A 55495-nucleotide genomic window follows, 5' to 3' on the forward strand; every position below is an offset into this window, starting at 1 on the left:
TCGAGTCCCGTCCACTCCGCCAGTTTGCATTGTCTCCTCTAAGCAAATTTAATTATTCAAAGTAAAAGTCTCTTCTTATTGAATCTATTCACAACCTAAATAAAAGCTCACCGTATACTAAAATCTATTTTTACGCCTTGTCTGTATGATGTCAAAAGGTGGTATATACCAATTTTTCTTAATACATTGCTCAATGTGAAGATATAAATCCAAGCCTAACAGTGCTAAAAATTTCTTATTTAGAACAAGTAAGTAGCAAACCTTTTGCTTCAACATAGTTCATGTTTCTAAACAAATTAACATAAGTTTTTGGCTGAACCCATATTCACTCCTATGCTTTTGAGCGAGGCCCTATCTCGATTTTTTATGATCTACTTGCGAACCTTACAGATTTAAATATACTGTATATATAAACAGTATTGGTGGGTTATGGCTAATTATCTAGAGCTTCTTGAGCGTAAAAATTTGCTTTGGCGCGGACGTGGTCGAGTATGTAAGCCTGAAGCGGTAAGTACCGGGTTTACCTTGCTTGATAGTGCTTTGCAAGGAGGTTGGCCTAAGCATGGTGTGATAGATATTCAAACAGCTGTTGGTATAGGGGAGCTGCGTCTAATACTGCCTCATTTTACACAAGAAAAGCGCTTAAAGGTGTTAATTAATCCACCGGGTCGAGTGCAGGCTGCTGCAATTAATTACTTATCACTAGACTTAAGTGAGTTTGTAATATTGCAGCCAAAAAGCGATAGCGAAGCATTATGGGCTGCTGAGCAATGTTTAAAAAGTGGAGCATCGAGTGCTGTAGTACTTTGGCAGGATGCGCTTTCTATCGCTGTGGTGAAGCGTTTGCAGTTAGCTGCGCAATCTGGCGATAGTCGGTTATTTGTTTTACATCAAGGGCAATACATGAGTACCTTGCCTTTTTCTCTTTCTTTGGTACTAGAGGCAAAGCCCTGTGCCTTACAGGTGTCGATAAAAAAGCAAAGAGGGTCTTTTTCCCAGCATGCCATTAAGCTGCGTAATACAAACTACTGGCCGGAGCTTGAAAAGCAAACCTTACCGAATATAGATGAGAGTATCACCATGCCTTGTGGATATGATCAGCGGTTAACGAGCTAATTATGTGGATATATCTTTATTTTCCAATGCTGCAGCTGGAGGGAATAAGTAAGCAAGCAACTACAACTGATTTTATCTCGCCTGTTGTTATCATTGATGGGCGCAAGAATCAGGTAGTGCAATTAAACTCTGTTGCAGAGCAAAAAGACATAAAAATTGGCATGGGATTAGGTACGGTCTGCGCATTATGTATGCAGCTTCATGTTTTAGCATATGATAGCCAGCTAGAGCGTCAACAGTTGCTTGAAATTGCAGATGCACTGTACCAAGTTAGCGCTGATTTGGTGATAGAGTCACCTAATGGTATTGCGCTTAAAGTGGATGGCATGTTGTCTTTACACAAAGATTTGAGCTGCTATTGGCTCGTGATTACCGAGCAACTACGTCAATTAGAGGTCAGCTATCACTATGGTGTTGGCGCATCAATAACCATGGCTAAGCTATTAGCGCGGAGCCACAACGATACTTTGCAATTAACCGCCTCACAAACTCGTTATGCGTTGAGTAAAGTGACGTTGCAGCACACGACTCTTGCAGAAAAAGTGATAGATAAGCTGATGCGCACAGGCGTGAAAACGGTAGCGCAGCTGGAACAGTTTACGCTGTCTGAATTAGCAAAACGGTTTGATACTGAGCTGGTGCATTATGTTGGTTGCTTATTTGGTAAGCTAAGAGAAGCTCCCACTTTTTATCATCCTCCTGAGGTATTCGAACTAACAGCCCCTTTACTATATGAAGTGGAAGTGGTTGCGTGGCTAGATAAGCCAATAGGGTATCTATTATCACGTTTATCGATGTTTTTACAAAAACGCAGTCTAGTGACCAGAGCTGTCAACTTTACATTTGTGCTGAGAGACAAAAACGCTTTGGAGGTCACGTTACACAGTGCTGAGCCCGAATATCGAATATCATATTGGCGACGACTGCTAGATCTAAAACTGGAGTCTATTACGCTCGAGGCCCCAGTGCAAAGCGTATCGTTAAAAGTCGATGAACTAGAAACACAACATGCTACGGTGCAGGATTTATTTTCAGCCCAACAAAGTGCGATATCCCAGCAGGGGTTATTATCTATCTTATGTACAAAACTTGGTGATCAAGCTGTGCAGCACCTAAAATTAACGGGAGATCCTCGCCCCGAGAAAGCCAGTACGTATAGTCGTACACCTGATATTAGCAATATTCAAACTCCACCAAGGCCGACTATTTTGTTGTCTGAGCCACGGCCTTTATGTGAAAAAGTCAGAGTCATCTCAGGCCCTGAGCGAATAGTATCCGGATGGTGGGATGGTGAGCCAGTTCAACGTGATTATTTTATTGTGCAAAACCAACAAGACCAGCATTTATGGGTATTTCGCGAGCAAAGTAATCAATGGTATATCCATGGGGTGTTTAGTTAATGTCGTATGCAGAGCTATTTTGCCAGAGTAATTTTTCGTTTTTAACCGGAGCTTCACGACCAGAAGAGCTGGTAAAACAAGCGGACTTTTTAGGTTACAGTGCTATTGCTATTACCGATGAGTGTTCATTAGCGGGTATTGTTCGTGCTCACGCCTATATACAAGAGCATAAGCTCAAGATAAAGCTTATTATAGGGAGCCTATTAAAATACCAGAACATTAAGTTTGTTGCGATTTGTCCAAATCAACTTGCTTATTCTGAACTATGTAGAGTGATTAGCAACGCTCGTAGACGCAGTGAAAAGGGCGCTTATCAACTGAGTGAATGGGATATTATGTCCCTTAAACATGTTTTACTATTGTGGCTACCACAAGGCAATGTCCAAGATACTCAATCAGTACAGTGGCTTTGTAAATATCATCACGACAGAGTATGGATTGCTTATCAGCGCAAATTAGCTGTAGAAGACGACCGTTATTTTGCGCATTGTATCAAACTTGCAAAAGCCTATCATATACCTCTATGTGCAGTTGGTGGGGTATTAATGCACTGTCCATCCAGACTGGCGCTACAGCATACGCTCACCGCTATCCGCTTGAATCGTGTGATCAGTGATATTCCTGAGTTTATGATCAGCAATGCTGAGTTTGCGCTTAGGCCTATTCCCAAGCTCAAAAAGCTATATGCACTTAGCTTACTTGAAGAGAGTGAGCATATTGCTAGGCAATGTGATTTTAATTTATCCAATTTAGCGTATCAATATCCTCAAGAGCTTGTGCCTCAAGGGTTAACACCTATGGCTTACTTACGTTCACTGGTTGAAAAAGGTAAAAAAACTCGTTTTCCAGATGGTGTGCCGCCAGAAATTGCCGCGACAATAGAAAAAGAGTTGGCACTAATTGAAGCGCTAAACTATCCATTTTTCTTTATTACTATTCACGATATTGTGATGTATGCCAAGCAACATGACATCCTGTATCAAGGACGCGGATCAGCGGCAAATTCTGTCGTTTGTTATTGTTTGGAAATTACCGCAGTCGATCCTAGACAAGTGGGCGTGCTATTTGAACGTTTCATCAGTAAAGAGCGCAATGAGCCGCCGGATATTGATGTGGACTTTGAACATCAACGCCGCGAAGAAGTTATTCAGTATATTTACAATAAGTATGGCCGCAAACGGGCTGCGCTTGCTGCAACGGTGATCACATATCGTTTAAAAAGTGCAATGCGTGATGTCGGTAAGGCTCTAGGCATTGAGATGGCGCAAATAGAGTACTTTATTAAGCACTTGAATAGGCGTGATAAAGGGCTTAATTGGCAAGCGCAGTTGGTTGAGCTTGGTTTTGAACCAAGTTCGCTAAAGGGACAGCATTTTATTCAACTTGTAAATGAAATTATTGGTTTTCCAAGGCACTTATCACAGCATGTTGGCGGCTTTGTGATCTCACAAAGCCGCTGCATGAGCTAGTTCCCACAGAAAATGCAGCCATGCCCGAGCGCACGATTATTCAATGGGATAAAGATGACTTAGAAACACTAAAGCTGCTTAAAGTGGATGTACTTGCGTTGGGAATGTTAAGCGCAATACGTAAGTGCTTTGGTTATATAGCTCAACATACAGATAAAAGCTTGGATTTAGCCCAATTAACGCGTATGCAAGACGACCCTTTGGTTTACAAGATGCTGCAAAAAGGCGATAGTATCGGGGTATTCCAAGTGGAGTCACGCGCTCAAATGAGTATGCTACCAAGGCTCAAGCCTGCTTGCTATTATGATTTGGTGATTCAAATTGCAATCGTACGGCCAGGACCTATTCAAGGTGATATGGTTCATCCATTTTTAAAGCGCCGAGAGGGAGAAGAGCAGGTAAGCTATCCATCTGAAGCGGTTAAATCGGTATTAGAGAGAACCATGGGGGTTCCCATCTTCCAAGAACAAGTGATAAAACTGGCTATGGTTGCAGCTGGATTCACGGGAGGAGAAGCAGATAGCCTACGCCGAGCCATGGCGTCATGGAAAAAAACCGGAGAGCTGATGCAGTTTAAAGAAAAGCTCATTCGAGGCATGTTGGAGCGGGGCTATGAAGCACAGTTTGCTGAGCGTATTTTTGAGCAGATCTGTGGCTTTGGTGAGTATGGTTTTCCTGAAAGCCACTCAGCCTCTTTTGCTGTGCTGGCTTATGCCTCTGCATGGTTGAAATACTATTACCCAGCCATGTTTTATACTGCGTTACTTAATAGCTTACCAATGGGGTTTTATTCGGCTTCACAGCTGTTGCAAGATGCCGCTAGACATAATGTGACTATTCTACCTATCTGTATAAACCACTCAGACTATCATCACCTAGTTGTGAAAGCAGATAACACAAACACTTTTGCTATTCGGTTAGGGCTCAGGCTAATAAAGGGCTTAAGTGAGGCTGAGGCGCAGCATATCACACAACAAAGACCTGACAGTGGGTTTCATCGGATCGCACAGTTACAACAAGTTGGTATTGCGAAAAGCACGATTGAAAAGTTGATTTCAGCAGATGCTTTACATCGCTTTGTTGATAGTCGTTATGCCGCGAGGTGGTCTTTGGCAGATCAAAGTAGGGCTTTGCCACTATTTGTTGAACTTGAAGAATCTGCACCCCAATATAATCACTTTCAAACCAGTGAGTTTGAGGAGCTTCGAGAAGATTACAATACCACTAAAGTTTCCCTACGAACCCATCCAGTTAAGCAACTTGAACAAGCTAAATTGATCAGTCGTACGGTGAAAGCAAATGAATTACTTTACCGCACACATAAGTCCTTAGTAACAGTGGTAGGTCTTGTCACTGGAAAGCAATCGCCAGGAACTGCAAAAGGAGTTACTTTTTTTACGTTGGAAGATGAAACGGGCAATATGAATGTAATTGTTTGGTCTGGCACAGCAAGAGCACAAAAACAGGCTTATATGGGAGCCCAACTACTAGAAGTAAAGGGCATACTGGAAAAAGAGGGGGAGGTTGTACATGTGATAGCAGGAAAGTTGATTGATAGAACTGAGTTACTAGAAGCGATGACTATTAAAGCACGCGCTTTTCGATAAGTATCTATTGTTTCAAAAATAAATGTTTTTTGGCTCCCCGCTGTTGGCGTTAGTTTTATTGAGATTACTGTTAATAATCAACTGCTGGTATTGCACCCATTTTTTGGAAGTGGCAATGAGCGTGGATGCAATTAATCTTATCGCTGAAAAGTTAAATGCCTCTTTTAAGGTATAATTATTGCTATCCTTTAATCAATTTGATGGTTGCAGCAATAAAACCTTCTTGTTTGATTATTTGGTACTTTTGGCACGTGTCTGGTTTTTTCAAATCGTGGCATAGGTATAGTGTATTACGCTCAAGCGCGGGCTGAGGGTGTAAATTTGAATCAAATAGCACAGGATCTATCCCTGGTAGCCCAGGCCAATAAACACTGCTTGCAACAAGACCTAATTTTTCATAAGTAATTAACTTTGGCTTTGGAAAAACAATAAATAAAGCGAGTAACACACCAAGTATTATCCACTTTGCTTTGCGTTTTGGTTTTTCCTCATTTAGGCTACTTTGTTGATTTTGAAGTGCTGCTGCTTGTTGCGCTTTCAGTGCAGCTACCTGCTGCGGTGAGGTGCGATGGTTTTGTACCTTGCGCTTTATTGGTTTTTTGGTGCTGGGCTGTACTTGGCCTAAAAGCGATTGTTTTTTTGATGTTTTTGCCATGCTTTAAGTAGCCTTTTAGTTGCAGGTCTCTATAATGCTTCTATGCTAAATATAATAGCCTATTTTTACATTACAGCCTACGGGAAAGGACTATGGATCAAAGTATCTCTATTTTAATTGTTGATGATGTAGGGACAGTTCGCAGTTTTTTACATCAAACCTTGATGCACTTAGGCATTGACCATGTGCGTGAAGCCTCAACAGCAACACAGTGCGTAAAGTCATGTGAAGAGCAGCACTTTGATATTGTCTTCTTGGATATTGAGTTACCAGACGGTGATGGTAAAGAGTTAATTGCGACGCTTAACGAGATTAACCCGAATGTCAATGTGGTTATGGTATCCGCCCACTCAACGGTAGACAATGTAAAAGATGCTATTGAACGTGGCGCAAAAGGGTTTGTTGTAAAGCCATTCTCACCTAAGAAAATCGCAGCTATGTTGAAGAAGTTTTACCCAGATCTAGAATTGGTGTAGTGGTTATACCAAATTCATTCATTGACATAAACACATGTGAATTACAGATATAAAAAAACCGACTAAGCGTCGGTTTTTTCAATCCAGCAACAAATTAAAGTGCTTTAATCTTAGCAACTAAACGACTCTTATGACGAGCAGCTTTGTTTTTGTGGATTAGACCTTTAGTTGCGTAACGGTCTAGGATAGGCGCAGCAACAGCAAATGCTTGAGTTGCAGCTTCTTTATCACCAGCTTCAATTGCAGCGATTACTTTTTTGAAGTATGTACGCATCATTGAACGACGACTTGCGTTGTGCTTACGACGCTTTTCGCTAGTGATAGCGCGTTTTTTTGCAGACTTGATGTTAGCCAAGGTTTGCTCCTAACAATCTTAAAATAAGCTTAATTTAAAGGCCGAGGAATATGCCTGTTTTAATCGCAAAAGTCAATATAAATTAACAAGCGCGGCCTAATGTTCAACACCCAAGACTTGACTTGGGCTATTCTCAATTCTTAACCTGCAAGCAAAAGGCATTGTAAGGTAATGCTTTTTGTCTAACACAGGCAAGTAAACCCGTAATATCCCAAGTTGCACAAAAAATGAAAAGCCGTAGCTTTGCATGGTGCCTTGAAAATCTCAGGTTCGAACCAGAGTAAACAGTTTATATTCCACTAACGTGCAATAGGCTTACTTAGGTTAATGGCGCGTATTGTAGCAAAGCTGACCGAGCGCGCCTAGTGCTAAATGCACAACGACTGTGGCATAATTTGCTGCTAATCGCTGAATTTAGGAGTTAAGGTGATAAAAGGGTTATTTAAATCAGGTATGATTGTCAGCGCGATGACAATGATTTCGCGTGTGCTCGGTCTGGTGCGCGATGCTGTGGTAGCAAATTTACTGGGCGCAGGGTTGGCCGCCGATGTCTTTTTATTCGCCAACCGTATTCCTAACTTTTTACGTAGATTATTTGCTGAAGGAGCCTTTGCTCAAGCATTTGTCCCTGTATTATCAGAAATCAAAGAAAAACATGGCGACGATAAAGTACGGTTATTCGTTGCACAAGCCGCTGGTACCTTGGGAACCGTCTTACTGTGTGTCACTATCTTAGGCGTAATAGGCTCTCCTGTCATTGCTGCATTATTTGGCACAAGCTGGTTTATAGATTGGATGCAAGAGGGAGCCGATGCTGAAAAATTTGTCCTTGCAAGTGCGTTATTAAAACTTACATTTCCTTATCTATTTTTTGTTTCTTTGGTTGCACTAAGTGGCGCAGTATTAAATGTGTATAACCGCTTTGCGGCCGCGGCGTTTACTCCAGTTTTACTTAATATTACCATTATCGCTTGCGCTATTTTCCTTCATGATAAATTTGAGCAAGGCGCGTATGCACTGGCTTTAGGTGTATTTATTGGTGGTATTGTACAGCTACTTTTTCAACTCCCATTTTTGCTAAAGCTTGGTGTCTTAAGCCGTCCGCGGTTTGCTTGGCAAAGTCCTGAGGTGACAAAAGTGAGGACGTAATGATACCTGCATTATTTGGCGTGTCGGTGAGTCAAATTAACTTATTATTAGACACTATGATTGCCTCGTTTTTAGTTACAGGCTCTATTGCATGGCTGTACTATTCGGACAGACTGATTGAGTTCCCACTTGGGCTTTTCGGTGTTGGTATTGCTACCGTTATTTTACCGGCACTTTCTAAGCTGCATGCGGGTGACAAAGGCTCCGACTTTCAAAAAACTCTTGATTGGGGAGTGCGTTTTGTGATCTTTTTGGGGTTGCCTGCCATGCTTGGTTTAATGGTTATAAGCCCACTTATCATCTCGGTTTTATTTGGTCACGGTGAGTTCGTATCGCAAGATGCAGACAACATTAATAAAGTTAGCATGGGGGTCGCAGCATATTCAGTTGGCTTACTTAGCTTTATGTTAATTAAGGTTTTAGCTCCAGGCTTTTATGCAAGGCAGGACATCAAAACACCGGTTCGTATTGGGATTATCGCAATGGCGCTCAATATGGTATTTAATCTGATGTTGGCACCATTTATTGGTTACCTTGGCTTAGCTCTTGCGACTTCTTTATCTGCATCTTGCAACGCGTTTTTGTTATATCGACATTTATCTTGTCAAGGGGTGTATAAGGTAAGTGGGTTCTCATTAACTTTTGCGGCAAAATGCTTTGTATCGGCGGTGGCTATGGCTATCTCTGTATATAGTTTGGCAATACAATTTGATTGGCTAGCATGGGGACTCATAGATCAAATTTTATTACTTTGTGGTTTATTAACGGTCGCGATAGTGAGCTATTTCAGTCTACTATTTATGCTAGGGGTAAGATTCAACACAATCCGTGATGCTTGATTCGCATTTTTAAGCAACTTGGGTATAATCGAGCTCTTTGATATTTGCTGCACAAAGGCACGGCACTATGCAACTAATCCGAGGGATCCATAATATTCGACCACATCACTTTGGTTGTGTGTTGACGATTGGAAACTTTGATGGGGTTCACCTGGGACATGTAGAAGTTTTGAAAGGGCTGATTAGCGATGCAAAACACTACCAACTACCAAGCACTGTGATGTTATTTGAACCACAACCTTTGGAGTTTTTTGCAAAAGATAAAGCGCCGGCAAGATTAACTCGACTGCGTGACAAACTCGTTTTATTGCAAAAATTGGGAATAGAACGGGTGATATGTGTGAACTTTAATCATAAGTTTGCATCACAAGATGCCGAGCAATTTATTAGGGATGTGTTGATAGCTAAGCTCGGTACTCGTGCCTTGACTATTGGCGACGACTTTCGTTTTGGCCGTGAACGAGCCGGAGATTTTTCGATGCTAAAGCGGGTGGGTGAACCACTTGGTATGCACGTTAAGGATACGGCAAGCTTTCGTAAACAAAACTGCCGAGTGAGTAGTACCTTAATCCGTAGCGCACTGGCACAGGGAGACTTAAACCAAGCACATGAAATGCTGGGTCATACTTACGCTATCTCTGGTCGTGTTATCCATGGGTGGAAAAAGGGTAGAGAGCTTGGGTTTCGTACTGCAAATATCGCCTTGAAACGCCAGGTCAGTCCCGTATGTGGGGTATATGCGGTAATTGCAACGGTAAATCAAAAAACACATTATGGTGTAGCTAATGTGGGTACTAAACCAACGTTAAATGGCACTAAAGCCCTCTTAGAGGTGCATCTATTTAATTTTAATGAGACCATCTACGGTCAATTTATGAAGGTGGAGCTGATTGAAAAGCTTCGCGATGAGCAAAAATTCGAAACATTGTCGCAACTAACAGAGCAAATCAGCCGAGATGTTAGTCATGCAAAACAGTGTTTTTCTTTAACGTAGCCGATACGGAAAGTAGGATAAATGAGCGACTACAAACATACTTTAAATCTACCGGAAACTGAGTTTCCGATGCGTGGTAATTTGGCGCAACGCGAACCAAAGATGCTGAAAAAATGGTATGAAGAAGACTTATACGGTCAAATTCGCATTGCGAAAAAAGGTAAAAAGCCATTTATTTTGCATGACGGTCCTCCGTATGCAAATGGTAATATTCACCTAGGTCACTCAGTAAATAAAATCCTAAAAGATATTATTATTAAGTCAAAAACGCTTTCAGATTTTGACGCACCCTACGTGCCAGGTTGGGACTGTCATGGTCTACCCATTGAGCTACAAGTTGAAAAGAAAGTTGGCAAGCCAGGCAAAAAAGTATCAGTTGCTGAGTTTCGCGAAAAATGCCGTGACTATGCTAAAAAGCAAGTTGAAGGTCAAAAGGTAGACTTTAAGCGTCTTGGTGTTTTGGGTGACTGGGACAAACCATACTTAACCATGAATTTTGATTTTGAAGCCAATGCTATTCGTGTACTTGGTCGTATTATCAAAAATGGCCACCTACACAAAGGTGCAAAACCAGTTCATTGGTGTACAGACTGTGGCTCGGCACTTGCTGAAGCGGAAGTTGAATATCAAGATAAGCAATCTCCAGCTATCGACGTAAAATTTGTATTTGCAGACCAAGCAGCAATTGTCGACGTGTTTAGCTTGACCGATGGCCATGAGGGCAAAGGCGAAGTAAGTACTGCAATCTGGACTACAACACCTTGGACATTGCCTGCAAACCGCGCTGTAGCGGTACATGGTGCACTAGAATATGCGTTGGTACAAATCGAAGATGAAGGTCAAGAGCAGCGAATTGTACTTGGCTCTGAATTAGTCAAAGATGCAGTAGACCGTTTTGGCTTTAAGCACTTCCATGTATTAGGGTATGCAAAAGGCGCAGCACTTGAAAATCTTCGTGTTGTACACCCATTCTTGGACTTTGATGTTCCAGTGATTTTAGGTGAGCACGTAACAACAGATTCAGGTACTGGTATTGTTCATACGGCACCTGGTCACGGTCAAGAAGACTTTGTAGCAGGTCAGGCTTATGGCCTTGAAGTTGCAAACCCTGTTGGTGCAAATGGTGTTTATCTACCGGACACGCCAATTTTTGCAGGTCAGCACGTGTTTAAAGCGAATGACAGCATTATCGAACTGTTGAACGAAAAAGGTGTGCTGTTCCGCCATAAGGCACTGACGCATAGCTACCCGCATTGCTGGCGCCACAAGACTCCTATTATTTTCCGTGCGACGCCGCAGTGGTTTGTGAGTATGGATCAAGCGAACTTACGCACAGATTCACTGAATGAAATCAAAAAGACCGAATGGTTACCAGAGTGGGGTGAAAGCCGCATTGCAAACATGGTTGAAGGTCGCCCAGATTGGTGTATTTCTCGTCAACGTACTTGGGGTGTACCAATCGCGCTATTTGTTGACAAAGACACAGGTAGCCTGCACCCAGATACAGAAAGCTTAATTGAAGCCGTTGCCAAGTTAGTAGATGAGAAAGGTATTCAGGCTTGGTATGACCTTGAGCCGACAACTTTACTGAGCGATGCAGATGCGCAGCAATACGTTAAAGTACAAGATACACTCGATGTTTGGTTTGATTCTGGTGTAACACACGCTTGTGTAGTAGATGCCCGCGAGGAGTTAAGCGGTCCTGCTGATCTGTATCTAGAAGGTTCTGACCAACACCGTGGCTGGTTTATGTCATCAATGATGACTTCTGTTGCTATCAACGGTCATGCGCCATATAAGCAAGTGCTAACGCATGGCTTTACGGTAGACGAAAAAGGTCACAAGATGTCTAAGTCATTGGGCAATGTGATTTCACCGCAAGATATTATGAATAAACTGGGAGCAGATATTCTGCGCCTGTGGGTTGCGTCAACAGATTATACTGCTGAGATGACGGTATCTGACGAAATTTTTAAGCGCTCAGCGGATCGTTATCGCCGTATTCGTAATACAAGTCGTTATTTGCTTGCTAACCTAAGCGGTTTTGATCCAAAAACTGACTTAGTAGCGATAGAAGATATGGTTGAGCTAGACCGCTGGATTGTAGCGCGTGCAGCACAACTACAAACTGAGATCAAAGCAGCCTATGACAAGTATCAGATGTTGCAAGTTACACAAAAGCTTATGAACTTCTGTACTGGTGAGCTTGGCTCTTTCTATCTTGACGTAATTAAAGATCGTCAATACACCGCGAAAAGTGATAGCCACGCTCGTCGTTCTTGTCAGTCAGCGCTTTATCATATCGCTGAGGCGATGACACGTTGGATGGCGCCGATCATGAGCTTTACCGCACAAGAAATCTGGGAAGTTTTACCGGGTGAACGTGGAAAGTTCGTATTTACTGATACTTGGTATGATGCAATTGAAGGTGCAACAGAAGGGTCACTAAATAACGAATACTGGCAGAACTTACTGGCAGTACGTGACGAAGTGAACCGTGTACTTGAAAATGCGCGTAAAGAAGAAGTTATTGGTGCGACTTTACAAGCTGAAGTAACGCTGTACACGGGTGGTGATTTAGCTGAGCAATTAAATGCTATCGGTGATGAACTGCGCTTTGTACTATTGACTTCAAAAGCAGTGGTAGAGGTGGTGAATAGCCAGCCTGAACATGCTATCTCAACAGAAATAGATGGTTTGTTTATCAGCGTTACTGCAACAGAAGCTAAAAAGTGTGACCGTTGTTGGCATTATACTGATGATGTCGGTAGTGACTCACAATACCCTGATATTTGTGGTCGCTGTATCAGTAATGTTGAAGGTGATGGCGAGCAACGCCAATTTGCCTAGGAGTCAAATGTGACACAAACTACACAGAAAAGTGGTCTAGTGTGGTTGTGGCTTAGTCTACTGCTTTTTGCAGTAGACTACTTCACCAAAGCACTGGTAATGACCGAAATGGATCTCTATGAGTCCATCGATATCCTACCTATCTTCAATTTAACCTATATGCACAATTATGGGGCTGCATTTAGCTTTTTAAGTGATGCGGGTGGTTGGCAGCGCTATTTTTTAAGTGGTATTGCTATTGCCATTAGTACGTTATTAGTATTTTGGCTGCGCAAACTTCCGGCTTCGAATTGGCAGTTAGGTCTTGCATATTCACTCGTACTCGGAGGGGCAGTTGGCAATTTATACGACCGGATCATCCACGGGTATGTGATCGACTTTTTGCACTTTTATTATCAGGATTGGCATTATCCGGCATTTAATGTTGCGGACATGGCAATTGTTGGTGGTGCAGCACTGCTTATTTTTGATGCCTTTACCAGTGGCGATAAACCACAGGAGAAACAATCGTGAATGAACAAGTGATTGGAGCAAAATCAGAGGTTTTGTTTCACTTCTCAATAAAGTTAGAAGATGGTTCAGCGGCCGACTCGACTAAGGTCCATAACAAACCAGCCAAGCTTTTTATGGGCGATGGCAGCTTAACTGAAAACTTCGAAAAATGCTTACTGGGACTAAAAGCAGGCGATGAAAAGTCGTTTGAGCTTGAGCCAGAAGATGCGTTTGGGCAACCAAACCCTGACAATATTTACTACGTTGATAGAAGTAAATTTGGTGCAGATACACCGGCTCAGGTTGGTAGTATTATTGCCTTTACTCAACCTGATGGTACTGATCTACCTGGGTTGATCCGAGAAGTTGCTGGTGATTCGGTAACGGTGGATTTCAACCACCCGCTTGCGGGTCAAAAAGTGACATTTGAAGTTGAAATCCTAGAGGTAAGCAATTAATGGAAATCTTGCTCGCAAACCCAAGAGGATTTTGTGCTGGCGTTGATAGAGCCATCAGTATTGTTGAGCGTGCGCTCGACATTTTTACTGCGCCCATCTACGTCCGTCATGAAGTTGTGCACAACAAGTACGTGGTGGATGGTTTAAAATCTCGTGGAGCCGTGTTTGTTGAAGAGCTGGATGAGGTACCCGATGACAGTATCGTCATTTTTAGTGCACACGGTGTTTCTCAGCAAGTCCGTAACGAAGCAAAGCGCAGAGAGCTGAAAGTGTTTGACGCTACTTGCCCGTTAGTGACCAAAGTGCATATGGAAGTAACTCGCGCTAGTCGAAGAGGCACTGAATGTGTGCTGATTGGACATCATGGTCACCCTGAAGTTGAGGGGACGATGGGGCAATATGACAACCCTAATGGTGGTATCTATCTTGTTGAGACACCCGAAGACGTAGCGGTGCTTGAAGTTAAAGATGCCAATAACGTGTTTTATTGTAGCCAAACGACACTCTCTGTCGATGATACAGCTGACGTTATAGACGCTCTGCGAGAGAAGTTCCCAAACATAAGTGGCCCGCGTAAAGATGACATTTGTTATGCGACCCAGAATCGTCAAGATGCGGTACGTGACTTGGCAGACAAAGTTGATTTACTTCTTGTTGTTGGTGCTAAAAACAGCTCAAACTCGAATCGCTTGAGAGAGTTGTCGGATAAAATGGGCACTAAATCTTTTTTGATTGACGACGCCTCTTCCATCGATGAGTCATGGTTATCAAATGTCGAAAAAGTTGGTGTGACAGCAGGAGCATCGGCACCTGAAGTATTAGTACAGCAAGTTATAACTCGGCTTCAGGAACTTGGCGGTAAAACCGTTGTTGAAAATCCAGGGCAAGAAGAAAATGTTGTCTTTGCAGTTCCTGTCGAGCTGAGATAGCAGGATAGGGCGATGACACCGAGAATTAGGTTGTTGTCAGCACTATTATCAGAACGAGGCATACTGGCTTTACTAGTTGCCTCGCAGCTCTTTGCTTTTTTATACTCTTTGATCATTTCAGGACCATTTTGGCAGAGTTTGGGTCTTGTTAGCTTATTTATTCACTTCACGAGCTTTTTATCTCTTACTATCTTAGTAGTGATACGTCGCTTCGTAGAAACTCGCTCTGATCTTGTTGAAGCAGGCATACTTATCTTAGTGTTTGTGATGGCAACGGCGCTCACCAGTTGGTTCTTTCCTTACTTATTTACGCTACTTGGATGGATTGATGAAGCCAAAGTTGAGATCAACCTTTGGCGGAACATTGCAATGTGTTTGTGCATTATGACTATCTTTGCTCACTTTCTCGCAATTTTTACAGACAACATCCGCAAGGTAGAAGCATTATCTCGGGCTGAACTAGAAGCATTGCAGGCAAGGATCCGACCGCACTTTCTATATAATACGTTAAATACGGTTGCTGAGTTGATACATCTGGATCCGAGCAATGCAGAAAAATCAGCGCTAGCACTAGCTGATTTATCCCGTGCAGCGATGTCAACCCAAAGTGTTGTACGTTTAGACGATGAAATTCAAATGTGTAAAGCGTATCTGGATCTAGAACGCTGGCGGTTTGCTGAGCGCTTGAGGGATGACTGGATACTAGAAAATATCATAGGAGATGAGCGTATCCCTGCACTAATTTTGCAGCCGCTCGTAGAAAATGCAGTAAGCCATGCTGTTGAGCCAAACCCCATTGGTGCAGATATTAAAATTTCTATCCATCGAGCTGGGCGCATATTGACGATAGTGATTGCCAACTCCTACAATCCAACATTACAACCTACTCACCAAGGTCATGGCATTGGTCTGAGTAATATCCAGCGTCGTTTGGCGCTATATTATGAACCGTCTGTTGATTTTGAGGTTAATGCCAGTGAAGATAGCTTTACCGTTTCTATTTGTATACCGTTATGAATACGTTAATACCTTACCTCATTGTGGATGATGAACCACTCGCAAGAGCTCGCATTAGACGATTGATGGACAAACAGTTGCGATTTGTCTGTGTGGGTGAAGCGAATAACTCAGCAAGTGCTAGACCAGTACTTGATGAAACGGCGGTCACACTTATTTTTTTAGATATTTCTATGCCAGGAGAGTCCGGTCTGACGTTTGCCACTGAACTTAGACAGCGGTTTCCTCGGATAAAAATTGTTTTTTTAACAGCACACCCAGAATATGCACTTGAGGCATTTGATTTGCATGCTAATGGCTATTTGGTGAAACCGCTGCGCGAAGATAAGTTGATGGCTTTATTGATGACTATTTTCCCAGAAGTAGAAACGATTAGCTATCATGTCGGAAATGAGCTTCGTCATGTGCAATTAGCCGATGTGCTTGTGGCACAAGCAGATGATAAATATACTCGTATTACGTTAAAGTCAGGGACAGATGCACTTGTCGATATATCACTCAAAGCATTGATGGATAAATTCCCCACACACTTTGTACAAATCCACCGAAGCACGCTTGTCAATCGTAATGATATCGCTGTATTGGAGTCGCAGGGACACAAGCACTTTGTTGGTTTAAAGTCGTTATCTGCACGATACGAAGTGAGTCGAAGAGCTTATTCCCAATTAAAAGCGCTACTGTAATAAACCGTTCATCGGCTAAATAAACCTTTCAGACCATTTCACGTTGAGTTTCAGATCCTCCTGTTTACACTGAACCTAGGATAATAATATTCTGGTTCCACTATGAGGATAAAATACAGGCAGCAAGGCTTCACTCTGTTAGAAGTGCTCATTGCCTTTATGATTCTGAGCTTTGGGTTATTAGGCGCGGTGGCGCTGCAAGCAAAAGCAAAACAAGCAAGCTTTGACTCAATGCAAAGAGCGGCGGCAGTTGAGTTGGCCAGTGACATTATGCACCGTATTCGTAGTAACGATGCAACGAATATCGCTACTTTATACAATGTTGATTTTAATAGTACTGAGGCGGTACAAGACACAACGGCATGTTATAACAACTTTTGTAATGCCGCAGCCATTGCACAGACGGATATTGCGAATTGGCGTCGAGCGATTAGAGCGCGAGAAAACACAGGCGCATTGGATAATGCAGTTGTATGTATTAATCCAACGACAGGGGCGGACGCCTCGGGGATCAATGTACAGGTTATCGTAACATGGCGCGGTCGCCAAGCGATGACAGCGCTAGAGAATAACCCCGCAGGTGATTGTGGTGTGGCTGACGATAGGCGCAGGGCGGTTGTAATGCAGACATTTGTACTCATTAGGAGTGAGCCGTGAGAAAAATACTTGGCTTTACTTTGCTAGAAATCATGATAGCTATGTTTATTGGTGCCATGCTTTTAGGTGGCGTTATTTCCACCTATGTTGGAATGAAAGCCACGACAAGCGATACCATGCAAATCGGAGAGCTTCAGGAAAAAGGGCGTTTAGCGTTGTCAATTATGCGTCGTGATATTGAACAAGTTGGTTTTTGGGGCACGTTTTACGACAAAGGGTTTACACTGGATAACCAAAGTGCGCCAGCAAACCCTGGTAATGACTGTTCTGGTGGGATTAACAATGGCAGTTTTCCGAACAACCAACCAGCTAACTTTAGACCAATTTGGGCCACATTTACGACTAATGCTACAGCGCTCGGCTGTGTCACATCTGCAAGACCGCAATCAGAAGTACTACAAGTAAAATTTCTGGAAGGAAACCCGGTCACAACAGTAGGGCTTGTCCCTGACATGGCGGCGATCCGAGACACAAGGTATTACTTTATTGCTCAGCAAGAGCAAGCTGAATTTATTGCTGGGGGTAATATCGCTAATATGCCAAGTGTCAACGCGACGTTATGGCCATACAGTCACCACGTTTATTATGTCAGTGAAGAACAGCAAGTGATCAATAATCGCACCCTTACCATTCCGGTGTTAAGGCGACAACGTTTGCTCGTCAATGGCGGAATGAGTGATGAGTTGGTCATTGAGGGGGTTGAACAAATCCGCTTTGTTTTCGGACTCGATACTGACTATGACGGTCGCGTTGATAGGTATCGACACACAGCCAATATGTCTGAAACCGATTGGGAAGGCACCCGCGGTATTTTGTCGTTACAGCTTTTTGTATTGGTTAGGGTATTGCAACCAGATCCTGACTTTGGCGTACAGGCACGAACATACACTTTAGGAAATGACCCAAATAGACGTGAGCTGACCTACACCGACGCTATTCGTCGCACCGTATTCTCAACCACTATTTCAATGTACAACATGGGAGGCTCATCGTGGGAAATGTAAGACAGCGAGGAGTAGTTTTGATCATGGCCATGGTAATGGTTGTGGCTGTGATGGCGATAGCGGTGACACTGATGAGCACCAGTACACTGGATATTAAAATGACACATGCGGTGATGGAGCGAGAAGAAGCTGAAAGCCTGTTATTTGGTGAAATGCAGCGTCTGATCAGGCAAGAACAAAGGGCGGCAGACAACGTCTTTTTACGTTCACGGCAGCAGCTCGCTGATGATGGTGCAACAGTACAGACTCCTGGCGGTCTTCAAGCTACGGTGACGAATTTAAATAATGGTGAGCTGGAACTATTTTGCCCACGCCAATTTGATTATACCGCAGGCTTTGTTTGCAACATGACAGAGGTAGAGGCCACAGTGGAGTATGGTGATAAGGGTCGTCACAATGTCACAATTGTGATGGGAATCGGCCAAGAAATTGTCAGTGTTTCTAACTAGTATTTCTCGAGTACAGACTATGAATAAGCTCTTTTATGTTATTACCGTTATAGCAATAGTGCTACAGACTGCAAAAGCGGAAGATATAGAACTTTATGTTAAACACAATGTGTCAACTCGGGAGCAGCCGAGAGTTTTGATGCTTTTTGATACCTCAGGCAGTATGGCTTGGGATTCACAAAATGGTAAAACCTGCTATGAACGCTACTCCTACAGGTATCGAGGACGCTGGCGGTATGGCTATCGAGAGGCCGAGTGCTTTAACGGTAGTAATTGCTACCAAGCTAACCAATATAACCAAGCTGTTCAAGGTTGTGCCGATAGCCGTTTAAAGGTTGCTAAAGACGCCATGCGTAACTTAGTAACTAAGAATGATGACATTCAATTTGGCTTATCTCGTCTGTATTCATCAAGTGGTGGATATATTTTAAATGGCATTGGCAGCAGCCAGTCTGATATTGTAGATAAAATAAACGCCTTGCCAGCATCGGGGTCAACTCCGCTATCAGAAACGCTGTGGGAGCTTTATAACTACTTAAAAGGCGGAGATGTATATTGGGGAGAGAATGGTGGCTATGACCGAGATAGAAGTATTGAAAGTGGTGGTGATTACATTTCTGCATTTAAGCGTCAGCCTGGTGCAGAAGAGCGCTGTGATACATCTGTAAATTTGATCTTGATGACAGATGGCGATCCAACTAGTGATACCGACTCGAATAATAGCATAGTCAATGAGTATTATTCTGTGTATGGCGCATATCCGGATTATTTTGATGTAAATGCAGGCTCTGGCGTTACCAGAAACTACTTACCAGCATTAGCAAAAGCCATGCGTGGTACTTCGCAGGTAAAGGTTGACTTATATCCGACTACCCCAGATGAACATGATTTTGCACGTGTATTTACCATTGGATTTGGTAATGGGATGTCAGAGCTAGGTAAGGATTTACTTGCTGAAACCGCAGAGCAGGGCGGTGGACAATACCTACATGCTAATAGCGCAAATGAGTTATCAGACGTACTAAAAACTACCATCACCAACATTCGTAACATTAGCGCTAGCTTCAGCTCGCCAACCGTTTCTGCTAATGCAGAAGATCAAACGCAAACTGGTGATGCGCTTTATTATACTTTGTTCAAGCCTGAAACTCATACACGCTGGCGTGGTAACTTAAAAAAGCTAAAGTTCGAGAATAAGAAGATAATTGGCCAAGAGAAAACGTCAGCAATTGACAGCAAAGGAGCCATTTCAACTAACGTTACAACCTACTGGTCTGAACCAGGCTCAAAAGATGGTAACAATATAGAAAAAGGCGGAGTAAATTACGCGCTTCAAAATCAGATCAGCAGAAAAGTACTATCTGATTTTGGTGGCAGTGCACTGGTTAGTTTTACCTATACTAATGGTAAAAATACCTACGGAGATCATGCTAGTTTAGCTTCAGCTATGGAGATGAGTGGGGCAAGTGAGGGCCAATTACAAGAAGTTTTTGATTGGGCGATGGGTCAAGATGTTGACGATGATGATGGCGACAGTAACCGCTCAGAAAGAAGAGCGGATATTTTCGCCGATCCACTTCACTCAAAGCCTGCTACGGTTGACTATGGTAATGGAGACGTCCGTATTCTCGTCGGTACGAATGCTGGTATGCTGCATATGTTTAAAGACAGTGGTAATAGTGTTAGTGAGAGCTGGGCGTTTATTCCTGGAGAGCTGCTGCCAGTCTTAAACTCAGTTAAGACACAAAAACCAGAAACAAAAATTTATGGGGTCGATGGTCCAATTACGACTTATTTTCATGACCTAAATAAGAACCACAAAGTAGATAATGGTGATAAAGTCTGGGCGTTTGTTGGTTTGCGACGCGGCGGGAATGAGTATTATGGCTTTGATATTACCGACCCTGATTCGCCTAAATTATTGTGGGGTGGGCCTATTTCTGGTGACAAGACCAAGTTTAATCACCTAGGGCAAACGTGGTCGAAGCCGGTTGTTTCTTTTATTGAAAAACAAAAAGAAAGGCCTGTATTAATATTCGCCGCGGGTTATAACACGAATAAAGATAATGTCTCGAGATCAGAAGATAAAGACAATAAGGGCGTAGGGCTTTACATGGTTGATATTATGTCTAGCAATGCTGATATTGTTTGGTCACTAACAGGTGATGCTTTTAAAGGAAAGCATAGTATCGTAGCGGAGCCAACACTGACTGACTCTGATTATGATGGCTTTGTTGACAGAATATATTTGGCCGACACCGCAGGTAGTATTTGGAGAATTGATATTCCTGGTCCAAATCCCAATGATAGCGACGAGCCTTGGACACACTTTGAGCTTGCCCGTTTAGGCAGCTCCGCAGCTGATCAAGATAGGCGTTTTTTCTATCGCCCGACTGTGGCAAGGACATTCTATAGCCAAGTCACAAAGACAGTGAACAGAGACAATGTTAATGATACTCGAATCGATAGGAAAGACACGCCATTTGACGCTATTGTCATTGGTAGTGGCAACCGTTCCAAACCAACAGATTCAAGTGTGACTGACTATTTATTTATGATCCGAGATATACACACCAAAACACAGTCGTTCGTTAATGATATTCCCGAACCCATTGTGGTTGAAGAGTTAATGGAAATGAAAAACGACCCATTTGGTAATGCTGTTAGCGATCTAAATACATTTATCAACCTAGAGGTAGAGCTTAGTAAATTTAAAGGTTGGAAATATCAGCTATCCGGCGGCGAAAAGTCCTTAGCTGCGACAACAGTTATTGGTGGAGTTGCATATTATACTTCCTTTACGCCAGCTGATCAGACAACACAACAGTGCACATTGACAGGTGGTAAAGGACAGCTTTATATGTTTCATCTTCATTATGGAACAGGTAAAACCTATATTACATCACAAGACTTACCTGATACACCGACCATGATCGTGAGAGAAAACGTGGTTTATATCCCAGGTCCTGGTATTGAAGCCGGTCCTGATGCAAGTACGCCATTTGCGCCACCAAGTATTCCGAGTGAGCCGGTTCCTGTCGTCGGAGAAAATGGTTTAATCGAAATTTTTAAAAGTAAAAGTACAGGAATAAGAACTAGGCAGCTTTACATCTATAAACGGGAAGAAAGTGATGAGAAAAATTAACGGGCTACCTCATAATCGTCGGGGCTTTACGTTAATCGAAGTCATGATAGTGGTGGTAATAATTAGCATCATGTCAGCTATAGCGTACCCTAATTATACTGACTACGTCAGACGAGGTGCACGTGCTGAGGCGATGGCTGTGTTGCTCGATGCAGCAAATAAGCAAGAACAGTTTTTTGTTGATAATCGTCGCTACTCCAATGATTTAGGTGCAATAGGAGTACCTCGGGAAACAGGTAATGGTTACTTTGTTATTACCTTACAAAATGTCACTGTAGATACGTTCAGGGTTGTTGCAACTGCAACTGCGGGCCCAGTAAGAGGAGACCAAGAATGTCCAGCACTAACAATTGACGAGCTTGGTGTGCGTGGCGTAGCTGGCGTAGTAGGGCAAGCCCAAATTGATCGTTGTTGGGAGCGATAAGCACACATCATGAGGGAGATGTCACTCCCTCATTGATTACACTTCTCAGTATCTTTAAGTGTACTACGTCCAGTGTAACTAACTGATAGTGCAAGTCCTGATGTATTGCTACTATTGCAGTAAATAAACGTACCATTATATAACCCTGCAAGGTGGCCAAAACGGCGAAATACCACAGCATGGCGAGGATAAACTAATGTATCTCCACGCGCTGTTGAGTCAAATACACTTAACTTAACGTCTTTACCTGTAAAAATACCTACAGGGTAATAGTCTACAAATATCGTAATAGACTTATGCCAATCACGTTTGTCGCAACGGTCTTTGTTTAAGGGGCAAAGTGTGACAGTCGCATCATTAGCAACAGCTTTAATACGAGCAAAGTTAATTGCACGCCTTAATGCCTCTAACTTAAATTCAGCATTGTTAGCGCGTAACGACGAACTAAGAAATGGTAGCGTCAACGCGCTAACAATAAGAATAATGGTGATGCAAACTAAGCTTTCTAAAAGTGAGAAACCAAATTGACGACGCATATCCTTTGCCTCGAAATGATCATATAAAGGAGCGTAGCGTCACTATGGCTAAAAACAAGGAAAGTGAAAAGCTTTCAAGTTAACTGACATGATGTCTAAACAGAAAATAGGCTGCCTGGTTGCTTTAGTTGATTAACTCACTGTTTATTCCGAAATCAGGTTAATTACACTGATCCTCAGTATCGCCTCTATAGAGTGCTGTGCCAGCTTGAGACACGCTAAGTTGTTGATTGTTATCTTCACTGCCCGGACAATAGGTGAAATTACCAGTAGCTGCGCCACTAAGTAACCCACTAGAGTCAAATCTTAGGCGATTATCGCCAGAAAATACCATATTATCACTGGTATTCACGACTTCCATTACTCTGTGCAGCGTATCATTATTGTTAAATTGGCCGTCATTATTCCTATCGACAAAAACGGAAATTCGGTTTGTTGCCCAATCATCTGCACAAGCGAACGGAGCCCGGTTTTGTATACTTTCAGGGGGAGCTGGGCATAGAATGACAATCTCATCAGACGCTGTAGCTTTGACGCGAGCAAAGGCAATATTTCGCTGTAACTCCTGTAAAAAAGATTGCGCGCGGTCACGTTGCAACAGGTTGCCATCAAAGCTAAATGAAACAGCTAATACAATTGCTAAAATGGCAATTGTTATCATAAGTTCTAACAGGTTGAATCCCGCTGATTGTTTCATTACTGCCTCACAACCAAAAATTAACAATTTAATATTAGTATTATTGCGTGAAATCACCTCAACTTTCAATGTCTTTGTTTGCCTTGAACAGGTGTATTGTCTAAAATCGACGCTATACCAAAGGAATCGAGATAGTCATGAAGAAAATAGAAGCAATAATTAAACCGTTCAAACTAGATGATGTCCGAGAGGCGCTTTCGGATGTGGGGATCACGGGGATGACAGTGTGTGAAGTAAAGGGCTTCGGTCGTCAAAAAGGCCATACTGAGTTGTATCGTGGTGCCGAGTACATGGTAGATTTTTTGCCCAAGGTAAAACTTGATATAGTCACGGCAGACGAAGATGTTGATAGAGCCATTGAAGTGATCTTGAAAACAGCACAAACAGGCAAAATTGGCGATGGTAAAATATTTGTGACTGATGTTGAGCGTGTGGTGCGGATCCGTACCGGTGAAGAAGACGAAGAAGCGATTTAAGCCAGTGAGTCGGCTATTGTAGTGTAGTCAGTCGCGACCAGTATGTAGTCGCGACTGACTAGTATATCTATTTACTGCGTGGGTTAGCTGATTTTGCTTTTTTTACGTTTTCTGCAAGATCCTGTAACCCCAATTTACGGTAACTCTTTTCCATAATATCAAAAGCTTGTTTTAGGTAACTACTTTGAGAGTAGTGTTCCACAACATATTTACCTCGATTAGCTGCTGCAAGGTACGCTTCACGTTCAAAGTAATATTCAGCTACTTTTAATTCATAACGCGCCATTTTGTTTAATAGCCAGACGATGCGCTTTTTGGCTTCTGGTGCATAAGGACTGTTGGGATAGTTTTTAACGAGTGTGGTTAAATCTTGAAATGCTACACGAGTACGATTTGCGTCTCTGTCAGCCCTATCCACTCCAAAGTACTCCTGAAATGCGTTTTCATCAGCTTTGATGCTTACAAGGCCGCGCATGTAGTACATATAATCAAGATCTTTATGGTTTGGATTTAAACGGATAAAGCGGTCAATTGTCGCTAGTGCTTGATCTGTGTTACCTGTTTGGTAATAAGCATAAACTAAGTCCATTTGAACTTGTCTTGCATATGGCCCAAAAGGGTATCTTGCGTTAATTGCGCCAAGTAACTCAATGGCGCGTGCATAAAGACCTGAATCTAAAGTTTGCTTTGCATCTTCATACAGTGCTTGTGCAGATTTGTTTGGTACGCGTTCTATATCTTCTTGTTCTGGTGCGGATGAACAGGCTGCCAAACCTAAAACAGACGCGGCTAACGCCAGCCTAAAGGCGTGTGTCCTTAAGTTTTTAATCATTTTATTTTACTACCTTTGTTTTCTTCGGCTAGGCCAACTCGGCAAAACCGAGTAAACTATGCATTTATACGATTCTAACCCAGTCGAGCACGGCTTGCACTGGTAAATTAGGTAAAGTTTCAGATGTCAGAGCAAATTTCCCTCCAAGCGGAGGTTCCAGTCGAACTCGGTGGTAAACGTCTAGACCAAATATTGGCGCAATTGTTCCCGGATTTTTCTCGTTCAAGAATAAAAACTTGGATCCTTGAAGATAAGGTCACCGTCGATGGTGAAGTTTTCAACACGCCTCGTGAAAAGTTATTAGGTGGTGAAAGCGTCGCCATTGAAACGGTTATCGAAGCCCAGCGTGAATACGAAGCGCAAGATATAGACCTAGATATCGTCTATGAAGATGATGATATTCTGGTGATAAATAAGCCGATGGGATTGGTCGTTCACCCTGGAGCCGGTAACCCCGATGGCACAGTATTAAATGCTCTGCTGCACCATCACCCAGAAATTATTAACGTACCTCGAGCTGGTATTGTTCACCGTCTCGATAAAGACACGACCGGTCTAATGGTTGTGGCGAAAACCATTCAAGCGCAAACACATTTGGTGAAAAACTTACAGGCGCGTGAAAACTTCACTCGTGAGTATGAAGCAATTTGTAACGGCACCATGACAGCTGGTGGCATGATTGAAAAGCCAATAGGACGCCACGCTACAAAACGTACGCATATGGCGGTACATGAAATGGGTAAACCTGCTATTACGCACTACCGTGTTGCAGAAAAATTCCGTGCACATACTCGGCTTCGTCTGCGACTAGAAACGGGTAGAACGCACCAAATTCGCGTGCATATGGCATATTTAAACCATCCACTGATTGGCGACCAGTTGTACGGTGGCCGTCCTCGCCCACCGAGAAATGCCACTCAAGGGCTTACAGAGCAGTTAAGAGCATTTAAACGTCAGGCATTACATGCGATAAAACTTAGTATCGCGCATCCAATTACAGGCGAGATGATGACATGGGAAGCGCCAGTACCTGAAGATATGATAAATCTGGTGACGGCGCTAAGAGAGGACACCAAAGAAAACCCAGACTTGACGCTGTAAGATGCAGCTAGCTCAGTGGCCACTTTCTCAACTTGTTGGGACACTATCGACAACGCGCGAAGGTGGTGTTTCTCTACCGCCTTTCGACAGTTTTAATCTTGCCTCTCATGTTGGCGATAACGCCGAACATGTTGCAGAAAACCGTCGAATTTTGCATGGTTACGTTGCCAACCCCATTGTTTGGCTTGAACAAGTCCATGGCGCTGAGGTTGTGGTGGTTGATGAGCAGTTTGAGGCGGCGCAAGTCCATCAAGCAGATGCACTCTATACGCGCTTACGGCAAACGCCTCTAGCTATCATGACGGCAGACTGTTTGCCGATTTTGTTGGCGTCAGAAAATGGCGAAGAAGTAGCAGCTATCCATGGTGGCTGGAAGCCGCTCGCTGCTGGTATTATTGCAAATACACTTGCTAAGTTTCGTTGTGCCCCTGAAGAAATTCACGCTTGGTTTGGCCCTGCAATAGGACCTAATGCTTTTGAAGTGGGTGAAGATGTAGTAGCTGCGTTTGAAGCACAAAAAAGTACGGCCTTTAAAGCTACAAAAAAGGGTAAGTACCTTGGTAATATTTTTGCGCTTGCTGAAACACTATTGCGCCAACAAGGTGTTACAAAATGCTACGGCGAGAGACACTGTACAGTCAGTTTGCCTGAGCTGTACTTTTCTTATCGTAGAGACAACATAACAGGCCGTATGGCGACTTTGATTTGGCGCAAATAATCAGGTTAAATTATTACTTTAACGCTTGATCTTCGCTCCACTAATACCCATAAATAAGGTAATTCAATATTTTATATGGGTAAATAAATCATGCGTTTAGATAGATTTACAAGCAAATTTCAAGCTGCGCTTTCTGACGCGCAATCACTCGCGCTTGGGCGTGACCATCAATTTATTGAACCTGTTCATTTAATGTACGCTCTGCTACAGCAAAGTGGCTCAAGTGTACGAGCGTTATTGGCGCAAGCAGGTGTAAGCGCTGATGAACTCAATACCAAGCTATCTCAAGCCATTGAAAAATTATTTAAGGTTGAAGGCGTAGGTGGAGATGTCCAGCTTTCGAATAACCTGATTTCACTTATCAATCTATGTGATAAATACGCTCAAAAACGCAAAGATAAATATATTTCTAGTGAGCTTTTTGTTTTTGCGGCAGTTGAAGACAAAGGAGCTTTGGGTGAAATTTTCAAAACTTTGAATATTACCCAAGCAAAAATCGAGCAAGCGATTAAAGCGATCCGAGGCGGGCAGAAGGTTGACGATCCCAATGCAGAAGATACACGTCAAGCACTTGAGAAATTCACCGTTGACCTTACTGAGCGAGCCGAACAAGGTAAACTAGACCCGGTAATTGGTCGCGATGATGAAATCCGTCGCACCATTCAGGTGCTACAGCGCCGTACTAAGAATAACCCTGTACTTATCGGTGAACCGGGTGTTGGTAAGACCGCTATCGTTGAGGGACTTGCACAACGTATTATCAACGGTGAGGTGCCAGAAGGGCTGAAAAATAAGCGTGTACTATCACTGGATATGGGGGCGCTAGTCGCTGGTGCTAAATACCGTGGCGAATTTGAAGAGCGTTTAAAGTCGGTGTTAAACGAGCTTGCCAAAGAAGAGGGGCAAGTTATTCTGTTTATTGACGAAATTCACACTATGGTTGGGGCCGGAAAAACCGACGGTGCAATGGATGCTGGCAATATGCTCAAACCTGCACTTGCGCGTGGAGAGCTCCACTGCGTCGGAGCCACGACGCTCGATGAGTATCGACAATATATTGAAAAAGATGCTGCACTTGAGCGCCGCTTCCAAAAGGTATTTGTCGCAGAGCCAACCGTTGAAGACACTATTGCCATACTCCGTGGCTTAAAAGAGCGCTACGAACTTCATCATTCAGTCGATATTACTGATCCGGCGATCGTAGCTGCGGCGAACCTGTCACACCGTTATATTACGGATAGACAGCTTCCAGATAAAGCCATTGACTTAATTGATGAAGCCGGTTCATCAATTCGACTGCAAATAGACTCAAAGCCGGAGCAATTAGACAGACTTGAACGTCGTATTATTCAACTGAAGTTGGAAGACAGTGCACTGGCCAAAGAAAAAGATGAAGCCAGCCAAAAGCGTCGAACCGAGATGCAAGCACTCATCAATGAATTAGAAATGGAGTATCGTGAGCTAGACGAAGTATGGAACGCTGAAAAAGCCTCGCTTCAGGGTACACAAGTGATCAAAGCAGAGCTGGAGCAAGCGCGGTTAGATTTAGAAGTCGCGCGCCGAGCAAGTGATTTACAACGTATGTCTGAGCTGCAATATGGCCGTATTCCTGAACTAGAGCGTAAGCTTGACTTGGCATCCCAAGCAGAGATGCAAGAAATGAGTCTACTGAAAAATCAGGTTGGCGAAGATGAAATTGCTGAAATTCTCTCTCGCTGGACAGGGATCCCAGTGGCTAAAATGCTTCAAGGTGAACGTGAAAAATTACTCCAAATGGAAGATGAGCTGCACAAAAAGGTTATTGGTCAAGATGAAGCGGTGAATGCGGTTGCCAATGCTATCCGCCGCTCTCGAGCTGGGCTTGCTGATCCTAATCGTCCAATTGGTTCGTTTTTATTTTTAGGCCCAACTGGTGTTGGTAAAACGGAGCTAACCAAAGCATTAGCCAACTTTATGTTTGATACCGAAGATGCCATGGTGCGGATTGATATGTCTGAATTTATGGAAAAGCATTCGGTGGCAAGGTTGGTAGGTGCGCCTCCGGGTTACGTTGGTTATGAAGAAGGTGGATATTTAACTGAAGCGGTGCGTCGCCGTCCGTACTCGGTGGTGTTACTTGATGAAGTAGAAAAAGCTCACCCTGATGTGTTTAACATCTTACTGCAAGTCTTGGATGATGGTCGCTTAACTGACGGACAAGGGCGTACGGTAGACTTTAAAAACTCAGTGATCATCATGACTTCAAACTTAGGCTCAGATGTAATTCAAGAGCAGGCCGGTAGTAATGATTATGCCGTACTTAAAGAGCGGGTGATGGCAGTGTTGGCAAATCAATTTAGACCGGAGTTTATTAACCGGATTGATGAAACCGTTGTGTTCCACCCGTTAGTTAATGAGCATATTAAAGAGATAGCGAGTATCCAATTAGCGCGATTAAGCCAGCGCTTAACGCAAAGAGGTTTTGTGCTTGAACTAAGTGACGCTGCGCTTGATAAAATTGCTGCAAGTGGTTTTGATCCAGTCTATGGTGCGCGGCCACTAAAACGTGCTGTACAACAGTACATTGAAAACCCACTGGCACAGGATTTATTACAAGGTAAATTTGTGACAGGAGATACTATCAAAGTCGATGTAGTGGATGGCCAAATCGTTTTTAATCATTAACCGAGATTTGGATAAAGCATAAACTATCCAACACTAACAGTATACAAACGCGCTTGCTGGAGTAAGGCAAGCGCGTTTTTCATTGTTGTAAACTGCGTCTTCTTTCGCGTATTCTAAAAAACAACAAGCTCTCTCTAAAACTGAATCTCTTATGATAAATGAGTCAACTACTTACGGTGTTTATGAATTTGGTGATAGCAGCCAATTATGTCCGCTCACTCGTACTTTGCCAGCCCTTAACAACGGGCAGGTAGTGGTGAGGGTACTCAGCACTAGTGTTAATCCAATCGAGCTTAAAACAAGACAAGGCTTAGGCTATGTTGCAGCGCAAAAAGAGGCAGGTACCTTTCTACCTTTGGGGTATGACTTATTTGGCGAAGTGGTGGGAGTATCTGACTCTGGTACACAACTTCAAGTGGGTCAACATGTTATAGGCATGGTTGGTTTTGCAAACAACCCTGGTACTTACAGTGATTATGTGGTTGCCAATGAAACTGAATTATTAGCGGTTTCAGCGCAAGAAAATCTAGCGATCTCTGGTCTATGTTTAGCAGGCTTAACTGCAAAGCAAGCCCTTGATAAATTTTCCCAGTACGAGCGTCCCTTATATGTGTTGGCACCTACTGGGGGAGTTGGCCACTTAGCTATTCAATTAGCACAACTTCAAGGGCGTAACGTAATTGCTGTGTCCACTCGTCCAGAACACCCACTATTGGCTCAGCTAAATGTTACCGCGATTAGTTACGATGAATTTTATCAGTGTGATGTTGAATGCGACCTATTAGATTTGATTGGTGGTGAAATAGCACTACAGTGTTTGAATGCACTTCGCAGTGGCTCACAATTAGTTACAGTCCCCAGTGTGACCAAGGCACTTATTTGTGAGCAAGCCACGATAAAAGGGATAACGGCACAGGGAATGTTGGTTGCGCCTGATTTAGATGACCTGAAACATTTGTATCAGGCGTACCAAGCTGGCAAAATCAACATCAATGTGAGTCATTATTTTGATCTGGCAGACATTGCGCTTGCGCATGCTTATATGGAAAATGCGCAACATGTCGGTAAAGTTATTATTAAAGCCTGACCGTGGTGAGATAGGCAGTGATGGACAGTGAGCTTCACTCTTTTTATCAACACCCTTGGTATAAACTAATTTCGACCCCATAAACTTGAAATTGGCCTGTAGGTTCGAGGAAGAATTTTTGAAACAATTAGACTTAAACACTAAGCTGGATTTGTTGTCTGGCGGTGTACATCGCGGCGCTTTTAAGGGTATCAAAAGAGGTATCGAGAGAGAGGCTTTGAGGATCCAAGGGTCAGGAAAGATAGCAAAAACTCCACATCCAGAAAAGACTGGCCATGCTCTAACTAATGGTCATATTACCACGGATTTCTCTGAGTCCTTATTAGAGTTCATTACTCCAGTCAGTGAAAATCCTGAAGAGACGCTAGCGCAGTTGTCTGATTTACAGAAATTTACGCTAGCCAATATGGGCGATGAGTTATTATGGCCTTTATCTATGCCATGCTTCATTGAAGATGAAGAAGATATTGTGTTGGCGCAGTTTGGTACTTCCAACATTGGGAAGATGAAAACGCTGTATCGTGAAGGGTTAAAAAACCGCTATGGTAGTATGATGCAGGCCATCGCCGGGGTGCATTTTAATATCTCTTTTCCCGAGCAAGTATGGCAAAGCCTGCAATCCATATCAGAAGATAAACAAGCTCAGCAAACGTTTATCTCACAACAGTATTTAGGCTTAATTCGCAATTTTAAGCGTGAAATGTGGCTGATCAGTTATCTCTTTGGTGCTTCACCGGCGCTGTGCCCATCATTTTTGCAAGGTAAGAAAAGCGACCTACCATTTAAGACACTAGAAAACGGCGCTATTTACTTAGAATATGGTACTGCATTGAGATTAGGTGATTTAGGTTATACCAATAGTGCGCAAAGCTCGCTGAAAGTGATGTATAACGACTTGGATGAGTATATCGCTGGACTTAGAGAAGCGATTAGATGTCGCTCTGATTTATATCATGAGATCCCAGACTACCGTGCAGCAGAGCCAAAGCAGTTAAATCGTAACATTCTACAAATAGAAAACGAATTCTACTCGCCAATTAGACCAAAGCGTAATGCAAAATCGGGTGAAACGCCAACTCAGGCACTGGAACGTGGTGGTATTGAGTACATCGAAATCCGTGCTTTAGATGTTAACCCATTTGAACATACCGGTATTAGCCTTGAACAAATTCATTTCTTGGATGTTTTCTTAACTTACTGCTTATTAAAACCAAGTGCTGAGTTGACCTTTGATGCGCAAAAATTAGCAGGTAAAAACCTACGTCAGGTAGTAAACCAAGGGCGCTGTACTGAGCTTGAATTGGAAAGAGAAGGTGTACCAGTCACAGTAAAACAGTGGGGGTCAGAGATCTTCGCTGACTTGAGTCATGTCGCACAGATGTTAGATGCCAACAGCGGTAAATCTGTTTACGTAGAAGTGATTGAAAAACTATCGCGCGCGATAGAGACACCTGCACTGACCTTTTCAGGACAGTTGCTATCACAATTACAAAATCGAACCCTTGAACAGGGGTCAATGGGACTTGAGCTTGCAAACAACTATAAGCAACTGCATCAAGACGTAGAATATGGTTATTATGATGAAGCGGAACTTGCAGCATTTGCGCAGCAATCATTTGAGGATGAAGAAGCAGTAAGAGCTGGTGATACAGTTGATTTTACCAGTTTCTTAGATGATTATTTTTCTCGAGCATAAAAAAGCGCAGCCATAGGGCTGCGCAAATAAATTTCAGGGATGAAACAATGCTAAACTGCTGCATTCATAAGTTCAGACCAATGCAAATTGTTAAAGTTCATTAGGTTTCGAAAAAAATGCAAAAAAAATTAATTTTAGTTAGTCTTATTGCTGTTTTATCTGGATGTGCGACTGCACCACCAAAGCAACCTCATGATATTTGCAAGATTTTTGAGGAAAAAGAAGATTGGTACTATGACGCTCGAGATGCCCAAGAAAAATGGGGATCGCCCAAACATGTTCTGATGAGCATGATGTTTCAGGAAAGCTCTTTTCGTCATGATGCTGCACCTCCGATGGAATATTTCCTTTGGTTTATTCCCATTGGGCGTGCCAGCTCAGCTTATGGCTATTCTCAGGCCAAAACTCCCACCTGGTCAGACTATATTAGAGAAACGGGTAATTCTGGGGCAGATCGTGATGACTTCGACGATGCTATCGATTTTATGGCTTGGTTCGTTTACAAAACCAATAAAGTAAATGGTGTGTCTAAGTGGGATGCTTATGCGCAATATTTAAATTACCATGAAGGTTGGGGTGGCTATCGCCGTGGCACCTATAAAAAGAAAAAATGGCTCATGCAGGTCGCTAATAAAGTGAAACATCGCGCGGCAAGATACGCCGTTCAGCTAAAACGCTGTGAAGATGATTTAGATAAAAACTGGTTCGAAAGGCTATTTTCTTAGAGGCGTGTTTCCTTATTTTAGAAAAGGTGATAGTGCATACTTGGAGGCAAAATTTAAGTCAGCATATTCACTTATATTGTTTAATCCCTGCCGGTACGCTCGATAAGGTTCAATGAAGTGAGATAGAAAAAGGCTATCATTTCTATTTCACTTTGATAACCCTAAAAGTTATCTTGCTTTTTACATAATTCCTTATGATCCAGACGTTACAAATATTACTTCCTATAGATTTAAAGTATAATATTATGCCCAGTTAGCTTAATATTATGTGCAAATTACATTGATAAGTATTCTGATGAGTAACATATTCAACAGAAATTTGAAACTTTTGATATTAAAGAATATGTGGCAAAAACAAAAAGTTAACAATGCTGTAAAGCCAAGGACACAAAACAGCAGGCTCGCGCTCCTTCGCCGCCAGCTTTAGCCAACTATTAACCGCCGCTTTTAGGAGCGTTGTTTTCAATCGGGTTCTAATCATACATTCGAAAAACAAAAAGGCAGAAAAATGAAAAAAGTAGTATTAGCAGCAAGTATTTTAGCATTAAGTGCGTGTTCAACAATGCAACCGCCACGCTACGCTGTTTCTGTAGATAATATTCAAACTTTAAAAAGTCTAACGGAGATTAAAGGCGAATTTGCATCATTAAATCAACCTGCAAAATTTAGTTCAAATTGTCGTCTAATGGGGCCAATTGAACCTGCGGATGGTTTATCGATTCCGCAATTTATTACTAAAGCTTTCAATGATGAATTGAAGATGGCTGATAAATATTCAAAAGATAATGTTAAAATTACGGGTGATATTACAAAAATTGAATTTTCATCAATTTCAGGTTTAACCAGTGGGTATTGGGAAATTGGTCTTAAATTGAAATCAACGAATGGAACTAATTTAACTGTTAATAATAAATATTCATTTAAGAGTGGTTTTGACGCAATCACTGCGTGTAATGCTACAGCAGATGCCTTGTCCCCTGCAGTACAAGATTTAATTAAAGCAACAGTCAATCACCCTGAATTTTCAAAATTAATGCAAGAAAGCTAATAAGGTGCTCAAACGGAAAAATTACAGTTGGCTAGCGCTCCGGGCAGTTTAGTCGAACTGTATTTTTCCGCTTATCTTAGCGTTAGCTGTACAAGGAAAACCGAGTAGTGGAAATGTTCGTAGAAATTATCAAAAATATGTATGGGATATCACTGGCTGAGTTTGCAGTGATGATAGTAGATACTTTTACTTATTTAATTGCTCTTTTCATAGTACTCTTCGCATTTGTTAAGCTCGATAAAGTTACAAAAAGTAAGCATGCCAAAGGAGTTAAAATCTCTATTGTTGCTACAATTTTCTCTTCGTTTGTAGCGAGCTCAATTGTAGAGAATTCTGAAGAGCTTGGCTTAATTGAGGTTTCGGTATTTCTTATACCCTCTATTTTCACACTATTAGCCGCAGTTTGTTTTTATCGGTTTGCTAAAGAAGTTCTGGTAAAGTACAGTTAACAAAGCCGTTTACAGTAAGGGTTATGTTGTACGAAAAATAAGCTCAGAAATTAATATAAGATTAAATAAAAAGGAGCTTTATGAAAGAAGCTATGAATGAATTAAAAAATGAGGCAAAAGCTAAATTATTGTTTTGGAATAAGATTGACAGCAAAGCAATTAAGGTTGGTCTCGTATTTGTTTTTATTGGTTTAATCGCTTTAAAAGTGTTTACCACCGCACTTACTTTTGACTGGCTGAAAAATTTATTCGCTTAATTAACTCGTGGCTAAGTATGACATAACGAGCTGTTCAAGTGAGACTGCTAGCATTTGGTTCGGGTTCGCCTCGCTACACATTTTAGTCAAACATTATCAGCCCCGTAACAGGATGTCATGTTTCTAGGCAAATATACTCAAGCTTTTAGTTGTGCTTACATTTTAACAAGTTGGAATGTTGTGGCGTCTTATACCTTACATATTGAGCGTGAAAACCAAATCTCTGAGACCGAATGGCTCGCAATTTGTGAAAGTGACTCATCGTTAACGGTTCAGCATGTTGCTATAACCACGAACCCACAGACGGGAGAAGCTATTGAAATTCAAACACCAAACAGTTGCATCTGGACGAGCCCAATATTAAGAAGAAAGTACAACTTTAGTTATGCTAATGGCAGTATCACCTTCGGTAGCGATAAGGCTCAAATTAAAAAAGCTAAAAAACTAGCTCGGCTACTTAGTGCAAAAGTCATTGGTGATGAAGGCGAAGAATATTAGGAATATAAAAAGTTAATTAAAAAGTGGACGTAAAACCGTAGGCTTGCGCTCATTCTTTGCGTTGTAAAGCCAGCTATTTTACGCCATTTATTAACGCGTCAGTACTTACTCAAAGGAATAAGCATGATTAAAATACTTACTATTACATTCCTTATAATTTCATTCGCTTGCCCTGCAGTTGTTAAACGACATGATGTTCAGCCAGAAATGTATGAAGTTAAAAAGATCCCTGATTTTTTTATTGATATGCCGCATGAAGGAGCTGCTGTTCTTATTGATAAATACTGGTTGGTCACTGCTGCGCATGTAGTCTTTTACGATTATCACGATAAACCTATAATGCTGCACGGCGTAGAAAATAGAATTGAAAGGGTTATCTTTCATCATGGATACAAAGAAGATCCAGGTAATTGGGGGCCAGGAGCTGCTAAGCCATTAATAGATTTTTTGAGCAGTCGAGATGATATAGTGCTACTCAAATTAGCTGAACCAGTTGAACACTTAAAACCTATATCTCGATACTATGATAATAAAGAAATAGGTGAGGAAGTCACGATATTTGGTAGGGGAGCAACTGGCACAGGTCTGACGGGAGAAATATTGACAACTAAAGTGCCTTCTCTTTGGGAAAGTATTTCAAACACGATAAGATCTCCGTTTACAGATCTAGACGAAACTCAAGCTAATAGAACACTCAATAATTATAAAAATATTATAGAGTCAGCAAATGAAAGCTGGCTTATGTTCCGGTTCGATAAAGCTGATGATGCACTTCCTCTAGAAGGAAATGTTGGTTCTGGTGATAGTGGAGGTCCTGCAATTATGATACGAAATGGCATACCTTTGCTGATCGGATTAGCAAGCTGGCAAGAGTACGAAGGTGATTTAGAGGGGTATGTCGGAGGAAAGTATGGCGCCGTTTCCGTATTTGTCAGAATTTCGTCATACAATCAATGGATCGATAACACAATCTTGGCATACAGAAACAAAACCTAGCAAGGGTTTTTAAGTTGGACTCGAAACAGTTTGATCTGTTTCATTTCATACTTTGACAAGCTACTACTTGCCGCTTAAAGCGGCGTTAGGATTCTCTTTATGATAAAAATGCTACGTATGAGTATTTTATCTCTTCTGTTTGTACCTCTCACTCCATTTGCTAATGGGTTAGAAATTCAAAATATGAAAACAGTCAACTATCGAGATGCCATTTCATTTCAAATCCTCACGAACTGGGAAGTCTAGGACGAGTTTGGCGTCCAGGGCACATTTTATGAAGACCTGCCTGATACTGGGACTTTAAGGATTAGCGTATTTGAATTTACCAGCAATTCTGAGGAGGAAAGAAATACAAAAATAAGAGATACTTACTTCCCGGCACTGTTGAAATGCTCATTACAGTTACAGCACTGAATTAGAGCTTGTTGACACACCATGAGAACTCTAACAAGTGGCTGAATAGAGATTATCAGAGCAAGTCATGTCTCTGCCTTAACAACTGTCACGCTATACTCAGTTAACTCGTTAGTCACGAGTTACTTTACAAAAAATAGCGATTAATTAGCCTAAATGCGTTCATTGTAGTGATTAAGGTGATGTGGTATTGGTATTGGTATTGGTATTGCGAGCGTTACACCTTGGTTGGGCCTTTTGACTTCCTGCAGTAATGGCTTTTGATAGTATGGTAACAAAGCCTAGCAGATACAGCTAAGTACAAATAAGGCGAGCTAACTAGCTCGCCTTTTAGTATTAGCTGTGTTTTGTTGTTTCAGTCTCTAGTGAGACCTTTACTTGCTTAATCATGTTCTCTTTGATCTCAACCACTTCCATACGATAGTTGTCGACACGTAAGCTTAGCGGGGCATCAGGAATGTCTTCGAGGTACTCGACAATCAAGCCGCTTAGGGTTTTAGGGCCTTCTGTAGGTAAGTCCCAATCCATCTCTTTGTTTAAGTCACGAATGTTGACACTGCCTTCTACCATTACTGTGCCGTCGTGTTGCATGTTGACGTCTTCACTCGGTGCACGCGTCTGCGTTGTCGTAAAGTCGCCCACAACTTCCTCAAGTATATCCTCAAGCGTTACTAAGCCTTGAATATCACCATATTCGTCAACCACAAGCCCGATGCGTTCTTTTGCTTCTTGGAACTTGATGAGCTGAGTATTTAACGAGGTATTCTCTGGGACATAGTAGATTTCTCGCACTGCTCGCAGTAGCGATGGCTTATCAAATTGTTCTTTGGTCAGTAGGCGTAGTGCATCTCTGGCATGAATAAAGCCTACTGCATCGTCAATTTGGTCACGGTAAAGTAGTACACGAGTGTGTTGAGCATTGGTTAACTGACGGGCAATGTCTTTCCACTCGTCGTTAATATCAATGGCATTGATTTCACTTCGTGGGATCATGATGTCTTCCACAGTAACATGATCTAAATCGAGAATAGAAGTCAGCATATTTTGGTGGTTGGAAGGCAACATTGCACTGGACTCATTCACCACGGTTTTTAATTCTTCTTTACTGAGACTATGCTCTTCAATTTCTTGTGGTGTGATACCAACCAAACGTAGCATGCCGTTGGTGATCCAATTGGTTGCAACAACCAAAGGGAATAGTACTTTCAATAATACTTTAAGAATAACAGAGCTAGGGAATGCGACTTTTTCTGGATATAGCGCAGCTAATGTTTTTGGTGTGACTTCAGCAAAAATAAGCACCACAAGTGTAAGACCGAAAGTCGCGACAGCAATACCCATGTCGCCATAAAGGCGTAATCCGATAATTGTTGCGACCTGAGCGGCGGCTATGTTGACAAGGTTATTTCCGATCAGGATCAGACCAATCAGTCTGTCTGGACGGTTGAGGAGGTTACTTACACGCTTCGCGCCACGGTGATTCTCTTTTTCAAGATGTCGCAGGCGAATACGGTTGATTGACATGATACCGGTTTCTGAACTAGAAAAATAAGCCGACATCAAAATGAGCACACCGAGTATAATAAACAAGGCGCTGGTCGATATGTCTTCCAACAGTGGATCCCTTTTTTACTTACGAAAGCGTATTAAGCGTTAGTGAGTTACGATAGTCAAGTTAAAGTTTAAAACTTGCCTAAAATCACTTCTTGTATAAAGCGACTACCAAAGTACCCAAGCGTAACGACACCAGAAGCGGTGATGATAGAGATAACAACCGGCTTACCACGCCATCCAAACACACGATGTCCAAAAGCTATTACTACATAGATAAGCCAGCCCACGATAGACAATATGGTTTTATGGATAGTCTCTTTGGCGAACATGCCGTCTAAAAAGTAAAAACCAGAAGCCAAAGCGAGCGTAAGTAGTCCAGTGCCCACAAACAATAGCTGATAAAGCTGCCTCTCTACCTGCATAAGCGGTGGTAAGTGGCTCGTCATGATGGCCAAGTCTCTTTGTTTTAGACGCTTATCGATAAACATAAACTGGATAGCGTAGAGTGTCGCAATAATAAGTACGCAGTATGCCAATAGCGATAATGAAATATGTAGCACTAAGCCAATATCTACGTTTATGGTACCCATAATAATATGATGCGGGATAAACAGACTAGCTAAGAGTAAAATTGCTGCAAATCCATACACAACAGGAAGCAGTAAGGTTGCAGGAAAACGCAAAGATACCGTGGTTACTGAAACCACAATAACCCAGCAGGTTAATAGTGCGACATTTACCGTGCTGAGGTCTTGACCTTGATGAGTAAATACAGAGTTTACCAACACGAGCATGTGGGTCAAAATAGCAACGGTACTTAATATTAAGGTCTTCTTTTGATTAGGTCCTTGTTTGTCAAATAAGCGCGACAAAACATGACTGGTGGCCATGGAATAAAAAAGGCAGGCGATTAATGACAAGCTAACAATCAACATAAAGATAAATGCTCAATTTTTTGGTTTTCCTTTACGGCTATTGTATTTAAAGCCACTTCGCTTGCATAGAGTTTTATTTCAATCTATTAACTTATTCTTATTTTAGTGCAAGGAAAGCGTAAAAAGCAGAACAATCAGCTTGAATACTGTATTAGTCGCTCGCATATCAGTATAATGCCCGTTAATTTCGAGATTTTGGAACCGATACATGTTTGAAAACCTCCAAGAGCGTTTAGGAAAAACGCTCAAAAACATTAGTGGCCGTGGCCGATTAACCGAAGACAATATTAAAGAAACACTCCGTGAAGTCCGCATGGCGCTACTTGAGGCTGACGTTGCCTTGCCAGTTGTGCGCGACTTTGTAAAACAAGTAAAAGAACGTGCGGTTGGTGTTGAAGTCACAAAAAGTCTGAGCCCAGGCCAGGTTTTCATCAAGATTGTTCGTGAAGAACTTGAAAAGTCTATGGGTGAGGCCAATGAAGAGCTGAACTTAAATGCTCAACCGCCAGCGGTTGTGATGATGGCTGGCCTTCAAGGTGCGGGTAAAACCACCAGTGTTGGTAAGTTGGCTAAGTTCCTAAAAGAGCGCAAAAAGAAATCTGTGCTGGTGGTCAGTGCTGACGTTTATCGTCCCGCTGCTATCAAGCAGCTTGAAACTTTAGCCGCTGAAGTCGACGTCGAGTTTTTCCCTAGTGATATTTCACAAAAGCCAATTGATATCGCAACGGGTGCAATTTCTCACGCTAAGAAAAAATTTATTGATGTGGTACTTGTAGATACCGCTGGTCGTTTGCACGTTGATGCAGACATGATGGATGAAATCAAAGATTTACATGCTGCGATTAATCCTATCGAGACTTTATTTGTGGTCGACTCAATGACGGGTCAGGATGCTGCAAATACGGCAAAAGCGTTTGATGAAGCGCTGCCGCTAAGTGGTGTGATCTTAACTAAAACAGATGGTGATGCGCGAGGTGGTGCAGCATTGTCAATTCGTCACATTACGGGCAAACCTATAAAGTTTATCGGTGTAGGTGAGAAGACGGATGCGCTTGAGCCATTCCATCCAGATAGAATTGCATCTCGGATCCTAGGTATGGGTGATGTATTGTCCCTTATCGAAGAAGTAGAGATGAAAGTCGATAAAGACAAAGCTCAAAAAGTGGCTGAAAAAGTCTTTAAAGGCGATGGCTTCACATTGGAAGACTTTGCAGAGCAGCTACGTCAAATGAAAAACATGGGCGGTATGATGTCGATGCTAGACAAGCTTCCGGGCATGTCAAATCTTCCCGATGCAGTAAAAGGCCAAGTGAATGACAAGACCTTTAATCAAATGGAAGCCATTATCAGCTCAATGACACCTAAAGAGCGCGCGCGTCCTGAAATCATCAAAGGTTCTCGTAAGAAGCGGATTGCAGCCGGTTCTGGTACACAAGTACAAGACATCAACAAGCTGCTGAAGCAATTTACCCAAATGCAAAAAATGATGAAAAAGATGAAGGGTAAGGGCGGTATGATGAAGATGATGAAGAACATGAAAGGGATGATGCCACCAGGTATGTTCGGTGGTGGTGGACCTAAGTTCTAACACTGTTTATATTACAAAAGGCGAGCACCTCACTGCTCGCCTTTTTACTTTATCTAACTCGTTTGCCAATTATATCGCCAGACTCGTTAGAGGTAACGGATATTGATTTATTAGTAAAATCGGGCACAAAGGGTTTAAAGTTTTCAGCTTTTTTAGGATCACCACTACCAATGTACTGCGCCTCTTGCGGATATGGATATACAGGGCGAGTGAAAATAATATTACCCTGCGTATCTTCTTTTTGTGTCATCAGTGCATCTGGTGCTACCCCAGTATCTAGCCAGTGTTCTAACGCAGCTATGGCATCAAAGGTTTCAGCACCTGGCCCTTCAATACCACAATGAACAAGCCCAGGGGGTAAAAATAGCCGCGCAAAGTCGTATGTATTATCTTTGCCCATGTAGTTGATTACTGAGTTGTACCAGTCAATCGTTGCGTAAGCAGGAATTGCCGCATCTGACCATCCGTGTAGTACTATCATTTTGCCGCCGCTATTTCTAAATCCGGTCAGATCAGGGTGGTCAGCATCCATAAAGCTTGAAACAGACGAGAGTTCGCCGACTTCATTGTTATAAGAAAAACTTCTCCAATTGCCTTGGTGATATCTCTCTTGAGGAAACGCAAGGTATTTCAAATATTCGGTTGCGGCATAGTAGTGGTAAGGTTTGATAAATGGTGCTTCTGGGAATAGCCAGCCTGTCCACTCCGGTTCAGAGCCATAAGGTAGGCCACCATAAATGACGTTGCCTTGTTGGTCGTAGGAAGGGGCATATACCTCTTTGATTGCATTGGCCTGACGTGGCGTTAGACACTTACTAGAACTGTTGTTTTCACATATTAGCGTTTGCGGGTCAAAATCACAGCGTCTTGGATCGCTGATCAACCCATCAACCAAACCATCTTTATGATCGCAAGCTGCCATGACAGCCTGTGAGATAAAATCTGTGTAGCTGGCGTCGAGCAGTGCATTGTCGTTTTCATCCAATATTGCTTTGGCATTATCCATACAGTTGATCAGGTTGACTTTGGTGTAGTTAATTGTTGGTCCTCTGGCGATTACCCCATCAAAGTCGTTAGGGTAACGCTTAGCAGCCATGATGCCTGCATGACCTCCTTTTGAGCAACCTGAAATAAATGAGTAGGTTGGAGGCTTGGCATAAAAGCGTTCAATGATAGCTTTTGCCGCAACCGCTACCACATGATTTGCTCGATAGGCAAAATCTTCCTTTAACGACACATTATTTTTAGCCCACAAGCCATCAAATCCGGCTGCGGTATGGCCGCCATCATGAGACATGGTGGCGTAGTTACGTATGATCCCTGCCATCGTGGGGTAGTTTGATACTTCGCCACAAAAACCCATACAAGCATTGAGTAAAAAGCGTTTATTCCAAGCTTGATCCAGTGGCAATCTCAGCTGAAAGCGTATCGTTGGTGCTGCATAGCCTTCGACTAAACAATGTGCAGGGAGCGTGTTTGTCCCTTTGGGAATCGGGGCACCTAATAACCGACTATATTTATACGTCCAAAGCTCAGTATCGGCATCAAGGGTTTGACTTGGGATATATTCAGCATTAGTAATACTTGTTGCCGCGTTACCATTTTCCAGTTGGGAGTAGTCACTAAAGCGTAATAGCTTACAGGCTGTCGCTGTGTCATTATTTGCGGCGAAAGCTGAGTGTGTGGTTAAACTGGCCGTACCAAGAAGAGCTACGCCGATGAAGCGCTGTGCTATGCGGTGTGTTTTCATCCTTATTCGGATCATGTGATTACTTTCCTTAATAACAAAAAATAACAGTGCGTTTTGCCTTTTACCGTGCTTACACACCGTCTGTGCTTGTACCTAAAATGAGATGGTGGTGCTGAGGTAAACTTTACTTTTGTGTTTTGCTGAGCGAAATCCGCGCTTGGCTTTGGAATTTACTTGCATTGCGCGTGAAAATGCGTAAAATGCCCGAGCTTCCCGTAGTGGGAAGTACAAACTTATTAATGAAAACAGTCAATCTATGTAGAGGACGGTATGGTAACTATTCGTTTGCAACGTGGCGGCGCTAAAAAGCGTCCATTCTATCAAATCGTGGTTGCGGATAGCCGTTTCTCGCGTGACGGTCGTTTCATCGAGAAAGTAGGTTTCTTTAACCCGATCGCAGCAGGTCAGGAAGAAAAAGTACGTTTAGATTTATCTCGTGTTGATCACTGGGTAGGTCAAGGCGCATCTCTTTCAGATCGCGTTGCTAAGCTGGTTAAAGACGCTCGTAAAGCGGCTTAATAGGCGTAAGTGTAACCATGAGTCAAAGTAAAACCTCGACAATCGTTGTTGGTAAGCTTGGTGCTCCTTATGGCATCAAGGGTTGGCTTAAGGTGCATTCATTTACTGATGATCCCCAAGGGATCTTCGATTTCAGCCCATGGTTGATAGGGCAACAAGGTAAATGGCAAAACCTTGAAGTGAGCGACTGGCGTCGTCACAACAAGGGATATATCGCTAAATTTGCGCAAGTAAACGACAGAGATGAGGCAATGGCTTATACCAATGCAGAAATCGCTGTTTATGCTGAGCAGCTTCCTGAATTACCTGAAGGGGAGTTTTATTGGCGAGATCTTATCGGCATGTCGGTCGTAACAAATAAAGGTTACGACTTAGGCGTAGTCGATGACTTGATGGAGACAGGCTCAAATGACGTTTTGGTTGTGAAAGCAAACAAAAAAGATGCGTTTGGGCAATCTGAAAGGTTAATTCCATTCTTAACAGACTCTGTTATTTTGGACGTTAACCATGAAGAGAGAAAAGTTACTGTAGATTGGGATCCAGCGTTTTAATGAGTGATCAGCAAAAGCTATGGGTTGGGGTGGTTTCACTTTTTCCTGAAATGTTTGATGCGATAACTCAGCAAGGCGTAACGGGTCGAGCTGTGAAAAACGGCTTGATTGAGTTTAATTGCTGGAACCCCCGAGATTATGCCATTGACAAGCATAGAACTGTGGATGACCGACCTTATGGTGGTGGTCCTGGAATGCTAATGATGGTTGAGCCTCTCAAAAAAGCCATTCTTGATGCCAAAGCGGCAGCAGGTGATGGTGCTAAAGTAATTTATATGTCCCCTCAAGGGCGAAAACTAGATCAGCAAGGTGCGTCAGAATTGGCGAAATCTGAAAAGTTGATACTAGTTGCGGGTCGTTATGAAGGTATTGATGAGCGGATCATCGAGTCTTTTATAGATGAAGAATGGTCCATTGGTGATTTTATACTGAGTGGCGGTGAGTTACCTGCCATGACATTAATTGATGCAGTCGCACGATTAGTGCCAGGCGTACTAGGTCACAACCAATCAGCTGAACAAGATTCATTTTCGGATGGCTTGTTAGATTGTCCTCATTATACTCGGCCGGAAACATTGGATGATAAAAAGGTGCCTGCTGTATTACTCAGCGGAAACCACCAAGAAATAGCCAAATGGCGCTTAAAGCAGTCTTTGGGTAGAACTTGGCAACGTCGTCCTGACTTGTTGCGTAACCTAGCTCTGACTGAGGAGCAGGCGGCATTACTTGCTGAGTTTCAGCAAGAGAATGACCAAGCTTGTGGCTAGAAGACAGTTACACCTAGGAATGTGAGAAATAAAATGGCAAAAGTAAACCAAAATATTATTAAAGAGCTTGAAGCTGAACAGCTTAAGCAAGACGTACCTGCGTTCGGCGCTGGTGATACAGTTGTTGTACAGGTACGCGTTAAAGAAGGTAACAAAGAGCGTCTACAGGCCTTTGAAGGTGTTGTAATCGCTAAGCGTAACCGTGGTCTACACTCATCTTTCACTGTTCGTAAGATTTCAAGCGGTGAAGGTGTTGAGCGTGTATTCCAAACGCACAGCCCTCTTATCAGCAGCGTAACAGTTAAGCGTCGTGGTGCGGTTCGTCGTGCTAAGCTTTACTACCTACGTGAGCGTTCTGGTAAATCTGCACGTATTAAAGAGAAACTTAACTAATACGTCGCATTTATCAAATGCAGATAAAACAGGCCGCTATATGCGGCCTGTTTTGGTTTTAGCCCTGCTCATTATTCCCATTCTGTAAATACTCACTCTCATATCACATCTTTTGTCATGATATTTTCATGGTAGCTTACTTTTAATGCGGCTTACTTCTTGTTAGACTCGGTGTATTATTTAATTTACTACCGTATATATAAGTTTACATCATGAATGGGGCTAATGATTTAGAAGCAATACGCGTTGCAATAGATGAGTGTGATAGCGAACTTGTCGCATTACTTGCAAAGCGTAAAGTATTGACCGAGCAAGTTGGAAAAATAAAACAGCAAAAAGGCGCGCCACTGCACGTGCCAAAGCGCGAGGCTGAGCTTATCAAAGCACGCCGTGTAGAAGCCGAGAACAAAGGGGTTAACCCTGATCTTGTCGAGGATATTCTGCGCAGAATGATGCGAGAAGCCTACGAAAACCAACAAAGTGAGCTTGCGTGTGCAGCACCAATAATGTCACCTATTGTGATCGTTGGGGGTCAAGGTGCCATGGGTAAACTGTTTGCGAAACAGTTTAAACGCTCCGGTTATGAGATACGAATACTTGATAAAGATAATCAATCAGAGGCTACTGCGTTACTAAGTGATGCAAAACTGGTGTTGGTGAGCGTACCAATTAACGCACTAGAGCAAGTTGTTAATGCACTGCCTGCGCTACCTGATGATTGTATTCTCGCTGATATTACCTCGGTGAAACAGGCGCCGCTAAAAGTGCTGTTGAACAAGCATAGCGGCCCTGTTGTGGGGCTGCACCCAATGTTCGGCCCTGATATATCACATTGGGTTAAACAGACCATAGTTGTGTGTGAAGGACGCATGCCAAAACAGTGTGAAGGGCTAATCAAACAGCTGAGAATTTGGGGAAGCCAGCTGGTGCCAATGGACGCTAAAAAGCATGATCAATCTATGCAGATTATCCAAGTTATGCGCCACTTAACCACTTTTGTATACGGGCAGTTTTTATCTAAGCAATGCCATTCACTGAAGGAGCTAAGAAGCTGCTCATCGCCAATTTACCAATTAGAATTGATGATGGTCGGGCGTCTATTTGCGCAATCGCCAGAGCTGTACTCTGATATTATGCTTGCGCAATTTAATGATGTTGAAGGGCTTTTAGCAAGCTATCAAGATACCTTCGAACAAACACTGACGAAGTTGCAGCAGGGCGACAAAGAAGGCCTAATGCAGTCTTTTTCAGAGGCCAAACAGTATTTCTCAGAAAGCGCGAAACACTTTCTATCACAAAGCCGAGGCCTGCTTAACAAAGCCAATGACGCTAAAGTGTTGGATTATGAGGAAAGTATTTAGCTTTTAGGTATGCCAGTTCAATGAGTTAAACATTATAGCTTTACACCGAAGCATTATGGACAACAATTTGAGCTGGTATGTAATACTTTGTTTGTTCTCAGGGCAAAGTAGTAACGGCTCTATCACGGCAAACGAATGTTGCGTAGGTGTGATTGATTTGTACATGAGGGTGTTTTTACCATGACAAACATCATAGCTTCAGAGTGCGTAATTACTGCTGGGTATCTTGGGTTTGTGGTGAAATATTTCTCGTGGTTCTCTAGCTAGAAACTTGAATTTTTTAAACCATTATAGATAGCATTTACTCTAAAAGTTTCTTCCGAGTAACTTGCGTAAGTTACCGCTAACTTGATGACTACAGTATCATTTTATTTGGACTATATTAAATTATCAGTTCAAAAGGTTAATTATCTGTAAGGATTAGCCTTGCATTTATTGACAACAAACACTTCTAGAGACTATAAAAAGATAAATAAGTTTGAAGTAGAATCAATGATGCCTTTATATTTTTTCAGCGCTTATACTCGCCAGATTATCTCTTTACAACACTCAACGATATCTCTTTGCATGACATGTAGAGGTGATATTTCGCCATCCTGATCTTTTATTTCGGCTGTTTTTTGTATGCAACGGTGAACGTATAGTCATCATCGCTGTTAAATTTTTTGTTACTCCAACTTTTAGTGGTGGCATAATGTTTAAATCTCTCGCTCGTGTTGTTTCCAGCCATATGACGTTAATGGTATTGATGCCATGTATGTTACTTGGCGCTGTCATTTTTTATGATGTATCAGTATCTGCCAAAAGAATGAAGGACGCATATGACGCAGAGTATAATGCCTTTTTAAGCCATGCAGTTTTAAATGTGATCCATGAAACACAAAAAGAGCGGGGAGCATCAGCAGGCTTCATTGGCTCTCAAGGTCTTAAGTTTGAGCAAAACTTAAGGCTGCAACGTAATCTTACCGATAGTGCAATTGCAAAACTAAAGCAACAACAGCAAAAGTGGGATCTTATGCCAGAAATGGCACAAGAGCTGATAGAGTTTGAGAGTAAATTCTCTCGTTTATCTAGTGTACGTTCTAGTATCGATTCTCTTTCTATGCCTATTTCAGAAGCGCTAAAGTATTACACAGATATTAACCTAAAGGCTCTACATATCGTTATCAAGGCCTCGAGACTGAGCAACGATCACACTATATCTACTGAATTAGTCGCAATATATAACTTTTCAAATGCCAAGGAATCAGCTGGTATAGAGCGCGCAGTTTTGTCTAATGTGCTTAGTGCTAATACATTTACACCTTCACTGAAAAACAAATATGTTGCTCTGATAACCAAACAAGCCGTATACCTTGAAGAAGCGTTAGAAGCCTCTCCTCCACAAATGCGTGAATTATTCAAACAAGCGTTGAATCATTCATCGATGCGCACCGTTGACGTCTTCAGGCAAAGTGTTGCTGATAAAAATGACGGCTTTAACCTCAGCGCTGAAGCATGGTTTAAAGCTGCGACAGAGCGAATCAACATACTAAAAGAGGCAGAAGAAAAAGCATTAACATTGGTTGATAAAACAGCTATTGATATTCAACAGCATGCCGTGTTGGTCTTGGTAGTAGAATTTATCATATTAATAATTGGCTTTTTTATTACTGCAGCATTGTTTTTTGCGATTCGCCTGCGTAAGCAACAATCAGCAATGATTGCTGAGGGTATTGAAATTGCTCGAGTCAAAAAAGACTTAGGTCATGAAATTAAAGTAGTCACCGAGGATGAGTTAGGGCAATCAGCAAAAAGCATTAACAATCTAACGAAGCAATTTGAGGACGATTTGGTTGAATTTGCTAGAGTCTCAATGGGCATAACCAATTCGTCAGAAGAGACAGCTACTGCCATTCAGCAAAGCCAAGATAACCTAATTAGTCAACAATCAGGGATCCAAACTATTGCATCTGCTTCAGAACAAATGAGCGCTAACATACAAGTCATTGCAAACTCCATGCATGAAAATGCCACCGCAGCTAAAACTGTGACACAAGAGTCTTTACAAGGACAGCAAGTTGTGGAGGATGCTGTAAATGTTATTCAGCAAGCATCAAATGATATGGAGCGATCCGCAACTACGGTGGATGAACTTAACAATCGAGTGGGGAGTATTTCATCGATGGTTGATATGATTAGAAGTATTGCTGAGCAAACAAATTTATTGGCATTGAATGCAGCTATCGAAGCTGCAAGGGCTGGAGAACAAGGAAGAGGTTTTGCTGTTGTTGCAGACGAGGTGCGCAGCCTTGCCAGTCGTACTCAAAACTCGACTGAAGAAATTTCCGCGCTAGTATCTGAGCTTCAAAGTAGTTCATCAGAAGCATCCAATGTTATCACACAGGGCAAAGAAAACGCGCTAGAAGCTGCGGCACGTGCAAAAGAGATCAAAATAGCTTTGCAACAAATTGTTGAACAGGCACAACAAGTAGAGTTAGTCACAGAGTCTGTTTCAAACAACACGCAACAACAAAGCAATGCAATTGATGAGGTCAGCAAAAATATCTCTGCAATATTTGAAAAAGCCACGGAAAATGTATCCGGTGCAGAGCAGATAAGCATTGCCGCACGTGATATTGCAAGTGCAGCTAAAGTGATGGACAAGCTCATTGCTCAATATCAAGTGAGCCAAGTAGGAAAGCATCGTAAAAGAGAGTGTTAGTTACGATTGTAAAAATTTAATGCCGATATTCACCGTCATTTTGGCTATAAATCAATAAAGTTTGACGTGGGTATTCGTTATCTACTCTATTATAAAGTTGCTAGCTCCCATTAGGAAATGCAGAGGCTAGCACCATAAAATCATTATGTTTAGCAGATTTAGGGAAATAGCAATGTTTGCAAGCTTTCTAGTCCCATTATTAGCATTTTTAGCTACAGTGTTGTCTATTTGTGGTGAAACATGGAATTCTGCCGAGTCAGGAATTAGAAAAGTCACTGGGGTAGGCTGGCTTGCTTTTGGAGTGGCAGCTATAGCTCTCATAACAGGTATTTGGACTGCAAAAGAACAATATCGTAAAGAAATGTATGGGAAGTATATTGCTTACTATGATTTTATCGATCCGCTGCTTAATCTAGAAAACTTGATGCAAGCAGGTGATTTCTCAGAAGACACTCTACAAAGCAGCGGTTTTATCCAGTACTGCCGTGAAGTTAGCGAGTTATATAAACATTGGAATACACGAGTACCTGGGGAGGTAATGACAACCATCGGTTCTTTAGGGCGTTGTGAAATATTTGAGGAGCCTATGGATGATGTCGGGTATGTAGTTACGTTGTCTTGGGTAAATGACCAGCTATGCCAAATCATGCAGGCTGCCGAAGTTAGTGGAAAATGTGACAAACGTGTCAGTGTAAATTGAGCATTAAATTTGGCTAATAGACCACCATATTGTCATGAAAGGCCCAATATGTCCGCACTTGAAACCAAGTGTGATAGTGCTGAGGCCTTTTCTCGAACTTTTAAACAAAGTCCTTCAAAGTTTAGATAAGCTGCAATTAAACTTGGTTGTTATGACGTTTTCAATTTTTCACCACAAAATTTAGCAATGCAGACAAGACTTGCCGATATTATCAACTTTGAGCAGATTCAAATTGCTTTTTTTAGAGCACAAAGAGTCAGCAAAACGGATATTTGAAAGTGCAGGTAAGCTTATCGCTTGGCGACAACAATTTTTTGATGCTGATCCCCGTTGTTATCTGGCTTAAGGTCAATAATACAATACCAGCGAGATGCAACTTGTTCTTAACGAGCCAACTAATAGCTCGGATAAGTCGCTTTTGTGTGTAGCGGGCAATTTGTGTATTGAATTGCTAACCATAGACTGTTAACTTTCTAAAATTATTAAATAAAGCTCACTTGAATTTCATTTTTATTTATCTTTTGGATAAGTGAGATATTCAAGAGTACACGCTAATGAGCAGTTGAGCGCCAAACGTAGCATGGAAGAATATGGAAATAATTGAACTAGATCCTAAGTCCGCAAGTGTGAAGTCGGTTGTAAATGAGATAGACGACTTGATGAACTCGCTTTATCCTCAGGAAAGCAATCAGTTGTTGTCGATTGAAGAGTTAATGAGCGACGATGTTTATTTTATCGGGGTCAAAAATGGTAAGGAAGTTATAGGTTGTGGGGCAATTGTTCGTAAATGCAACGATGGTATTTATGGTGAATTAAAGCGTATTTACGTAAAGCCAAATTATCGTGGTAAAGGAATTTCGAAATCGATAATGAATGCTCTGATAGCATATGCTAAAGAAGAAAAATTCCCAGCTATAAGGCTCGAAACAGGTATCAAGCAGTCTGAGGCAATCAATCTGTATGAAAAACTTGGTTTTAGAAAAAGAAAACAGTTTGGAAGCTATCTATATGATCCATTGAGTATTTATATGGAGCTTGAATTATGTGTCTAATAAGAGACCATGGCGTCAATAGCTAATTTTATGCTTGTGGTGCTTGCCACATTATCCCGTCTCTGAGTATCGAATTTAAGATCACAATTATCTTCCTAACACAGGCAATCAGTGCAATTTTTTGGTTTCCTGCAACCACCAATTTTTAATGTTGACCTCACATTGTTATTAGACTGCCTACACTTTAACCGGGTATTATGCGCTTTTTTAAAAAGTCTTAAAATTGTGGAAAAGATCATGTCTAACACGGTTCAGCAGCAAATCGGAAACATCGCTTTAGTCGTTGAAAATTACGATGATGCGATAGAGTTTTACACGCAAAAACTTCAATTCACGCTAGTTGAAGATAGCGATTTAGGAGGCGGTAAACGCTGGGTTCAAGTCTCCCCTCCAAACTCCAATGGTACGAACTTACTGTTGGCTCAAGCGAGTACACCAGAACAAATGCAAGCAGTAGGAAATCAAACTGGTGGTCGTGTATTCTTGTTTCTACAAACAAATGATTTCTGGCGTGACTATGAGTCAATGAAGGCACAAGGTGTTATATTTAATGAAGAACCAAGAGTTGAAGAATATGGCACAGTAGTGGTATTTCAAGATCTCTATGGTAACAAGTGGGATTTACTGCAACTAACATAGAGTCGTTAAGTAACACGTACATAACCTGAGGTTTGGATAAGGAGGTATCGGTGAATCGTTCCATTAAGTCAAAATTGCCCCTAATATTTCTTGTGTGTATTTCGTTATGGTGGGGGTTCTATTACCAATCTAATGGCTCGCTTAATGATTATGGCAGTGCAAATTTTGAATGGTTGTTTCTTTTAGATGCGTTGATTGTGCTGCCAATTATCTGCTTTTTTTGTGTAGAAGATAGAAAAGAAGCCTTCTTAAAGTCGGTTATTTTAGTGTGTTTGGCTGTACTTATCGGCAGTTACATTATTCCCGAACAAAGTAAGCTAATTTGGCATTATCTTGAAAATGGGCGCTACGTTTTATTGGCTATCACGCTTGCTTTTGAACTGGCTGCAATTTTAACTGTATACCTTGCGATTAAAGCCGCCATTTGCAAGTCTGAAGACCCCGACCAAGCCATTGAAAAACCGATTAAAAAATATGTTGGTGACGGCCCTGTTGCAAAGTTACTGAGTTTTGAAACCCGAATGTGGACCTATGCGCTTTTTTCTAAGCGAGTGCAGCCAAAAAACTTCAGTGGCGAGCAGCACTTCACGTATCACAACAAAGATGGGGCACAAAGCAATCTGCTTGGTTTTATCTTTTTAATTGCACTTGAAGTGCCAATTGCACATTTATTGCTGCATTTTATCTGGTCTCCGTTTGCGGCAAATATCGTCACCTTGCTGACGATATTTAGCTTGGTATTTTTCTTTGCGGAGTACCGTGCTGTTGCAAAACGGCCTATTTCTTTGATGGGAAATCATTTATTCATTCGATACGGCCTTTATCAACCATTCGTTATACCGTTAAGTAATATAGCAAAAATTCAGAAGAGCACAGGGTTTTTGGGGCGCTCTAAGTCTATAAAGCGCTATAACTATTCGGGTTTCCCTAATGTTGAAATTACACTGGTAGAACCTGTGGGGAGTGTTAAAAGTGTTTTCATTGGGGTAGATAATGCCGAACAATTTATCTCAACTTTATCAACTGAGGCATCACGGCTGGGAGCCGTTCGTTAAAGTCGACGTTATTGCCGTAAACTTCTAGATAATGCACGTGGTATATTCGTCCTTAAACAGATTATGCCATCGTATCACTTGCGCTTTTCTGACAGGCACTTCGCCTTTTCACTATCAACATTTAAGCAATGTAAACATGAGTAATAATCACGCACTAGGTCACTTTAGCTAGTCACGATGGCATTAATTTCCCAGATTAATTCAGAATTTAAACCTTTTGCTCATTTGCCTCGTCTAAAGAATGATTTTAGTTATTTATAAAGGAAAACTATGAAATTCTTTATCGCTATTATGCTAGCAGCTGCCTTATCTGCTACCAGCGCCATAGCAGCGCCTACAAAGAAAATACTAATGGTGGCTTCTAATATGGTAGATATGGGAGACCCTGAAAAACATGATGCAAGAAACAACTTATGGGAATTTGCACCTCCGTATCATATTTTTGTTAGCCACGGCTTTGAAGTTGATTTTGTATCACCCAATGGCGGTGAAGTTAAGTTCATGATGGATCCGCTAGGGATAAGTAGTTACACCATCAAATATGAGGGCTTCTTAGAAAAAGCAAATAATTCACTCAAACCCTCTGAAATTGAACCGAATGACTATTGGGGAGTATTCATCGGTGGTGGCTACGGTGTCATGTTTGACGTTGCAGATAATAAAAAAATTCACTCCATTATAAGTAGCATCTATGAATCAGGTGGTATGGTCGGTGTTGGTGGTCATGGTTCAGCAGGCATTGCAAACGTGACATTATCTAATGGGGAGTTTTTGGTGAAAGGGAAAAAAGTAGCAGGATTCCCTAACTCCACAGAACTATCTAAGCCATGGGCAAAGCAAGGAACACTTTTGCCTTTTCTTATTGAAAGTCAGCTTAATAAGAATGGTGCTATCGCTCAAAATAAGAAAACACTAAAAAATAAACACGCAGTGATTGCAGATCAACGGGTTATCTCAACAATGTTTTTGCCCTCAGCCGCACTTGTCGCAAAGGAAATGATAATCTTAAAGCAGCAGTAACAGTGCTTAGCAAGCCAACTCAAAGAACAATAAACGGTTGGTATTGCTTCTTTGTCGCTAATTTTAACCAGTTATTTTGTTGTCTCTGATTAGAGCGCTAGATGCCGGTTACACTTCAAATTTAGGAGTTTTTGTGAATCGATTAATAACCCGGTCTGTATCATTGATATTTGTCATCTCATTAATGGCAGTGTTGGCTTCTTGCGCAAGTTATGATGCCATTAATTTTGAGTCCAATACGAAAGCGGAAATCACAGAATTTATTGATGACAACCCTGGGCAGGTGGTCTCAATTTCTGTTGTAGATGCAGAGAATACTTACCAATATCACTTAGGGACGTTAAGGAATGGAGATACACCTGATAACCAGACAATATATGAAATTGCCTCTATAACTAAAACCTATACCGGTTTAGTTGTTGCTAAAGCCATTCAGGATGGGAAGGTTGAGCTTGATAAAGATATTCGTCATTATCTCAAAAATAATGAATACAAAAATTTAGAGCTGTCTAATCAATATATAACATTACGACACCTTATGACTCACACTAGTGGTCTCCCACAAGAGTTTGCTTACAACAGTGAAGACAAAGCTAAAGGCGTTGCAGTTGCTTTTGAAAAAATGTCAAATTATTCCAGAGATAATTACTTTGAGGATCTTAAAAAAGTAAAGCTGAATTCTATACCTGGTGAGGACTATTTGTATTCAAGCGTTGGTACTAATTTAGCAGGGTATATTCTGGAATCTGTTTATCAAAAACCTTTTGCTTTATTGGTTTCTGAATTCATCACAGCTAAGTCTAAAGAGCAGCACACGAAATTTAGAGGCACTCACTTTAAGCCAGGGGAAATTACTGTGGGTATAAGAGATGGTGAACAAGTGCCTCTGTCCAGTGCATATAGTTTTGCTGGGGGAGGGTTGACTACAAACGTTGAATCTATCACGCAGTATATTCAACACCAACTTTCGGCAGAGCCTGAGGTAGCTATTTCTCATCAACTTCTGAATGAAAGTTGGACGGGTCATGGTATGGCATTTTTTTGGTACACAAATAACTATGATTCAAATGAACAAGTTCTATACCATAGTGGTGGTTCAATGGGCACATCTAGCTGGCTTGCCATTTATCCGAAGAAAAAAATTGGTATTTTCATTGCAACCAATGTAGCTGGAAAAAATACTCAACCAAAGTTAGAAGCTATTTCAAATAAGGTTTTTGACCATTTAATTGAATATAAAAAAGCTTTAAAGTCTGAGCTGTAATCGCTGGCTTCGTTGTACGTTGTAGTCAACAATTATTCACCGCTTATTACGGCCTTAGCACGCCTTAATGATATACGAACCTATAGCATTGAAAATTAAGTCAGTATATAGGCCAGATCAAAGTCGGTGGTTGCTGACGCTCTCTTTAGACATTGGGTTAAAGATCATCGAGGGGTCAAGCTATTGGAAAATTGTAGCAAACTTTGACTCCTCGTGGGTTTTAGAGCTCAAGGTAAAGGTGACTTATGTGTTGACGTTATAATTTCTGACAGCTCTAGCTAACCATTACAAGTAGATTTATTCCAGCTTATTGCTCACCTAATATCTTATCTAAATTCGCTTTTGAACGGGCGACGCTTTCTAGTGGTGTCAGGCCATTTGGATATTCTTCTTGTTCAATCACTAACCACTGCGTGCCGCCGTGTTGCTGCATAGTTTGGATGAGCGTTTTCCATGGATACGCATTTTCACCAATAATTGGACTTTTGCCGTCCCCTTGGTGCGTGCGTATTTTAATATGGGTGGATACAGTTCTTCCTGCATATCGCTTAACATATTCGCGGGCTGATTTACCAGCATAATTCACCCAGCCAACATCAAGCTGTAGTGGCAAGTCATTGGGGGTATTGGTGGCGATGTAATCCCAAAAAGTGCTAGCAGCGTACGCATTAAATTCTTTTTCATGATTATGAAATCCGATCTTCATATCGTAACGTTTGGCAACTTGGTGCACGTAGTTTAGTTGCTTTACAAATGTTGGGACATGATTGTTACTCCATGCTCTTTCATCCCAAGGGATAAAGAGTGCAGATACGCCTAAGGTTTTGTAAAAGAGCAGGGTGCTTGTTAGTTTGTCTTCAGCTAACGCGTCAAAGCCGACGTGCGCGCTGCTCGCAACTAAGCCGAGTTTAGCTAGTCTTTGCTTTAATTTACTTGGGTTATCGGTATAGCTGCCAAAGTTTCCGGCAAATTCAACACCTTCAAATCCCATGCTTGCAAGTGCTTGCAAGGTACCGTCAAAGTCTTTTGTCAATTCATCTTTTACCGACCATAACTGAACACTTACAGGTAAGTATTGCAGAGCTGGCTTGGCATACAGTGGTGAGATAAAACTTAAAGCAATGAACAGTAGTACCTGCGTTAATCGTTTTGTGCTTTTAACAAACATCATCTACTCCAAAAGAAAAAGCAGAGATAATACCAATTTGACTTAATACTTGCTCAATTTGAAGGAGTAAATCTGACGCTAACAGCGTTAAAAATTTCTCACTTAGAACAACT

51 protein-coding genes and 3 pseudogenes are annotated in these 55495 nt (G+C 41.9%); 44 read left to right on the forward strand and 10 right to left on the reverse strand.

Features of this window, described 5'->3' with window-relative positions:
• Positions 1-429: 429 nt before the first annotated feature.
• The 3 genes and pseudogenes from imuA to D9603_RS11215 all read left to right on the forward strand — a co-directional run bounded on the left by imuA (position 430) and on the right by D9603_RS11215 (position 5592).
• Positions 430-1116 (forward strand): translesion DNA synthesis-associated protein ImuA, encoded by a 687-nt coding sequence (gene imuA, locus D9603_RS11205; RefSeq protein ID WP_128731370.1) that lies wholly within the window; start codon positions 430-432, stop codon positions 1114-1116.
• 2 nt (positions 1117-1118) lie between these two features.
• Positions 1119-2516 (forward strand): DNA polymerase Y family protein, encoded by a 1398-nt coding sequence (locus D9603_RS11210; RefSeq protein ID WP_128731371.1) that lies wholly within the window; start codon positions 1119-1121, stop codon positions 2514-2516.
• Positions 2516-5592, forward strand: a pseudogene (locus D9603_RS11215) (error-prone DNA polymerase). The gene D9603_RS11210 and the pseudogene D9603_RS11215 overlap by 1 nt, the downstream one beginning before the upstream one ends.
• Positions 5593-5773: 181 nt before the next feature.
• On the opposite strand, the gene D9603_RS11220 reads toward D9603_RS11215, so the two are convergent.
• Complete coding sequence (locus tag D9603_RS11220) at positions 5774-6247, reverse strand: hypothetical protein (RefSeq protein WP_128731372.1); 474 nt, start codon at positions 6245-6247, stop codon at positions 5774-5776.
• Between the two features lie 92 nt (positions 6248-6339).
• On the opposite strand from D9603_RS11220, the gene D9603_RS11225 reads away from it, so the two are divergent.
• Entirely contained in the window at positions 6340-6723 is a 384-nt protein-coding gene (locus D9603_RS11225) for a response regulator (protein ID WP_125254259.1), read from the forward strand.
• A gap of 94 nt (positions 6724-6817) precedes the next feature.
• Here D9603_RS11225 and rpsT read toward each other — a convergent pair whose 3' ends face one another.
• Positions 6818-7078, reverse strand: coding sequence for a 30S ribosomal protein S20 (rpsT, locus tag D9603_RS11230; protein WP_010370978.1), 261 nt, complete (start codon positions 7076-7078; stop codon positions 6818-6820).
• 426 nt (positions 7079-7504) lie between these two features.
• On the opposite strand from rpsT, the pseudogene murJ reads away from it, so the two are divergent.
• From murJ to D9603_RS11295, 13 genes and pseudogenes are all read left to right on the forward strand, one after another.
• A pseudogene (gene murJ / locus D9603_RS11235) lies at positions 7505-9066 on the forward strand (murein biosynthesis integral membrane protein MurJ).
• Between the two features lie 67 nt (positions 9067-9133).
• On the forward strand, positions 9134-10060 hold the full coding sequence (ribF, locus tag D9603_RS11240) for a bifunctional riboflavin kinase/FAD synthetase (RefSeq protein ID WP_128731373.1): 927 nt from the start codon (positions 9134-9136) through the stop codon (positions 10058-10060).
• Between the two features lie 21 nt (positions 10061-10081).
• The gene (gene ileS, locus D9603_RS11245) at positions 10082-12910 is read left to right on the forward strand and encodes an isoleucine--tRNA ligase (protein ID WP_128731374.1); all 2829 of its coding nucleotides are present in this window, start codon (positions 10082-10084) and stop codon (positions 12908-12910) included.
• A gap of 9 nt (positions 12911-12919) precedes the next feature.
• Positions 12920-13423, forward strand: coding sequence for a signal peptidase II (gene lspA, locus D9603_RS11250; protein ID WP_128731375.1), 504 nt, complete (start codon positions 12920-12922; stop codon positions 13421-13423).
• A complete protein-coding gene (gene fkpB / locus D9603_RS11255) occupies positions 13420-13860 on the forward strand; it encodes an FKBP-type peptidyl-prolyl cis-trans isomerase (protein ID WP_125254255.1) in 441 nt (146 codons plus the stop codon). Before lspA ends, fkpB begins: the two co-directional genes overlap by 4 nt.
• Positions 13860-14789 (forward strand): 4-hydroxy-3-methylbut-2-enyl diphosphate reductase, encoded by a 930-nt coding sequence (gene ispH, locus D9603_RS11260; protein ID WP_128731376.1) that lies wholly within the window; start codon positions 13860-13862, stop codon positions 14787-14789. The genes fkpB and ispH overlap by 1 nt, the downstream gene beginning before the upstream one ends.
• A 12-nt stretch (positions 14790-14801) precedes the next feature.
• Positions 14802-15806, forward strand: a complete 1005-nt coding sequence (locus tag D9603_RS11265) for a histidine kinase (RefSeq protein ID WP_128731377.1) — start codon at positions 14802-14804, stop codon at positions 15804-15806.
• The gene (locus D9603_RS11270) at positions 15803-16489 is read left to right on the forward strand and encodes a LytTR family DNA-binding domain-containing protein (RefSeq protein ID WP_128731378.1); all 687 of its coding nucleotides are present in this window, start codon (positions 15803-15805) and stop codon (positions 16487-16489) included. Before D9603_RS11265 ends, D9603_RS11270 begins: the two co-directional genes overlap by 4 nt.
• Before the next feature lie 102 nt (positions 16490-16591).
• A complete protein-coding gene (pilV, locus tag D9603_RS11275; protein ID WP_128731379.1) occupies positions 16592-17146 on the forward strand; it encodes a type IV pilus modification protein PilV in 555 nt (184 codons plus the stop codon).
• On the forward strand, positions 17143-18150 hold the full coding sequence (locus D9603_RS11280) for a PilW family protein (protein WP_128731380.1): 1008 nt from the start codon (positions 17143-17145) through the stop codon (positions 18148-18150). Before pilV ends, D9603_RS11280 begins: the two co-directional genes overlap by 4 nt.
• Positions 18138-18599, forward strand: a complete 462-nt coding sequence (locus tag D9603_RS11285; RefSeq protein WP_128731381.1) for a pilus assembly protein PilX — start codon at positions 18138-18140, stop codon at positions 18597-18599. Before D9603_RS11280 ends, D9603_RS11285 begins: the two co-directional genes overlap by 13 nt.
• A gap of 19 nt (positions 18600-18618) precedes the next feature.
• On the forward strand, positions 18619-21744 hold the full coding sequence (locus D9603_RS11290; RefSeq protein ID WP_194086967.1) for a PilC/PilY family type IV pilus protein: 3126 nt from the start codon (positions 18619-18621) through the stop codon (positions 21742-21744).
• Entirely contained in the window at positions 21731-22168 is a 438-nt protein-coding gene (locus D9603_RS11295; RefSeq protein WP_128731383.1) for a type IV pilin protein, read from the forward strand. The genes D9603_RS11290 and D9603_RS11295 overlap by 14 nt, the downstream gene beginning before the upstream one ends.
• A gap of 29 nt (positions 22169-22197) precedes the next feature.
• On the opposite strand, the gene D9603_RS11300 is transcribed toward D9603_RS11295, so the two are convergent.
• Positions 22198-22704: a type II secretion system protein gene (locus D9603_RS11300; protein ID WP_128731384.1), complete on the reverse strand. Its 507-nt coding sequence runs from the start codon at positions 22702-22704 to the stop codon at positions 22198-22200.
• Positions 22705-22864: 160 nt separating this feature from the next.
• Complete coding sequence (locus D9603_RS11305) at positions 22865-23401, reverse strand: GspH/FimT family pseudopilin (RefSeq protein WP_225740684.1); 537 nt, start codon at positions 23399-23401, stop codon at positions 22865-22867.
• A 137-nt stretch (positions 23402-23538) separates the two neighbouring features.
• On the opposite strand from D9603_RS11305, the gene glnB reads away from it, so the two are divergent.
• Entirely contained in the window at positions 23539-23877 is a 339-nt protein-coding gene (glnB, locus tag D9603_RS11310; protein WP_010371023.1) for a nitrogen regulatory protein P-II, read from the forward strand.
• 67 nt (positions 23878-23944) lie between these two features.
• Here glnB and D9603_RS11315 read toward each other — a convergent pair whose 3' ends face one another.
• On the reverse strand, positions 23945-24709 hold the full coding sequence (locus tag D9603_RS11315; protein ID WP_128731386.1) for an outer membrane protein assembly factor BamD: 765 nt from the start codon (positions 24707-24709) through the stop codon (positions 23945-23947).
• A 123-nt stretch (positions 24710-24832) separates the two neighbouring features.
• On the opposite strand from D9603_RS11315, the gene rluD reads away from it, so the two are divergent.
• The 13 genes from rluD to D9603_RS21645 all read left to right on the forward strand — a co-directional run bounded on the left by rluD (position 24833) and on the right by D9603_RS21645 (position 36194).
• Positions 24833-25810, forward strand: coding sequence for a 23S rRNA pseudouridine(1911/1915/1917) synthase RluD (gene rluD / locus D9603_RS11320; RefSeq protein WP_128731387.1), 978 nt, complete (start codon positions 24833-24835; stop codon positions 25808-25810).
• Between the two features lies 1 nt (position 25811).
• Positions 25812-26528: a peptidoglycan editing factor PgeF gene (gene pgeF / locus D9603_RS11325; protein ID WP_128731388.1), complete on the forward strand. Its 717-nt coding sequence runs from the start codon at positions 25812-25814 to the stop codon at positions 26526-26528.
• Between the two features lie 90 nt (positions 26529-26618).
• The gene (clpB, locus tag D9603_RS11330) at positions 26619-29192 is read left to right on the forward strand and encodes an ATP-dependent chaperone ClpB (RefSeq protein WP_128731389.1); all 2574 of its coding nucleotides are present in this window, start codon (positions 26619-26621) and stop codon (positions 29190-29192) included.
• 151 nt (positions 29193-29343) lie between these two features.
• Positions 29344-30279, forward strand: coding sequence for a zinc-binding dehydrogenase (locus tag D9603_RS11335; protein ID WP_128731390.1), 936 nt, complete (start codon positions 29344-29346; stop codon positions 30277-30279).
• 118 nt (positions 30280-30397) lie between these two features.
• A complete protein-coding gene (gshA, locus tag D9603_RS11340) occupies positions 30398-31975 on the forward strand; it encodes a glutamate--cysteine ligase (RefSeq protein ID WP_128731391.1) in 1578 nt (525 codons plus the stop codon).
• 116 nt (positions 31976-32091) lie between these two features.
• The gene (locus D9603_RS11345; RefSeq protein ID WP_125254238.1) at positions 32092-32700 is read left to right on the forward strand and encodes a hypothetical protein; all 609 of its coding nucleotides are present in this window, start codon (positions 32092-32094) and stop codon (positions 32698-32700) included.
• Between the two features lie 32 nt (positions 32701-32732).
• A complete protein-coding gene (locus D9603_RS11350; protein ID WP_241651644.1) occupies positions 32733-32816 on the forward strand; it encodes a transposase in 84 nt (27 codons plus the stop codon).
• Between the two features lie 392 nt (positions 32817-33208).
• A complete protein-coding gene (locus tag D9603_RS11355; protein ID WP_128731392.1) occupies positions 33209-33748 on the forward strand; it encodes a hypothetical protein in 540 nt (179 codons plus the stop codon).
• A 113-nt stretch (positions 33749-33861) separates the two neighbouring features.
• Positions 33862-34197 (forward strand): hypothetical protein, encoded by a 336-nt coding sequence (locus D9603_RS11360; protein WP_128731407.1) that lies wholly within the window; start codon positions 33862-33864, stop codon positions 34195-34197.
• An 80-nt stretch (positions 34198-34277) separates the two neighbouring features.
• Positions 34278-34454 (forward strand): hypothetical protein, encoded by a 177-nt coding sequence (locus D9603_RS21830; protein WP_170178643.1) that lies wholly within the window; start codon positions 34278-34280, stop codon positions 34452-34454.
• A 180-nt stretch (positions 34455-34634) separates the two neighbouring features.
• Complete coding sequence (locus tag D9603_RS11365) at positions 34635-34952, forward strand: hypothetical protein (RefSeq protein ID WP_170178644.1); 318 nt, start codon at positions 34635-34637, stop codon at positions 34950-34952.
• Between the two features lie 123 nt (positions 34953-35075).
• The gene (locus D9603_RS11370; RefSeq protein WP_128731394.1) at positions 35076-35948 is read left to right on the forward strand and encodes a trypsin-like serine protease; all 873 of its coding nucleotides are present in this window, start codon (positions 35076-35078) and stop codon (positions 35946-35948) included.
• Positions 35949-36047: 99 nt separating this feature from the next.
• The gene (locus tag D9603_RS21645) at positions 36048-36194 is read left to right on the forward strand and encodes a hypothetical protein (protein ID WP_161972737.1); all 147 of its coding nucleotides are present in this window, start codon (positions 36048-36050) and stop codon (positions 36192-36194) included.
• A 504-nt stretch (positions 36195-36698) separates the two neighbouring features.
• Here the strand turns inward: D9603_RS21645 and D9603_RS11375 are convergent.
• Positions 36699-37976, reverse strand: coding sequence for an HlyC/CorC family transporter (locus tag D9603_RS11375; RefSeq protein ID WP_128731395.1), 1278 nt, complete (start codon positions 37974-37976; stop codon positions 36699-36701).
• 68 nt (positions 37977-38044) lie between these two features.
• The gene (gene ccsA, locus D9603_RS11380; RefSeq protein ID WP_128731396.1) at positions 38045-38851 is read right to left on the reverse strand and encodes a cytochrome c biogenesis protein CcsA; all 807 of its coding nucleotides are present in this window, start codon (positions 38849-38851) and stop codon (positions 38045-38047) included.
• A gap of 208 nt (positions 38852-39059) precedes the next feature.
• On the opposite strand from ccsA, the gene ffh reads away from it, so the two are divergent.
• Complete coding sequence (gene ffh / locus D9603_RS11385) at positions 39060-40439, forward strand: signal recognition particle protein (RefSeq protein ID WP_128731397.1); 1380 nt, start codon at positions 39060-39062, stop codon at positions 40437-40439.
• A 49-nt stretch (positions 40440-40488) separates the two neighbouring features.
• Here the strand turns inward: ffh and D9603_RS11390 are convergent, their stop codons facing one another.
• Complete coding sequence (locus D9603_RS11390; protein ID WP_241651642.1) at positions 40489-42204, reverse strand: tannase/feruloyl esterase family alpha/beta hydrolase; 1716 nt, start codon at positions 42202-42204, stop codon at positions 40489-40491.
• A gap of 255 nt (positions 42205-42459) precedes the next feature.
• Between D9603_RS11390 and rpsP the strand changes: the two genes are divergently transcribed.
• The 8 genes from rpsP to D9603_RS11435 all read left to right on the forward strand — a co-directional run bounded on the left by rpsP (position 42460) and on the right by D9603_RS11435 (position 50236).
• Positions 42460-42708, forward strand: coding sequence for a 30S ribosomal protein S16 (gene rpsP / locus D9603_RS11395; protein WP_017216164.1), 249 nt, complete (start codon positions 42460-42462; stop codon positions 42706-42708).
• A gap of 17 nt (positions 42709-42725) precedes the next feature.
• Positions 42726-43259, forward strand: a complete 534-nt coding sequence (gene rimM / locus D9603_RS11400) for a ribosome maturation factor RimM (RefSeq protein ID WP_125254079.1) — start codon at positions 42726-42728, stop codon at positions 43257-43259.
• Complete coding sequence (gene trmD, locus D9603_RS11405; protein WP_128731398.1) at positions 43259-44026, forward strand: tRNA (guanosine(37)-N1)-methyltransferase TrmD; 768 nt, start codon at positions 43259-43261, stop codon at positions 44024-44026. The genes rimM and trmD overlap by 1 nt, the downstream gene beginning before the upstream one ends.
• A 33-nt stretch (positions 44027-44059) precedes the next feature.
• Positions 44060-44419 (forward strand): 50S ribosomal protein L19, encoded by a 360-nt coding sequence (rplS, locus tag D9603_RS11410; protein ID WP_125254081.1) that lies wholly within the window; start codon positions 44060-44062, stop codon positions 44417-44419.
• A 212-nt stretch (positions 44420-44631) separates the two neighbouring features.
• Positions 44632-45780 (forward strand): bifunctional chorismate mutase/prephenate dehydrogenase, encoded by a 1149-nt coding sequence (gene tyrA / locus D9603_RS11415; RefSeq protein ID WP_128731399.1) that lies wholly within the window; start codon positions 44632-44634, stop codon positions 45778-45780.
• A 694-nt stretch (positions 45781-46474) separates the two neighbouring features.
• Positions 46475-48484 (forward strand): methyl-accepting chemotaxis protein, encoded by a 2010-nt coding sequence (locus D9603_RS11420; RefSeq protein ID WP_128731400.1) that lies wholly within the window; start codon positions 46475-46477, stop codon positions 48482-48484.
• 172 nt (positions 48485-48656) lie between these two features.
• Positions 48657-49184, forward strand: coding sequence for a hypothetical protein (locus D9603_RS11425; protein ID WP_128731401.1), 528 nt, complete (start codon positions 48657-48659; stop codon positions 49182-49184).
• A gap of 590 nt (positions 49185-49774) precedes the next feature.
• A complete protein-coding gene (locus D9603_RS11435) occupies positions 49775-50236 on the forward strand; it encodes a GNAT family N-acetyltransferase (RefSeq protein WP_128731402.1) in 462 nt (153 codons plus the stop codon).
• Positions 50237-50264: 28 nt separating this feature from the next.
• Here the strand turns inward: D9603_RS11435 and D9603_RS22115 are convergent.
• Positions 50265-50381: pseudogene (locus D9603_RS22115) on the reverse strand (IS110 family transposase); the annotation flags it as partial.
• A gap of 92 nt (positions 50382-50473) precedes the next feature.
• Between D9603_RS22115 and D9603_RS11440 the strand changes: the two are divergent.
• From D9603_RS11440 to D9603_RS11455, 4 genes are all read left to right on the forward strand, one after another.
• Complete coding sequence (locus tag D9603_RS11440) at positions 50474-50875, forward strand: VOC family protein (RefSeq protein WP_128731403.1); 402 nt, start codon at positions 50474-50476, stop codon at positions 50873-50875.
• 50 nt (positions 50876-50925) lie between these two features.
• Positions 50926-51930 carry a hypothetical protein gene (locus D9603_RS11445; RefSeq protein WP_128731404.1) on the forward strand — a complete coding sequence of 335 codons (1005 nt, stop codon included), beginning with the start codon at positions 50926-50928 and terminating at the stop codon, positions 51928-51930.
• Positions 51931-52200: 270 nt separating this feature from the next.
• On the forward strand, positions 52201-52950 hold the full coding sequence (locus D9603_RS11450) for a type 1 glutamine amidotransferase domain-containing protein (protein WP_128731405.1): 750 nt from the start codon (positions 52201-52203) through the stop codon (positions 52948-52950).
• A gap of 133 nt (positions 52951-53083) precedes the next feature.
• Positions 53084-54214 carry a serine hydrolase domain-containing protein gene (locus D9603_RS11455; RefSeq protein ID WP_128731406.1) on the forward strand — a complete coding sequence of 377 codons (1131 nt, stop codon included), beginning with the start codon at positions 53084-53086 and terminating at the stop codon, positions 54212-54214.
• 307 nt (positions 54215-54521) lie between these two features.
• Here the strand turns inward: D9603_RS11455 and D9603_RS11460 are convergent, their stop codons facing one another.
• Positions 54522-55385 carry a sugar phosphate isomerase/epimerase gene (locus D9603_RS11460; protein ID WP_241651643.1) on the reverse strand — a complete coding sequence of 288 codons (864 nt, stop codon included), beginning with the start codon at positions 55383-55385 and terminating at the stop codon, positions 54522-54524.
• Between the last annotated feature and the right edge of the window lie 110 nt (positions 55386-55495).

Source organism: Pseudoalteromonas sp. PS5, assembly GCF_004103255.1.
Classification (GTDB): domain Bacteria; phylum Pseudomonadota; class Gammaproteobacteria; order Enterobacterales; family Alteromonadaceae; genus Pseudoalteromonas; species Pseudoalteromonas peptidolytica.

Bases quoted from the DNA above. Each gene is read 5' to 3' on its own strand.
- tyrA (WP_128731399.1), top strand. From the start codon at position 44,632: ATGAATGGGGCTAATGATTTAGAAGCAATACGCGTTGCAATAGATGAG.
- D9603_RS11435 (WP_128731402.1), top strand. From the start codon at position 49,775: ATGGAAATAATTGAACTAGATCCTAAGTCCGCAAGTGTGAAGTCGGTT.
- D9603_RS21830 (WP_170178643.1), top strand. From the start codon at position 34,278: ATGAAAGAAGCTATGAATGAATTAAAAAATGAGGCAAAAGCTAAATTA.
- D9603_RS11305 (WP_225740684.1), bottom strand. From the start codon at position 23,401: ATGAAACAATCAGCGGGATTCAACCTGTTAGAACTTATGATAACAATT.
- D9603_RS11390 (WP_241651642.1), bottom strand. From the start codon at position 42,204: ATGATCCGAATAAGGATGAAAACACACCGCATAGCACAGCGCTTCATC.
- D9603_RS11220 (WP_128731372.1), bottom strand. From the start codon at position 6,247: ATGGCAAAAACATCAAAAAAACAATCGCTTTTAGGCCAAGTACAGCCC.
- D9603_RS11270 (WP_128731378.1), top strand. From the start codon at position 15,803: ATGAATACGTTAATACCTTACCTCATTGTGGATGATGAACCACTCGCA.
- D9603_RS11450 (WP_128731405.1), top strand. From the start codon at position 52,201: ATGAAATTCTTTATCGCTATTATGCTAGCAGCTGCCTTATCTGCTACC.
- D9603_RS11225 (WP_125254259.1), top strand. From the start codon at position 6,340: ATGGATCAAAGTATCTCTATTTTAATTGTTGATGATGTAGGGACAGTT.
- D9603_RS11425 (WP_128731401.1), top strand. From the start codon at position 48,657: ATGTTTGCAAGCTTTCTAGTCCCATTATTAGCATTTTTAGCTACAGTG.
- clpB (WP_128731389.1), top strand. From the start codon at position 26,619: ATGCGTTTAGATAGATTTACAAGCAAATTTCAAGCTGCGCTTTCTGAC.
- D9603_RS11460 (WP_241651643.1), bottom strand. From the start codon at position 55,385: ATGATGTTTGTTAAAAGCACAAAACGATTAACGCAGGTACTACTGTTC.
- D9603_RS11290 (WP_194086967.1), top strand. From the start codon at position 18,619: ATGAATAAGCTCTTTTATGTTATTACCGTTATAGCAATAGTGCTACAG.
- D9603_RS11300 (WP_128731384.1), bottom strand. From the start codon at position 22,704: ATGCGTCGTCAATTTGGTTTCTCACTTTTAGAAAGCTTAGTTTGCATC.
- rpsP (WP_017216164.1), top strand. From the start codon at position 42,460: ATGGTAACTATTCGTTTGCAACGTGGCGGCGCTAAAAAGCGTCCATTC.
- D9603_RS11420 (WP_128731400.1), top strand. From the start codon at position 46,475: ATGTTTAAATCTCTCGCTCGTGTTGTTTCCAGCCATATGACGTTAATG.
- ccsA (WP_128731396.1), bottom strand. From the start codon at position 38,851: ATGTTGATTGTTAGCTTGTCATTAATCGCCTGCCTTTTTTATTCCATG.
- D9603_RS11440 (WP_128731403.1), top strand. From the start codon at position 50,474: ATGTCTAACACGGTTCAGCAGCAAATCGGAAACATCGCTTTAGTCGTT.
- ffh (WP_128731397.1), top strand. From the start codon at position 39,060: ATGTTTGAAAACCTCCAAGAGCGTTTAGGAAAAACGCTCAAAAACATT.
- ribF (WP_128731373.1), top strand. From the start codon at position 9,134: ATGCAACTAATCCGAGGGATCCATAATATTCGACCACATCACTTTGGT.
- ileS (WP_128731374.1), top strand. From the start codon at position 10,082: ATGAGCGACTACAAACATACTTTAAATCTACCGGAAACTGAGTTTCCG.
- ispH (WP_128731376.1), top strand. From the start codon at position 13,860: ATGGAAATCTTGCTCGCAAACCCAAGAGGATTTTGTGCTGGCGTTGAT.
- imuA (WP_128731370.1), top strand. From the start codon at position 430: ATGGCTAATTATCTAGAGCTTCTTGAGCGTAAAAATTTGCTTTGGCGC.
- D9603_RS11335 (WP_128731390.1), top strand. From the start codon at position 29,344: ATGATAAATGAGTCAACTACTTACGGTGTTTATGAATTTGGTGATAGC.
- D9603_RS11265 (WP_128731377.1), top strand. From the start codon at position 14,802: ATGACACCGAGAATTAGGTTGTTGTCAGCACTATTATCAGAACGAGGC.
- rimM (WP_125254079.1), top strand. From the start codon at position 42,726: ATGAGTCAAAGTAAAACCTCGACAATCGTTGTTGGTAAGCTTGGTGCT.
- trmD (WP_128731398.1), top strand. From the start codon at position 43,259: ATGAGTGATCAGCAAAAGCTATGGGTTGGGGTGGTTTCACTTTTTCCT.
- D9603_RS11355 (WP_128731392.1), top strand. From the start codon at position 33,209: ATGAAAAAAGTAGTATTAGCAGCAAGTATTTTAGCATTAAGTGCGTGT.
- D9603_RS11210 (WP_128731371.1), top strand. From the start codon at position 1,119: ATGTGGATATATCTTTATTTTCCAATGCTGCAGCTGGAGGGAATAAGT.
- D9603_RS11315 (WP_128731386.1), bottom strand. From the start codon at position 24,709: ATGATTAAAAACTTAAGGACACACGCCTTTAGGCTGGCGTTAGCCGCG.
- pilV (WP_128731379.1), top strand. From the start codon at position 16,592: ATGAGGATAAAATACAGGCAGCAAGGCTTCACTCTGTTAGAAGTGCTC.
- rplS (WP_125254081.1), top strand. From the start codon at position 44,060: ATGGCAAAAGTAAACCAAAATATTATTAAAGAGCTTGAAGCTGAACAG.
- D9603_RS11295 (WP_128731383.1), top strand. From the start codon at position 21,731: ATGAGAAAAATTAACGGGCTACCTCATAATCGTCGGGGCTTTACGTTA.
- rluD (WP_128731387.1), top strand. From the start codon at position 24,833: ATGTCAGAGCAAATTTCCCTCCAAGCGGAGGTTCCAGTCGAACTCGGT.
- pgeF (WP_128731388.1), top strand. From the start codon at position 25,812: ATGCAGCTAGCTCAGTGGCCACTTTCTCAACTTGTTGGGACACTATCG.
- D9603_RS11360 (WP_128731407.1), top strand. From the start codon at position 33,862: ATGTTCGTAGAAATTATCAAAAATATGTATGGGATATCACTGGCTGAG.
- D9603_RS11370 (WP_128731394.1), top strand. From the start codon at position 35,076: ATGATTAAAATACTTACTATTACATTCCTTATAATTTCATTCGCTTGC.
- glnB (WP_010371023.1), top strand. From the start codon at position 23,539: ATGAAGAAAATAGAAGCAATAATTAAACCGTTCAAACTAGATGATGTC.
- D9603_RS21645 (WP_161972737.1), top strand. From the start codon at position 36,048: ATGATAAAAATGCTACGTATGAGTATTTTATCTCTTCTGTTTGTACCT.
- D9603_RS11345 (WP_125254238.1), top strand. From the start codon at position 32,092: ATGCAAAAAAAATTAATTTTAGTTAGTCTTATTGCTGTTTTATCTGGA.